Below are 55,604 nucleotides of genomic sequence, written 5' to 3' on the forward strand. Positions count from 1 at the left end.
TGCCGACAGACTTGTCGACGATCAGGCGTTCAGCCATCAAGAACCCATAGGCCACGATGCTCGAGGCGGCATGGTGGTGGAATCCCCGCCAACCTCTGCCCTCTTAGTCGCCGAGACCCAGCCTGCTAGTGCATGACGAGTGGCGTGACCTGCCGGGCAGCGAGCCCTTTCCGCCCCACTTGTCGATGACGGTGGACGCGCGCTACGCCCACGTGGGCACCAACATTGGCGCCCCTTCGATGCAGGCGGTGCACGAGGCGCCGGACGGCACGCAGGTCCGCTGGACGCTGTACGACGCCGTGATCCGGGACAACGGCTTCGAGGCCGGCATTTCCGCGCCCTATGCCTCCGAGCTCGGGGCCGGGCGCTGGAAGGTGAGGGTGGTCGCGCGCTGACCGGGTGCGCCGTCGCTGCCCTCAGAAGGGCTCGACGGGCAGCGCGCGCTTGTGTGCGCTCTTGCGATGCGTGGAAAGAATGACGCGGCGCGCCTCGGCCGACACCGGCTTGCCTTCGAGGAAGTCGTCGATCTGCTCGTAGGTGACGCCGAAGGCGTCCTCGTCGGGCTTGCCCGGCACCAGCGATTCGAGGTCGGCGGTGGGCACCTTGTAGACCAGCGCGTCGGGTGCGCCCAGCAGCTGCGCCACCGCGCGCACGCGACGCTTGTTGAGGCCGGTGAGCGGCGTGATGTCGGCCGCGCCGTCGCCGAACTTGGTGAAGAAGCCCATCAGCGCCTCGGCCGCGTGGTCGGTGCCGATGACGATGCCGTCGTGCGCGCCGGCCACCGCGAACTGCGCGATCATGCGCTGGCGCGCCTTGATGTTGCCCAGCACGAAGTCTTCGTGCGCGGCGTCGCGGAACGTCAGGTCGCCGGCCTTCAGCGCCGCGAGCATGCCGTCGGCGGCGGGGCGGATGTCGACGGTGATGGTGCGGTCGGGCTTCATCACCTTGAGCGAGGCCTGCGCCTCGGCTTCGTCCTTCTGCACGCCGTAGGGCAGGCGCATCGCGATGAAGGTGGCGCCGTAGCCCGTGGCGCGCAGCTTCTCGACCGCGCGCTGCGCGAGGCAGCCGGCGGTCAGCGAATCGACGCCGCCGCTGATGCCCAGCACCAGCGTCTTCAGGCCGGTCTGCTTCAGGTAGCCGGCGAGAAAGTCGACGCGCCGCTCCAGCTCGCGGGCGGCATCGAAGACGGGCGCGACGTGCAGCGCCGCGATGATTTCGCGCTGCATATCGTCAACTGAGGACAGGTCGATGGGGGACAGGTCTGCACTCATGAGGTTGGTCTTCGTGTGAAAGAAATCAGAAGTCCACAAGGCTCAGGCCGATGCTGAGCACTGTGCGCTTGCGGTTGTAGTCCACCAGCGTGTCGCCATAGCCCGAGAACAGCTGCGTGTGGAAGCGCAGGTTGCTCTTGGTCGGGTCGCCGATCGCCTTGAGCCATTCGAGGCGGATCGAGCCGCGGCCGCTGTCGCGCAGGTTGTTGCGCACGGTCACGGCAAGCTGGTTGTCGCGGTTGAGGTTCCAGCGGCCGGTGATCTCGGCGCGGCCGTAGTAGTCGGCGATGTCGGGGTTGTCGTCCTTCGCGGCGCTCTCGGAGATGCGCTTCCAGATGCGGCCGGTGACGGTGAAGCGGTCGTCGAGTTCGGCGCCGCCCATCAGGTACACGCGGTTCCAGCTGCGCGACAGCGGCAGGCTCTGGCCGTTCGACTGGTGCACGATGCCCAGTCCCGAATAGCGCCAGCGCCATCCGCCCGGCAGCTTGAAGTCGGTCGGGTAGACGTACATCAGCTCCGGCTCGTGGTCGGTGGTGCGGAAGGGCCGCGAGATGGCGCCGTTGAACAACTGCCAGGTCGACTGCTGGCTGTAGGCGAACCACAGCGAGTCCTTCTTGACCGGGTCGTTCTGCGTGAGCATGCCCTGCGCGAGCTTGGTGCGCACCGACAGGCCGATGCGCATCTCGTTGGCCTGGTAGGCCACGGGGTCGGCGGTGTGGCCGGCCGAGGGCGAGGTCGGGGTCTCGGGCTTCTTGGTGGCGGCCGAGGCCGACACGTTCAGCGGACGATAGCCGCGGAAGCCGAAGGTGCCGCAGTCGGTGGCGTTCTCGAGTTCCCAGAAGCGCGAGAGCGCCGAGTACTGGCGGTCGCGGCAGCCTTCGGTGGTGGCCACCGAGACAACGCGCGTGGCGGGAACCGTGCCGTCCACCGGCGGCTGCGTGCTCGCGAGCACGGGAGGCGCCGGCGGCACCGCCGCCGCGGGCAGCGTCTGCTGCTGAGCCCAGCGGTCGAAGCAGGCCAGGCGCGCATCGTTGTTGGCGCCAAGCGCGGCGCACTGCTGCCAGGTGAGCTGCGAGTCGGCCAGCGGGCTCGCGGGCTTGTCCACGGCCTGTGCGTGCACCGCGCCGGCCGTGCCGCCCAGGCACGCCGCCACGGCTGCGAGCGTGCCGAGCCTGAAGCGGGATCGCGGGATGGTCTTCATCTTGGTCATGGCTTCTTTCCTTCCTGTGCCACTGTCTTGCTGAGCACGAACGGATGCGTGCTCTCGTCGGCGGCATTGCGCCACGTGCCCCTGAACTCGCGCCCGCACGAGCCGGTCTGCAGCTTGCCCGACCACACGCCGCTGATGGCGCGGCCGTCCTGCGACTCGTCGATGGAAAGCGCGCCTTCGTCGTCCACGTCGCCCGCGAGCTGCGCGACCGTGGCCTTCGCGGGGTTCGCACCGTTGCGCGTGATGGTGCCGCGCACGCCGTCGTAGTCGGGGTGCTTGCCGAGCTGCACGACGGCCACGGCGGGCAGGTTGTCGAAGCGCGCCTCCCAGTTGCCGTAGAGCGATTCCAGAGGCAGGTCGCGCGCGTCGGTGGGGCAGTCGGCGCTGCCGCCGCGCATCGAGGCGCAGCCCGAGAGAACGGCCAGGGCTGCGGCCAGCAGGGCGGTGGTCGCGGCGGTCTTCTTCATTGGCTTCGTCGTCGTCTTCGTCGTCGTCATCTTCATGGTGCCGAGGCTGCTGCGGCGGCCTTCGCGGCGCTGTCCTGCGCCTTGCGCGCGAACTCGGCGCGCAGCGCCTTGAGCTTCTCGCGCGGGTCTTCCTTGGTGGTGGCCTTGTCCAGGCCCATCTCGGCGATGAAGCGGCTCGGTATGCAGGGCACCATCTCGCGGCCCTGCTTGCGCTTCTTGGTCCAGCTCACCGCCAGGCTGCGCTGCGCGCGCGTGATGCCCACGTACATCAGGCGGCGCTCTTCCTGCAGGCGCTGCAGCGTGTCCTCGCTCACCTTCTGCTGGCGGCCGTTGTCGTCGTCGAGCTTGAAGGGCAGCAGGCCCTCGCTCACGCCGATGAGCATGACGTGCGGCCACTCGAGGCCCTTGGATGCGTGAAGCGTGGAGAGCGTGACCACGTCCTGGTCCTGCTCGCGCTCGCTGATGGTCGACAGCAGCGAGATGGTCTGCGCCACCTCGAGCAGGCTCTTGCGCTCGGTCTCGATGCCGCCGCTGTCGGCGCCCGAGGTGTCGTCGAGCGTGCCGCCGGCGCGCTGCGACATCCAGTCGACGAATTCCAGCACGTTGGTCCAGCGCGAGGCCGCGGCGGCTTCGCTGTCCTCGCCGTCGTACAGGTGCTTCTCGTAGTCGATCTCCTTCAGCCAGTCGAGCATGAAGGTGCGCGAGTCTTCCGCGCCCATGGTGCGGCGCGCGCGGTACTCGAGGTCGTTGATGTAGCGGCCGAACTCGTGGATGCCTTCCAGCGTGCGCTTGGGCATCACGCTGGGCAGCGAGGGGCTGAACAGCGCCTCGAACAGGCTCAGCTTGTACTGGCTCGCGAAGGTGCCCAGGCTCGCCAGCGTGGTGTGGCCGATGCCGCGCTTGGGCGTGGTGATGGCGCGCAGGAACGCCGGATCGTCGTCGTTGTTGACCCACAGGCGGAACCAGCCGCACAGGTCCTTGATTTCGGCGCGGTCGAAGAAGCTCTGGCCGCCCGAGACCTTGTACGGGATCTGCGCCTTGCGCAGCGCCTGCTCGAACACGCGCGCCTGGTGGTTGGCGCGGTAGAGGATGGCGAAGTCGCGGAATTCCTTGTACTGCTTGCCCTGCGTGGTGGCCTCGCCCGCGCGGATGCTGACGATGCGCGCCACCGCGCGCTCGGCCTCGTGCACCTCGCTGTCGGCGTCGACGATGCGCACCGGCTCGCCCTCGCCGAGCTCGGAGAACAGCGTCTTCGGAAAGAGCTTGGGGTTGGGCCCGATCACGTTGTTGGCCGCGCGCAGGATGGCGCTGGTGGAGCGGTAGTTCTGCTCCAGCTTGATGACCTTGAGCTTCGGATAGTCGACCGGCAGCTTGCGCAGGTTGTCCAGCGTGGCACCGCGCCAGCCGTAGATGGACTGGTCGTCGTCGCCCACCGCGGTGAAGTGGCCGCGCTCGCCGGCCAGGGCCCTGAGCACGTCGTACTGCGTGGCGTTGGTGTCCTGGTATTCGTCCACCAGGATGTGGCCCATCATCGCCTGCCACTTGGCGCGCACTTCCGGGAATTCGTAGAGCAGCTTCAGCGGCATGCCGATCAGGTCGTCGAAGTCCACGCTCTGGTAGGCCAGCAGCCGCTCCTCGTAGCGGGCCATGATCTTCGCGGTGATGCGTTCGTTGTCGTCGGCGGCCTGGGCCTCGGCCTGCGCGGAGTTCAGGCCCATGTTCTTCCACTTGCTGATGGTCCACTGCCAGATGCGCGCGGTGGCGATGTCGGAAGTGCCGCCGGCATCCTTCAGGATCTTCGTCACGTCGTCGGCGTCGAGGATGCTGAACGCCTTCTTCAGGCCGAGCACGCTGCCGTCCTCGCGCATCATGCGCACGCCCAGCGCGTGGAAGGTGCACACCACGACCTTGCGCGCGTCCTTGCCGATGAGGTGCTTCGCGCGCTCGCGCATCTCGGCGGCCGCCTTGTTGGTGAAGGTGATGGCCGCGATGCGCTGCGGCTCGATGCCCGACTGGATGAGCCGGCCGATCTTGTGCGTGATCACGCGCGTCTTGCCCGAGCCCGCGCCTGCGAGCACCAGGCAGGGACCGCTCATGTAGTTGACCGCTTCGAGCTGTGCGGGATTGAGACCGTGAGACATGGGAGAAAAAGAGAACCTGAAGAGGCCGTGAAGAACGCCGTTGGGAACGGCTGGCGCAAAAGCAAAGCGGCCAATGATACGGGTGCGGCCCCCGCCGGGTTTGTAGGCCGGGCACTCCGATGCGGCCCCTCGGGCGCCAAACGACAATGCACCGGTGCTGCCTGTATTCCTTGTTACTTTCCCTTTCTTCGCGTTGATCGCGGCCGGCTACGGCGCGGCCCGCGCCCGCATCCTGCCGCTGGACGCCATTCCCGGCCTCAACACCTTCGTGCTGTATTTCGCGCTGCCGTGCATGCTGCTGCGCTTCGGCGCGGGCACGCCCATCGGGCAGCTGCTCGACGGCAGCGTTGCACTGATATGGGGCATCTGCGCGCTGGCGGTGGTGGCGGGAGTGGTCGCGTTCACGCGTAATTCGCGCGTGGGCTGGAACGACGCGGCCTTCGGCGCGCTGGTGGCCGCGTTTCCGAACACCGGCTTCATGGGCGTGCCGTTGCTGGTGGCCATCCTCGGCGCGCAGGCGGCGGGGCCGATCATCATCACGATCGCGTTCGATCTCGTCGTCACTTCCTCGCTGTGCATCGCGCTGTCGCGGCTCGACGGGGCCGGCGGCGCCGGGCGGCACGGCGCCATGCTGGCGGCGCGCAAGGCGCTGCGCGGCATCGTGGTCAACCCGATGCCGTGGTCGATCCTGCTGGGCGTGCTGCTGTCGGCCGCGCGCTGGGCGCTGACGGGGCCCGTCGAGCGCACCATCGCCATGCTGGCCGATGCCGCCTCGCCGGTGGCGCTCTTCACTATCGGCGCGGTACTGGCCCGCTCGGCGCTGCTGGCGCGCGAGCACGACGCCAGCGCGGCGGTGGCCGAGGCCATGGGCGCCACCGGCCGCATGCCGGCGGCCAAGGCTCCGTGGGGCGACGTGCTGCCGGTGGTGGCGGTGAAGCTGCTCGCTCACCCGCTGCTGGTGTGGAGCCTGGGGCTCGGCGCCATCGCGCTGGGGCTGCCGCTGTCGCATGCGGCGCTGGTGACGATCGTGCTGGTCGCGGCACTGCCGAGCGCGAGCAACGTCTCGATGCTGGCCGAGCGCTTCGGCGCGGACAACGGGCGCATCGCGCGCATCATCCTGTGGACGACGGTGATCGCCTTCCTGAGCTTTCCGCTGGCGGTGAGCGCGCTGAGGTGAGGGTGAAGGGCTAGGGCGTCAGCACCCCGAGCTTGTACGGGTCGGCATCGGCGAGGCGCTCGCACTTCGAGAAGTCGCGGCCCTGGGTGCCGTCGCAGTAGTAGGTGTTGTAGACGCGGCCGAAGAGCGTGGGGCTTGCGGTGAAGAGCACGCCGTGGTCGGGCTGCCAGTTGTCTCTGGCGCCGTCCCTGGCGTTGTCTTTCGCGGGCGGAACGCTGGCTTCCACCGGCTTGGCCGAGGTTGGCATGAAATCGCTGAGCGTCTTGTGGGCGTCGTCGCCGCGCCAGCGCACCGCCAGTTCGGCGGCCGTGGGGCGCTGCGCCACCGGCAGCAGGACGCCGTTGACCTGCAGCCCGTAGCCGAAGCGGTGCGTCCTGCCGGCCAGGAAGGCATAGGCGCAGGCCGCCATGCACTGGCCCCGCACCTCGGTCTGCACGCCGCTCGCGCGGATGGCGTCGGCGAAGGCGCCGGCCGCTTCGGCGGTGCCGCCGAACGAGTCCTCGAAGACCACGGTGCTGATTGTTCCGCTGCCCAGCTGCTCGGTGAACTCCTTGATCATGGTCCCGTCGAGCATGCCCGACACCACGAGGCGACTGCCCTGCAGTTCCAGCTCGGCCGCCGACGAAGCCGGTGGCACGGCGAAGGAAAGGGCGACCAGGCACGATGCCAGCGAGAGGGACCAACCAGAACGAGACGGCGGTTTCACGGCGACCTACCTTTGCAAGCAGTGAGCGAGGCAGTTTGGAGTGCGCGATCCACGGCGGGTTCGCGTCTTTACAGCTTGAACAGCGCCGGGGGGCGCCGTCAACTCTTTTTTCACAAATTTGCGGTAGTCCTGGGCATGTCGTAAGACATAGCTATCCGCTACTACTTCAGATGAATGCTTGGGTTTGCAATTGCGCTGCTACAGTGTTCACAAGTCAAAGATGTGAATGGGGCGCGCGATGGCAATACTGGTTCGCATCCTTCTGTGGCTGACCTGGCTCTCCGCGGTCGGCTGGTTCTGGCATGCCGGCAAGTTCGGCACCGCCACCGCGATCGCGCTCGGGGCGCTGAGCCTCGTCGTGTTCGCATGGCCCGTGAGCATCGCGCGGCGCAGGCACAACGAGCTGCGCTACGTGGACATGGGCAAGGAGCCCACCGGCTACCACTGAAACCGCGCTCTCGGGGCAGCCGCCCCGACCGCACGGACTCCGCTCAGATGCTGTGCGGGTCCACGTCGACCAGCCAGCGGATCACTCCCTTGCCTTCCGGCGCGCGCCGCAATTCGTGCAGCAGCGGCTGCCAGCCCGAAAGCAGCCGTTGCAGCGCGGCGCGCGAGGGACTCTCGATCAGCATCTGCGCACGCTCCACATTGGCCACGCGCTGGATCGCCAGCGGCACCGCCGGATAGCGCGTGACGATGTCCGCGCCCGGCAGCGCCTCGGCCTGGTCGGCCGCCGTGTTCAGGAAGCCCTGCGCCACCGACTGCTCGCGTGCGTCGGCCCGCAGCAGCGCCTGGAACGCAAAGGGCGGCATGCCGGCGGCGCGGCGCTCGTCGAGTTGCTGCTGCGCGAAGGCGACGTAGTCGTGCTTGCGCAGCGCCATGAAGAGCGGGTGCTGCGCATGATGCGTCTGCACCCACATCTCGGCCTTCGCGCCTTGCGCGGCGAGGTACGCGGCGTCGCGGCCCGCGCGGCCGGCCGACTGCATCAGCAGGCTGAACAGCCGCTCCGGCGCGCGGAAGTCGCTGGAGAACAGCGCGCCATCGGGGTTCACCGCCGCCACCAGCGTGATGCGGCGGAAGTCGTGGCCCTTGGCGATCATCTGCGTGCCGACCAGCACGTCGACCTCGCCCGCGTGCACCGCGGCGAGCTGCGATTCGAGCGAACCCTGCTTCTTGGTGCTGTCGGCGTCGATGCGCGCGATGCGCACCGCGCCGCCGTCGGGCCGCTTCACGGAAGAGAACAGCTCGGCAAGGTGCTCCTCGAGCCGCTCGGTGCCGCGGCCCACGGGCGCGATGTCGGGGTTGCCGCAGGCCGGGCAGGCGCGCGGCACGCGCTCGGTGAAGCCGCAGTGGTGGCAGCGCAGCGTGCGGTCGATTTTGTGGAACACGCGGTACGCGCTGCAGTGCGGGCACTCGCTCTTCCAGCCGCAGTCGCCGCAGGCCAGCACCGGCGCATAGCCGCGCCGGTTCAGGAAGATCATGCTCTGCTCGCCGCGCGCGATGCGCTGGCCGATGGCGTCGAGCAGCGCGCCCGAGATCACCGTCTTCGGCGGCTGCAGGTTCATGTCGACCAGCCGCACCGCGGGCAGCTCGCCCGCGCCGATGCGCGAGGGCATGGCCAGCCGCACGTAGCGCCCGCCCGGGTCTTCGCCCTCGGCGGGGCGGCTCTGGTGCCAGCTCTCGAGAGAGGGCGTGGCCGAGCCCAGGATCACCCGGGCCTTCTCGCGCTGGCCGCGCCACACGGCGAGGTCGCGCGCGGAGTAGCGCGCGCCTTCCTGCTGCTTGTAGCTCGGGTCGTGCTCCTCGTCGACCACGATGAGCTTGAGCGCCGGGATCGACGCGAACACCGCCATGCGCGTGCCCAGCACGATGCGCGCCGCGCCGCTGTGCGCCGCCAGCCAGCTCGCGAGGCGCTGCGGGTTGGTCATGCCGCTGTGCAGCGACACCACCGCTTCTTCGCCGAAGCGGGCCTTGAAGCGGGCCTCGAGCTGCGGCGTGAGGTTGATCTCGGGCACCATCACCAGCGCCTGCGCTTCGGGCTCGCGTGCGAGCAGGTCGGCCACGCAGCGCAGGTACACCTCGGTCTTGCCGCTGCCGGTGCTGCCGACCAGCAGGAAGGTGCCCGTGCCCGTTTCGTTTGAGGCCTCGATGCGCGCCAGCACGGCCGTCTGCTCGGCGCTCAGCGCGACCGGGTTCGCGGATTCGGCCGTCTCGGCCACTGGCCCCGCCGCGCTCTTGCGCTTGAGGCGACGCGCCAGCTGTGCCGTCGACAGGTCGCGCAGCTGCGGCGGCAGGGCGGCCAGCGCGATCTCGCCGATCGAGCGCTGGTAGTAGCGCGCCGCGAAGGCCACGAGGTCGCGCCAGCCTTCGCCCAGCGGCGCCAGCGCGTCGAGCGCCGCGCCCACGGGCTTGAGCGCCATGTCGGGCTCGGCGCCTTCCAGCGAGACCGGTTCGTTCCAGACCACCCCCAGCACCTCGCGCTTGCCCAGCGGCACCCGCACCAGCGTGCCGGGCGGCAGGGGCTCGGCGCCGGCGTAGCTCAGCAGGTCGCCGAGCGCGGCATGCGCGGGCGTCTGCACGGCGATGTCGAGCCGCCAGGGCAGCGCGGGCGGGGCGCCGTCCGTCGGCTGGGGAGCCTCGTCGAGGGGCAGGCGGGCGGTGGAGATGGGCGGTCCTTCTTGGAGAGGTTTGTTAATGAGACTTGGAGCAAGAGCGCTTAAGTCGTTGATTTTTCAGCGCTTTGGAAGCCATCCAGAGTTCCTGTGGATAACTTTGTTGACAAGCATGCTGGACTCGCCGCCAAGCCTTGAAAATCAAGGCTCTGGCTGGATTGCCCGGAAAAAAAGCAAAGTTCAAATCCTATATAAATCAACAACTTAGCGTTGCTATCTCTTTGGGAGCAAAGAAGGCGGCCCGCTTCGAAATCTTGCGCAGTGCAGCACGTGTTTTGTGCATAAGTACGGAACCATATGCCGTTTTTGCGCTTGACAAACGCTGGCGTACCAACTTCCAGGGGGCGCCGCGGCCGCCCGAACCCGTTCTTGCTGATAACAGGTGTGGTGTCAGCCGCGCATCGCACGCGAGTGGGCGTGCACCGCCTGCACCAGCGCCGCGACGTGCTCCGGCGGCGTGAACTGGCTGATGCCGTGGCCCAGGTTGAAGATGTGCGTCGGGCCTTGGGTGGAGCGGTCGGCGTGGGGCTTGCCGAAGGCGTCGAGCACCTTCGCCACCTCGGCCTCGATCCGGTCGGGCGGCGCGAACAGCACGTTGGGATCGATGTTGCCCTGCAGCGCCTTGGCCTTGCCGTCCGTGCCCTCGGCGATCTGCTTTCGCGCGGCGGTCAGGTTCACGGTCCAGTCCACGCCCAGCACCTGGCAGTCGAGCTCGCGCATGGCATCGAGCCAGAGGCCGCCGCCCTTGGTGAACACGATGCGTGGCACCGGCTGTCCGTCGGCGCCGTTGCGCTTCAGGCCGGCCAGCACGCGGGCGGTGTAGGCGAGGCTGAATTCCTGGAACGCGCCGTCGGCCAGCACGCCGCCCCAGCTGTCGAAGATCATCACGGCCTGCGCGCCGGCGTCGATCTGGGCGTTGAGATACGCGGCCACCGAGTCGGCGTTCACGGCCAGCACGCGGTGCATGAGGTCGGGGCGGCCGTAGAGCATGCTCTTCACGAGGCGGTAGTCGCTGGAGCCGGCGCCTTCCACCATGTAGCAGGCCAGCGTCCACGGGCTGCCCGAGAAGCCGATCAGCGGCACGCGGCCGTTCAGCGCCTTGCGGATCGAGGCCACGGCGTCGAACACGTAGCGCAGCTTCTCCATGTCGGGCACTTCGAGCGCGGCCACAGCCGCCTCGTCGCGCACCGGGCGCGCGAAGCGCGGGCCCTCGCCGGCCTCGAAGGACAGGCCCAGGCCCATGGCGTCGGGCACGGTCAGGATGTCGGAGAACAGGATGGCCGCGTCGAGCGGATAGCGCTCCAGCGGCTGCAGCGTGACCTCGGTGGCGTAGCCGGTGTTGGTGGCCAGCCCCATGAAGCTGCCCGCCTTCGCGCGGGTGGCCACGTACTCCGGCAGGTAGCGGCCGGCCTGGCGCATCAGCCAGACGGGCGTGTGGTCGGTGGCCTGGCGCCAGCAGGCCCGCAGGAAAGTGTCGTTTTGCAATGGGGCGAAAGGCATTTCCCGATTGTCGCAGGCGCCCCCGCATTGACCGACAGCGCATTTTGAGTTGCACCAGGCCGCCCCGGTGATCCACGGCGCGCCGCAGCGCCGAGCATCCGCCCGGAACAACAAATCCGGACGAACATGGCGCAACAGGTTTTCGACTTCGTGGTGGTGGGAGCCGGCTCGGCCGGCTGCGTGCTGGCGCACAGGCTGGTGCAGGCGGGCCGCAGCGTGCTGTTGCTGGAGGCCGGCCCGCCCGACGACGACCGCTTCATCCACATGCCCGCCACCTTCGTGCGCGTGATCGGCACCGAGCGTACCTGGGCCTACGAGAGCGAGCCGCAGAGCGCCGCAGCCGGCCGCAGGATGTTCGTGCCGCAGGGCCGCACCCTGGGCGGCGGCAGCTCGGTCAACGCCATGGTCTACATCCGCGGTACTCCCGCCGACTACGACGGCTGGCAGGCGCAGGGCTGCGAAGGCTGGGGCTGGCGCGACGTGCTGCCGTGGTTCCGCAAGGCCGAGTCGAACGCTCGCTTCGCCTGCGACCTGCACGGCACCAACGGACCGCTGAAGGTGAGCGACACGCGCTTTCGCCACCCGCTGAGCCTGGCCTTCCTGCGCGCCGCGCAGCAGAGCGGCCTGGCCTACAACGACGACTTCAACGGCGCCGAACAGGCTGGCGTGGGCTTCTATCAAACGACTACCTTCGAAGGCCGGCGCGCCAGCACCGCCGCCACCTACCTCGCGGCCGTGCGCGGCAACCCGAAGCTCGCCGTGGTCACCGGCGCCCACGTGACGCGCGTGCTGACGCAGGACGGCGCCGCCACCGGCGTGGCCTACCGCACGGGCGCGGGCGGCACCGGCGAGGACATCGTGGCCACGGCCCGCGAGGAAGTGATTCTTTCGGCCGGCGCGCTGGCCTCGCCCAAGCTGCTGATGCTCTCGGGCATCGGCCCCGGCGCGCAGCTGCAGTCGCTCGGCATCCCGGTGGCGCGCGACCTGCCCGGCGTGGGCGAGAACTTCCAGGACCACCTGGAGGTGTCGGTCTACGGCCGCACGCGCGAGCCGATCAGCCTGCTGGGCAACGACCGCGGCCTCACCGCGCTGAAGCACGGCCTGCAGTGGACGCTCTTCAACACCGGCCTGCTCACCTCGAACGTGGTCGAGAGCGGCGGCTTCGTCGACACCATCGGCGAGGGCCGCCCCGACCTGCAGTTCCACGTGCTGCCGGTGCTGGTGGGCGACGTCGACCGCGAGCCGCTGGCCGGCCACGGCATCTCGATCAACCCCTGCTTCCTTCGCCCGAAGTCGCGCGGCAGCGTGCGGCTGCGCAGCGCCGATCCGATGGCGCCGATCCTGTTCGACGGCGGCTACCTGCAGGCACAGGAAGACGTCGCCACGCTGGTGCGCGGCGTGAAGCTCGCTCGCCGCATCCTGCGCGCGCCGGCGCTGCGCGAGCTGGTGTCGGAAGAGCTCGCGCCCTCCGCCGCCGAAGACCTGGCCGACGACGCCATCGAGACCTACGTGCGCCAGCGCGCCAAGACCGTCTACCACCCGAGCGGCACCTGCCGCATGGGCAGCGACGGCATGGCCGTGGTCGATGCGCGCATGCGCGTGCACGGCATGAAGAAGCTGCGCGTGTGCGATGCCTCCGTGATGCCCTCGCTCGTCAGCGGCAACACCAATGCGCCCACGGTGATGCTGGCCGAGCGCTGCGCCGACTTTGCGCTGTCGGGCAACTGACTCTGCGCCTTCGGTCAATCGCAAACGCGCGCCCAAACCTAGAGTCGATCCGGACGAGAACAAGGAGACAGAGCGAATGAGTTCCACAGGAAATTCCATGGCCGGCAAGGTCGCGTTCATCACGGGCGGCGGCACCGGCATCGGCGCGGCGGTCGCTGCGCAGTTCGTCGCGGCGGGCGGCCGCGTGGTGCTGATGGGGCGGCGCCTCGCGCAGCTCGAGGCGGTCGCTTCGAAGCTCGGCGGCCTCGCTGTGGCGGGCGATGCCGCCAACACCGACGACGTGCGGCGTGCGCTGGCCCAGGCACGCGAGAAGTTCGGCCGCGTCGACGTGCTCGTCGCCAACGCGGGCGGCCACGGCGTGGGCGATGCGCTCTCCACCGACGATGCATCGTGGGCGCTCTCGACGCGCCTGAACCTCGATACCGCCTTCGTCTGCGCGCGCGAACTGCTGCCGGAACTGATCGAGCGGCGCGGCAACATCGTCGTGCTGTCTTCGCTCGCCGGCCACTTCGCGGGGCCGGGCGTGGTCGGCTACGTGACGATGAAGCACGCGCTCATCGGCCTCGTGCGTTCGTTGGCGCGCGACTACGGCAGGCAGGGCGTGCGCGTGAACGCCGTGTGCCCCGGCTGGGTGCGAACCGAGATGGCCGACGAGCAGATGCAGGTGCTCGTCGACAAATACCGCCTGGCCGATGCCGACGCGGCCTACGACCTTGTCACGCGCGACGTGCCGATGGGCCGCGCCGCCAGCCCCGAGGACGTGGCGAACGCCGTGATGTTCCTCGCCTCGCCGCTGGCCGCGATGGTCTCCGGCAGTTCGCTGATGGTCGACGGCGGCGCTTCCGCAGTGGACCTTCCCACCATCGCCTTCGCGCACGGCGCCTGAGAAGAAAACCATGAACAACGACACCACCAAGCCCGCCGACTGGAAGACCTACGACCAGTTCGCGCTCGGCATCGCCACCAACCGCCTGCCGCCCACCGACGCGCTCGCGGGCCAGACGCTGGTGCTGGCATTGCCCGACTTTCGCCTCACGCTGAAGCCGCGCACGCAGCACACGATCGATTGGCAGGAGGAGGGCGCACGCGGCGGGCAGGAGCAGGGCGACTGGTACGAGGCCATCGAGGTCGCGCCCGACACCTTCTTTCTCGACATCACCCAGGGCAGCCGTCCTACCGAGGCACTGACCGTGGTACTCAACACGCGCACGCGCCGCGTGCTCGCCATCCGCTGCCGCATCGTCAGCGCCGAGGAAGCTGCTGGCCAGCCGCGCGTGCCGCAGGACTTCTGGCCCGGCACGCTCGAAGGCGGCGCTGCCGCATCGGGCATCGAACCGCACGCCACGCGCGACCTCATCGGCCTGCGCACCTGGCAGACCTACAGCCCCAACCACACCTACGAGCACACCTATCTGAGCTCGGAGCGCTACGCGTGGCAGTGCCTGGTCGGCGTGCAGCGCGGCCACGGCGACGTGGATCTCGCGAGCTACTGGAAGTTCGACGACGGGCAGTACGTCTTCACCTTCCGCGAGTTCCTGATCCCGGTCGCGTCGGTGTTCTTCTTCGACTTCGCGCAAGGCCGCTCGACCGGCAAGTTCCTCGGCGTCACCGGTGCCGGCGAAGTCGCCAACAACCCCGCGGGCGCCTTCATGCGCAAGGCCTCGCAGACCTTCTATCCGCCCGAGTTCGGGCCGGTCTGATCTCTTCCCTTCTTTTTTCGCTGTCACACCCAGGAGCTTCACCTCATGCGCACGCCCCACCAGATCGTCGCCGACCACTACGCCGCCTCCGACCGCCAGGACCTCGAAGCCATGTTCGCCGACATCGCCGACGACGTGCAGTGGACCGAGATGGCCGGCTTTCCGTGCGCCGGCACGCACGTCGGTCCGGCGCAGGTGATCGAGAAGGTCTTCAAGGTGCTGGGCGCCGAGTGGGAGGGCTACCGCTTCGTGCTCGAGCGGCTGGTCGATGGCGGCGACACCGTGGTCGGCATCGGCGACTACCACGGCCGCAACCGCGCCACGGGCAAGACCATGCACGCGCGCGTCACCCACGTGTGGCAGGTGCAGGGCGGCAAGGTGCGGCGCTTCGAGCAGTTCACCGACACGCTGCTCGTGGCGCGGGCCATGCAGTGACGGCACTTCTTTCTTCCTCCTCCTCAACGCATCGCCCCGGAGCCTCTTCATGAATCTGCGAGACCTGTCGATCGAACACCTCGGCCAGGTGGGCCTGCTGGCGCAGCGCCGGCGCGGCAACCACATCGACGGTCGCGAGGAAGCGCCCGTGAGCGGCAGCTACCTGCCCGTGGTCGACCCCGCCACCGAGATGACCGTGGCCGAGGCGCCCGACAGCGACGCGGCCGACGTGAATGCGGCAGTCGCCAGCGCGCGCCGCACCTTCGAGAGCGCCGCGTGGAAGTCGCTGCGACCGGCCGATCGCGAGCGCATGCTCTACACGCTGTCGACGCTGATCGAATCGCATGCCGACGAACTCAGCGCGCTCGAGACGCTGCAAAGCGGCAAGCTGCGCGGCATCGCGCGCATGGTTGACGTGGGCGCCGGCGCGGAGTTCGTGCGCTACATGGCGGGCTGGGCCACCAAGCTGGAAGGCCAGACGCTCGACAACTCCATCGGCATTCCGGGCCCGCAGTGGGTGACGTACACGCGGCGCGAGCCGGTGGGCGTGGTGGGCGCCATCGTGCCGTGGAACTTTCCGCTCGCCATCGCGCTGTGGAAAGTGGCGCCCGCGCTCGCGGCCGGCTGCACCGTGGTGCTCAAGCCGTCGGAGGAAACACCGCTCACCGCGCTGCGGCTGGCCGAGCTGGCCATCGAAGCGGGCTTTCCGCCGGGCGCGCTCAACGTGGTGTGCGGACGCGGCGCCACGGCCGGCGCGGCGCTCGCCGCGCATCCGGACATCCGCAAGATCAGCTTCACCGGATCGACCGGCGTGGGCCGGCTGATCGGCCATGCCGCCGTCGACAACATGGCGCGCTTCACGCTGGAGCTCGGCGGCAAGTCGCCGCTGATCGTGCTGGACGACGCCGACCCTGCCGCGGCGGCGCAGGGCGCGGCCAACGGCATCTTCTTCCACCAGGGGCAGGTGTGCACGGCGGGCTCGCGCGTGTACGTGCAGCGCGGCATCTTCGACAAGGTGGTGTCGCAGCTGGCTCAGGTGGCCGAGGGGCTGCACATCGGCTCGGGCTTCGATCCGCAGGCGCAGTTCGGCCCGCTGGTGTCGCGCCGCCACATGGACCGCGTGATGGCGCACATCGATGGCGCCGTGGCCGAGGGCGCGACGCTCGTGACCGGCGGCGGCCGCGCATTCGACGGCGGCTGCTTCGTGAAGCCCACCGTCTTCGTCGACGCGAAGCCCTCGATGCGCATCGTGCGCGAGGAAGTCTTCGGCCCGGTCGCGACCATCGTCCCCTTCGACGACGTGGAAGACGCGATCCGCATGGCCAACGACAGCGCCTATGGCCTGGCCGCCAGCGTGTGGTCGAACAGCCTCTCGGCCGTGCACCGCATCGTGCCGCGCCTGCAGGCGGGCGTGGTCTGGGTCAACGCGCACAACGTGCTCGACAACGCGCTGCCGCTGGGTGGAGTGAAGCAGTCGGGCTACGGGCGCGACCTGGGGCGCGCGGCGGTCGAGAGCTTCACCGAGCTCAAGAGCGTGTGCATGGCGGTGTAGCCGCCGCAGTTCCGGTCACGAGAAAGAACAGGAGACATTCATCATGAAGAGACACCAAAAGAAGATCGCGCTGTCCGCATTCGTCGGCGCAATGGGCATCGCAGGCGCGGGCGGTGCATGGGCACAGTCGGGCCTCGACTGCGGCCTCAACACCGGCAAGCCCGCCACGGGCGAGCCCATTCCCATCGGTGCGGTGGTCGGCAAGACCGGCCCCGACGACTTCAGCGCCTCGGGCCAGGCGGCGGCCGCGTACTTCAAGTGCGTGAATGCCAACGGCGGCATCAACGGCCGCCCGGTCGACTACATCGTGGTCGACGACCAGTGGAACCCCGAGACCGCCGCGCAGGTCGCCTCCAAGCTGGTGAAGGACCGCAAGGTGGTCGCGCTCGCGGGCAGCACCAGCTTCGTGGAGTGCGGTGCCAACGCCAAGATGTACGCCGACGAGGGCGTGATGGTCATCGCCGGCACGGGCGTGCCGCGCGAGTGCTTCAACGCGCGCAACTACGTGCCGGTGAACGCGGGGCCGCGCGTGTCGGCCACCATCGCCGCGATGTACGCCGCGCAGAAGTACAAGGCGAAGAAGATGGTCTGCATCATTCCGAACATCCCCAGCCTGGGCAACTGGGCCTGCGAAGGGCCGAAGGAGTGGGGCAGGAAGAACGGCGTGGAGGTCGAGACCATCGCCATCGACCCCGGCTCGGCCGATGCAACTTCGACCATGCTGCAGGCGGCCGCCAAGAAGCCCGACACCATCATCATGAACGTGCCCAAGGGCATCCTGGTGCCGATGCTGGCGGCCGCCGAGCAGCAGAACATCGGCAAGAAGATCCGCTTCGTGTCGGCCGCGCCGGCCTACAACGCCGACGTGCCCAAGGCCATCGGGCCTTACTGGAAGGGCAACTTCGACGTCAACCTCGAATTCAACCCGCTCGAATCGGCCGGCCCGGACAACAAGAACTGGCTCGCGGTGATGGACAAGTACGGCGCGAAGAGCGACCCGCGCGACACCTTCTCGCAGGCCGGCTACCTGGCCGCGCGCATCGTGACGCAGGCGCTGCTGAAGATGGACCCGAAGAAGATCGACCGCGCGGGCGTGACCGACGCGCTGCGCAAGGTCAGCGACTTCAAGAGCGACATCCTCTGCAAGCCCTTCTACGTGGGCAGCGGCAACCGCCACAACGCCAACAACAGCGGCCCGGTCGCCAGCCCCGACGGCAACGGCTGGCGCTTCGCGCCCGGCGGCTGCCTGACGGCGGAAGACCCGGAGCTGGTCGACATCCGCGCCGACGAGCAGAAGATGGGCCTGAAGTAGGCACGCCCTGCCATGGAGGAATACCTGCCCTTCGTCATCTCCGGCCTGGGCCTGGGCGCGGTCTATGCGCTCTCTGGCGTGGGGCTGGTGGTGCTCTACCGCTCGTCGGGCGTGCTGAACTTCGCGTTCGGTGCCATCGGCGCGATCGGCGCCTACGTGGCCTGGTCGATGCTCGAGGCCGACTGGCCGCAGGCCCTTGCGTGGTCCGCGGCCATTGTCACGGCGATGCTGCTCTCGCTGGCCTACGGTCGCCTGCTGGCGCCGCGCCTCTCGCACCGCGACCCGACCATCCGCAGCATCGCCACGCTGGGCTTCGCGCTGGTGGTGGTCGGCTTCACCGAGTGGTACTGGGGCGAGCAGCCGCGCCGGCTGGTGCTGCCGACCGACGCGGGCGCACTCGACTTCGTGCTCGGCGAGGTCGACGTGCGCCTCACCCACACGCGCGCGCTGGGGCTCGCGCTGGCCGTGCTGATGATGGGCGGCGTCGGCCTGCTGCTGTCGAAGACGCGCGTGGGCCTGAAGATGCGCGCGCTGGCCAACGACCGAGACCTGAGCGCGCTGCTGGGCATTCGCGTGCTGGGGGTGGACACGGTGGCCTGGGTGCTCAGCGGCGCCTTTGCCGGCGTGTGCGGTCTGCTGCTGGCCAACATCGTGCGGCTGCAGGCCACGCTGTTGACCTTCCTGGTGATTCCCGCATTCGCGGCGGCCATCATCGGCCGGCTGCATTCGCTGCCGGCCACGGTGGCGGGCGGCATCGCCATCGGCGTGCTGGAGGCGCTGGCGATCACGGTGCCTGGCTTCGCGTCGTTCCGCACGGCCACGCCGTTCCTGATTGCGCTGGCGATGATCGTGTTCTATCGCACGGGGACTCGGCAGGCATGAGCAGCGCTTCCTCGACCATTGCAGGAGCTATGCCGGCGCAGGAGGTGCTGCCTGCCTCGCTCGCCGAAGCCTCGCGCCGCGCGCGCATTTCGCTGGCGGTGATGGTGGGCAGCGTGCTGCTCATCGGCCTCGTGGTGCCGTGGCTGGCCAATGCCTACTGGATCAAGACGCTCACTTCATCGCTCGCGCTGTCGATCGCGGCGGCCGGCGTGGCGCTGCTCTACGGGCAGCTCGGGCTGGTGTCGCTGTGCCAGTACGCGCTGCTCGGCGCGGGCGGCTGGATCGCGCTGCGCGCGGGGCACGGGCTGGGCTGGCCATTCGAGCTGTCGGTGCTCGCGGGCGGGCTGCTGTCGTGCGCGGTGGGCATGCTCGCAGGCCTGCCGGCGCTGCGGCTCAAGGGGCTGTACCTGGCGCTCGTCACGATGATGATGGCGGGCGGCTTCCAGGTGGTCATCAACGTCACGGGCTTTCCTGACGGCGGCGCCGGCTGGCTGGGCCGCGTGTTCGGCAGCGAGCGGCTCATGATGCCCCGGCCCGCGCTGGCGCTCACCGATGCAGCCTATTTTCGCTACGTGGCCGTGTGGCTGGCGGTGGTGCTGGTGCTGATCGAGCTGCACCGGCGCACGCGCGCCGGGCGTTCGTGGGCGTTGATCCGTCGCGGCGAGGCGGCGGCCGTGGCGGCCGGCGTGAACATCCTGCGCTACCAGACCTGGGCCTTCGGCCTGGCCGGCTTCTGCGCCGGCGTGGCGGGCGCATTGCTCGCGGGTGGGGTGGGGCAGCTCGACGGGCGCGCCTTCACCGCGGGCGACTCGGTGATGCTGTTCGCGCTCACGGTGGTGGGCGGCGTCTATCACTGGGCCGGCGCGCTGATTGCGGGGCTGCTGCTGCGGGCGGTGCCTGCGTTGCTGACGGACTTCGGTGTCAACGGTTATCTGGCGATGATCTTCTTCGGTGTGGCGCTGCTGCATGCCCTCATCACCGCGCCGAGCGGCATTGCAGGGCAACTGGCGGGGTTGATCGACGCGGTCCGCAAACGGCTCCCGGGTGCGGGCAAGGACGCAGCGCCATGATCCGCATCAGCGATCTCACCGTCGCCTTCGGCGGCGTCAAGGCCATCGATGCGCTCACGGCCGAACTCGACGCGCCGGTGTGCGGCCTCATCGGCCCCAACGGCGCTGGCAAGACCACGCTGGTCAACGTGCTCAGCGGCCTGGTGCTGCCGCGCAGCGGCACGGTCGCGGTGGACGGTGCCGACCTGCTGGGCCTGAAGCCCATCGAGCGCGTGCGCTTCGGTCTGCGCCGCTCCTTCCAGACCGAGCAGGTGGTGGAGGACCTGAGCGTGTGGGACAACGTGCGCGCCTTGCTCGACCATGTGCCGCATGCGCGCGGCGATGCTGTTGCACAGGTCACGCGGGCGCTGGCGTACACCGGCCTGCTCGACGCGGCCACGGTGCTGGGCCATCGGCTCAACCTGTTCCAGCGCCGCATGCTCGAGATCGCCAAGTCGCTGGTCGGCGCGCCCAAGTTGCTGCTGCTCGACGAGCCCGGCGCGGGCCTCACCGAGCAGGAAGCCGGCGCGCTGCGGCGCGTGATCGGCTCGGTGCACGCCTTCTGCGGCGCGCAGGTGCTGCTGATCGACCACGACGTCGACCTGATCGCCGCCACCTGCACGCAGACCCTGGTGCTCGATTTCGGCCGCCGCCTCGCGCTCGGCCCGACGCGCGAGGTGCTCGACGACCCGGCCGTGCGCAAGGCCTATCTCGGAACGGAGTGACAAGCACATCATGCTCAGCGTGAACGATCTGCGCCTGCAGCGCGGCGGCAAGGCCGTGCTGCACGGCATCGACCTGCAGGTGCCGCCCGGAGAAGTGACGGCGCTGCTGGGCGCCAACGGCGCGGGCAAGTCGAGCACGGTGATGGCCATCGGCGGTGCGCTGCCGTTGACCGGCGGCCGGATCGAGGTCGAAGGAAATGCGCTGCACGGCCAGCGGCCCGAGCGCGTGCGCGCGCTCGGCGTGGCGGTGGTGCCTGAGGGGCATCGCGTGCTCGGCGATCTCTCGGTGCTCGACAACCTGCGCGCAGCCGCCACTGCGTTGCCGGCGGCACGCGTGGCCGACGCAGTGGAACAGGTGCTCGCGGTGTTTCCCGAACTGCGCGTGAAGCTCGCGCTGCCCGCGCGTTCGCTCTCGGGCGGGCAGAAGCAGATGGTCTGCATCGCGCAGGCGCTGATCGGCAAGCCGCGCTACCTGGCCATCGACGAGCTCTCGCTGGGGCTCGCGCCCACGGTGGTGAAGCGGCTGGTGGAGGTGGTGCAGCAGGTCGCGCGCGAAGGCGTGGGCGTGCTGCTGATCGAGCAGTTCACGACGGTGGCGCTCGCGGTGTCGAGCCGTGCCTACGTGCTGGAGCGCGGGCGCATGGCCTTCGCGGGTTCGTCGCAGGAGCTGCGCAGCCGGCCGGAGATACTGCACAGCAGCTATCTCGCGGCGGCCTGAAGACTTTCCTTACTTCGGCGTGCCGCCCGGCTTGGGCAGGCTGTGCGGCTTGGCTTCGCGCGCCTCGGCACGGGCCTCGCCAGCCTTCTCCGTCTTGCTGGGCGTCGTTACGGCCGAGCCCTCGCCGCGCGCGGTGCCTCCGTCCTTGATGCGCACCGCGCCGGGTTGCTTGTTGTTCTTCTTCGCTTCGGCGGCGGCCTGCGGCTTGCTGTCGAAGTCGGCCTCGGCTTCGGCGCTATGGGCGTGCGGTTGCTGCGCGAAGGCGGTGGAGAAGAGGGCGAGGGTGCCGAGGGCGAGCAGGGTGCGTTTCACGAAAGGTTCCTTCCTGTTGAGTTGGTGGAACCGACTCTAGGAAGGCTGCCTGCCGGAGAAGCCGACGCCGCGATTACGCTTTCGTCATGTGCGGCACCGCGTACCGTGTCGCGGTCAATGGATCAGGCCATTCCGCACGGCATAGAGGACAAGTTCGGCAGTGCTCGAAACACCCAGCTTTTCCAGCAGATGCGCGCGATGGGTGCTGACGGTCTTCACGCTGATCAGCATCTCCTCGCCGATGTGCGTCAGCGACATCCCCTTGAGCAGCATCAGCATGATCTGGTGTTCGCGCGTCGTCAGCCGCTGGTGGGGTGGGCGCATGTCGATGCCCCGGCCCTGCTGGTGAATCTGCGACGCGAGCCCGCTGCTCACATACTGGCCGCCTCCGGCCACCAGGCGTATCGCCCCCATGAGTTCCGTCGGTTCCGAGTCCTTGGCGACGTAGCCGTTCGCCCCTTCGCGGATGGCCACCAGCGCGTACTGGGTTTCCGGATACATCGACAGCACGAGCACGGGAAGCCGGGGCCACCTGATCCGCAGCGACGCGAGCAGGTCGAGCCCGCTGCGACCCTCGAGGTTGATGTCCAGCAGAACCAGGCTGAAGCGGCACTGCTGGAGCAGCTCGAGCGCCTGCGCGAAGTTGCTGGCCTGGCCGGCCACGCGGATGTCGCTCTCGTCCAGCATCAGCCGCTGCAGGCCCGAGCGGAATATCGCGTGGTCGTCAACGATCAGCAGGTCGATCATCCGGCTGCCTTCGGCTTTCAGAGCAGGGGAGCCCGCAGCTCCAGCCGCGTTCCCCGGCCGGGCGTGGAATCGATGCGCAGGGAGCCTTCGATCTCCCTCGCCCTTTCGCTCATGCCGAGCAGGCCGAGCGCGGGCCTGGGCAGCGATGCCGGGTCGAAGCCCTGGCCGTCGTCCTTCATCGAGAGCACGACTTCGTCTTCGATGGACGCCAGGTGAACCTCGACCGAACCGGCTTGCGAGTGGCGTGCCACGTTGGTCAGCGCTTCGCTGAAGATCCGGTAGACCGCAAGCGCCCGTCTCGGCGAAAGACGCACGGACATTTCCTGCGAGTGGACCTGGTGGGCAATGCCGTGGCGCTGCGAGAACTCCTGCAGGTCGCGCTGCACCGCGACCGACAGGTCCAGATGATCGAGCGCGCTCGGGCGCAGGGCCTCGGACATGCGCTTCACCGCATCGATGGTTTCCTGCGTCAGCCCCAGAATGCCTCTGACCAGCTCGCGCGTCTCATCGCTTTCGGTGCGCTTCAGCACCCGCGAAGCATCCATCTTGATCGACGTGAGCATGCCGCCCAGCACGTCGTGCATGTCGCGGGCGATGTCCTGTCGCTGCTCCTCCAGCTTCCTGGTCGTGTGCGCGGCGAGGTCCCGCAGCTGCTCCTGCGATGCGCGAAGCTCCTGCTCGTTGCGCAGCTGCTGGGTGACGTCCACGCCGACGCCCATGACCGCGGGCCGGCCACGAAACATCATGCGCGAGCCGTGCACCTCGATGTACACCGTGTGCCCGTCGCGATGCAGGCCGCGCGTGACGAACCGGAGGCTCGGCGGAGTGCCGGCCAGCCTCAAGTGATACAGCCTCAGCACCTCGGGAAGGAAGTCGGCGGGAACCGCGCGCGACAGGTGGACGCCGATGATCTCCGCGGGCGTGTATCCGATCAATGCCGCCCAGGTGGAGTTGGCATAGGCGAAGCACTCGTCCTGCAGTATGTAGATCCCGGCGAGCGACTGTTCGACGATCGCGTGGAAGGGGATGTCCGGCAGTGGTGGGTCCTGGGCCATGGGAGTGGCAGGTCGCTACTCGGGAGAGGACGCGAGCCTACCTGGAGGTGATGTTGCCATCCAGCGTATATGCCTTGAAGAAGTCCCAGCTGATCTGCGAAGCATCGGGCCCCCTGGGGTCGCTGAAGGCCATGCCCGGCTTGCCGCCGCTCCAGGCATGGTTCATTCCTTCGATGGTGTACATCTGGACCAGGACCTTGCTGTTGTCGCTGCTCATGTAGGTCTCCTTTTTGTAGGCACGCTTCTCCGGAGTCTCGGCGACCGATTCCGTGGTGCTCGGCTTGTTGCGCTTGTATCCGTCGTCGTACGAAACCTGGCCTGCCGGATTCTGGTAGGGCACGGAGTCATTGTCCCTGGCATCGTCGGCGAGGTCGTTGGTCTGGACGAACTGCTGGGCGGCCTGCCTGCCGTTCTTCGGATTGACCACGATGTCCGTGGTGCCGTGGAAGACGAGCATCGGCACCTGGCGGCGGAGCTTGCCGCCGCACTCCCAGGCGTCCTGGCCCCGCACGTCGGGGTCGAAGATGCTGCCGAACGGCAGTACCGCGATGTCGCTGACGGGGCCGGTGGCGGCCTTGTACATCCCTCCGGAATGGATCGCCGCGGCGGCGAAGACGTCCGGATAGCAGGCGGCCATGATGGCCGTCATGCCTCCTCCAGCGGAGATGCCCGCGACATACACGCGCTGGCGGTCCGCGACGCTCCTGTAGGAAGTCATCACCTCCTGCAGGATCCCGTGGATCGCGCCGGCTTCGCCCGAGTTGCGCGCCTGGTTCTCGGGGTTGTAGAAGTTCCAGCATCCCATCGGGTTGCGCACGACCGGCTCCTTGGGATAGACGACGATGAAGCCCTCCCTGTCCGCGATGTCGTTCATGCGGCTGACCTCCGCCATGTTCTCCGGGTTCGAGGTGCAGCCGTGCAGCAACAGGAGAACGGGCATCTTCGCTCCCGAAAGAACGCTGGCGCCGTAGCCGGAAGGCAGCCACACCTTGTACGTGTAGGTGTTCAGGAGAAAGGGCCACGATGCGACGAAGATTCCGTCTTTCCATTGGCCGGCCGGAGTTCCGGCGAAGCACAGCGACGCGCACAACAAGGGAACGATCCGCAGCGCCTGGATGAGCGCGCGGGCTTTCTTGAAGAACATGGATTGCCTCCTGGGGTCTTGTGGATCGCAGGCTGCATGCAGCGCTGCGCCACGGATTTGACTGACCCGTCGGCATAGCTGCCATCGGAAGATTCTGATTGCGGCAGCGGGTTATCCCGTCCACGGAGGCGTACTTCCGCGGGTTCAGGGCCCCGGGGAGCCCGAAGGCCTGCTCCCGGTCGCGCCCTAGTGCGTCAGCATTGCCGACGCGGCAGGCTTCTCCGCCTCGCGCCGCTGGAACTCGCGCGGCGACACGCCGTACTGCGCCTTGAACGCTCGGCAGAAATGCGCGCTGCTGTTGAAGCCCCAGGCGAAGGCGATCTCCGACACCGATGCGCGCCGGCCCGCCGCGTTGCGCAGCGCCTCGCCGCAGCGCTCCAGGCGCATCTGCCAGATGAAGCGGTCGAGCGTCTGGTCCTCGTCCTCGAACACGCGGTGCAGGTAGCGCTTGGAGCAGCGCAGCTGCTGCGCGATGAGGTCCAGCGACAGGGCCGGGTCGGCGAGGTGCGCGTGAACGAACTGCTTCACGCGCGCCTTGAGCACGCCCGGCACCGGGTGCGCGCCGAACTGCTCGTCGGAGTGCGTGGCCAGCGTGGATGCCAGCAGGCCCAGCACCGTGTCGCTGACAGAGCGGCCGACCGCGTTGGGCAGCGAGGGCAGCTGGTCGGCCAGCGAGGTGAGGAAGGAGCCGAGCACCGCGTAGAGCCCCTGCATCGCGGGCGTGTGCGCCTCGCAGGTGTGCAGGTCGGGAATCTTCATGCCCTTGAACTGCTGGCGCGGGATGGTGATGGCCAGCAGGCGCGAGCGCTCCGGGTTGGTGATGGCGTAGGGCACGCGCGGGTCGTACAGGCTCCAGTCGCCGGGGTGCAGGTGGAACTCGCGGTCGCGCTGCGAGATGTGGCCGTGGCCCTCGAGCTGCAGCACCAGCTTGTAGTGCTCGTCGAGCGCGATCTCGCTGCGCGTGTCGGGGCGCGCCACGCGGTGCGATGGCGCCTCGATCATGAACATGCCCAGCGGGCCGAGCTCGTAGGCGTCCATGCGCGCGTCGAAGGTGCCTGCGTCCAGGCATTGCACGCTCAGCGCGCCGAAGTAGGAGGTGTTGATCCTGCCCCAGCAGGCCTGCCGGTCGGCGGGGTGTTCGAGCAGCGTGCTGAAGTGGAGTGCGTTCATGCCGTGGGTTCCCTGGAAGGCGCCCGGAAGCGCCTCCGCAGGATAGGCATGCGACGGCGCGACATCATCGGTGTTTCCACCCGGGGCGTGCGGGAGGCTGCGCTTCCGGTCAATGCGCAGTGCGCTGTGGATCAACTCAGCGTACGGGCTTGCCGCCGAACGTGTCCGCCATGAGGCCGATGAGCCACTGCAGGGCCGGATCGGCATCGCGCGCGGCCGTCCACAGCAGCGAGACCTCGTAAGCCGGTGTTTCGAAAGGCAAGGGGCTCACCGCCAGCCCGAGCGCGTCGCGCCAGGTGGCGGCAGCGAAGGTGGGCACGGTGGTGATGGCGGGCATCTGCCGCACGATGAAGGGGCTGGTCGCGAAGTTGCGGCTCGAGAAGACGACCTTGCGCGAGTGCCCCCGTTCGCGCAGCAGCTCGTCGACGAGGCCGCTGAGGTCGGCGCTGAACGAGGTGAGCAGGTGCGGGTGGCGCAGGTACTCGGCGAGCGTGATTTTCTTTCCACGTACCTTCACGAGTTCGGGGTTGTAGACACAGACAAAGCTCCAGCCGAAGAGCGCGCGCTGCCGGTGCCAGGTGGCGCAGTCGATGAAGACGCCCACCGCCAGTTCGATCTCTGCCGCGTCGAGCATTGCAGGCGCGTTCGTGCGGTCGGCCTCGCGCGCGATGAGCCGCACGCCCGGGGCCTCTTCGGCAAGCCGCTGCATGAGCCGCGGCATCAGCGCCACTTCGAGCGCATCGCTCAAGCCGATGCGGAACACGCGCTCGGCCTTCGCCGGGTCGAACGCCGGCCGCGCGTGCAGCGCCTGCTGCAGCGACAGCAGCAGCGGCTCGATGACGCGCGCGAGCTCGAGCGCGCGCGGCGTCGGCGTCATGCCGTGCGAGGTGCGCACGAACAGCTCGTCGCCCAGCGCGGCGCGCAGGCGCTTGAGCGCTCCGCTCAGCGCAGGCTGGCCGATGAACAGGCGCTGTGCCGCGCGCGTGACGCTGCGTTCGTGCAGCAGCGCGTGGAACACCAGCAGCAGGTTCAGGTCGATCCGCCTGAAATCACTTTCATTGATGTATTCCATGGTTCCAAACGATTTGAATGATAGTGCCGCGCTCCCTAACCTGAGGGCTCTTTCAGCAGCATTCAAAGGAATCGACATGACCCAGAAGGAACAACAACAGACCGTGGTGGTGGTCGGCGGCTCGTCGGGCGTGGGGCTCGAGACTGTGCGGCGCATGGCGGCGACCGGCGCGCGCGTGATCGCGACGGGACGCGACAACGCCAAGCTGCAGGAGGCGATCGGCGGGCTCGACCCGAATGTGAGCGGCGCGGCCTTCGACGCCTGCAACCGCGGCGCGCTCGACGCCTTCTTCGAGAGCACAGGGCCCGTCGACCACCTTGTGCTCACGCTCAGCGGCGGCGAGGGCGCGGGCGAGTTCGCGCAGCTCGACCTGCAGTCGCTGCGCCGCGGCTTCGAGGCCAAGTTCTGGCCGCAGCTCGAGGCGGCGCAGGCCGGCGCGCGCGTGCTGCGCAAGGGCGGCAGCCTGACCTTCGTGACGGCGATCTCCGCGCGCAACTCGCTGCCCGGCACCGCGGGGCTGGCGGCGATCAACGGCGCGATCGAGGCGATGGTGGGCAGCCTGGCGCGCGAGCTGGCGCCGAGCCGCGTGAACGCGGTGTCGCCGGGCCTCGTCGACACGCCATGGTGGAACCGCGTGCCCGCCGCGATGAAGGACGACCTGTTCCGCCAGCAGGTCGAGACGCTGCCCGTCGGCCGCGTGGGCCGGCCGCAGGACGTGGCGCATGCGATCCAGTTTCTGATCGAGAACGGCTACACCACGGGCACCGTCATCGAGTGCGACGGGGGGCTGCGGCTGGTGTGAACCAGCGGCGCCGGCAGTACCCGAAAGTTCCCGGAGCGGGGCATGCACGGGGCGGACATCGAAATGTTTTGTTGAAAAAACTGCGCCAGATACAGAGCGATACGCAGGGCCGGGCGAATGGTGGTTCGAGGGGCGACATTCGCACCTGTCAGCCCTTCCACCACGAACCAATCGATCATCAGGACAGCCCAATGACATCGTCGCTCCAACTGCCCCGCAGAACCTTCCTCGCAGCCGCCGCCCTCGGTGCCGCGGCCACCCAGCTCGCAGCGCTCACGCCGGCCTTCGCCCAGGCCGCCGGCGCGCCCCGGCGCCTCGAACCGCTCAAGAGCATCGATGCCGGCACGCTCAACATCGGCTACTACGAAGCGGGCCCGGCCAACGGCGCGCCCGTGATCCTGCTGCACGGCTGGCCCTACGACATCCACATGTTCGTCGACGTGGCACCGGCGCTCGCGGCGGCGGGCTTCCGCGTCATCGTGCCGTACCTGCGCGGCTACGGCACCACGCGCTTCCTGTCGGCCGACACGCCGCGCAACGGGCAGCAGTCGGTGGTCGCCGTCGACATCATCGCGCTGATGGATGCGCTGAAGATCCAGGTCGCCACCGTCGCCGGCTGCGACTGGGGCGCGCGCACCGCCTGCATCATGGCCGCGCTGTGGCCGCAGCGCGTGAAGGCGCTGGTTTCGGTCAGCGGCTACCTGATCGGCAGCCAGGAGGCCGGCAAGGTGCCGCTGCCGCCGCAGGCCGAGCTGCAGTGGTGGTACCAGTACTACTTCGCGACCGAGCGCGGCCGCGCGGGCTACGAGAAGAACCGCCACGACTTCGCCAAGCTCATCTGGCAGACCGCGTCGCCCAAGTGGAACTTCGACGCCGCCACCTTCGATCGCAGCGCCGTGGCGCTCGACAACCCCGACCACGTGGCCATCACGGTCCACAACTACCGCTGGCGCCTCGGCCTGGTCGAGGGCGAGGCCAAGTACCAGGCGCTGGAGGACCGGCTCGCCAAGGCTCCGGTGATCGGCGTGCCGACCATCACGCTCGAAGGCGACGCCAACGGCGCGCCGCACCCGGAGCCCAGCGCCTACGCGAAGAAGTTCTCGGGTCGCTACGAGCATCGGCTGGTCAGCGGCGGCATCGGCCACAACCTGCCGCAGGAAGCGCCCGAGGCCTTCACGAAGGCGGTGATCGACGCCGCGCGCGGCTGAGTCGACAAGGCCCTGAGCGCAGGAGCGACGACCATGTGGAACATCCAACAGGCCTACATCGACGGCGCCTTCGTGCCCGTGCAGGGCAGCGAGCGGCTGGAGATGCTCAGCCCGGCCACCGGGCAGCCGATCGGCACCGTGACGCTGGCGAATCGCGACGATGCGAAGCGCGCGATCGAGGCCGCGAGCCGGGCGCAGCCGGCGCTGGCGGGCAGCACCAAGGCGCAGCGCATCGACATGCTCAGGCGCCTCGAAGCCGCCGTGCTGGCGCGCACCGAGCAGATCTGCGAAGCCACGATCGAGGAGTACGGAGGCCCGCTGGCCCGTTCGCGATGGGTCAGCAACTACGCCTCGCAATGCTTCGCCGACACGGCCCGCATGCTGGAGGGCTACGACTTCGAACGGCGCATGGGCGATGCCGTCGTGCGCATGGAGCCGGTCGGCGTCGCGGGCCTCATCGCGCCCTGGAACAGCACCGCCGGCAGCATCTGCAGCAAGCTGGCCTCGGCCATCGCCGCGGGCTGCGCATCGGTGATCAAGCCCAGCGAGTTCAGCCCGTTGCAGGCGCGGGTCGTGACCGAGGCGCTGCACGAGGCCGGCTTGCCGGCAGGCGCCGTCAACGTGCTGCTCGGGCGCGGCGGCGACGTGGGCGACGAGATCGCCACTCATCCGGCGATCGCAAAGATCTCGTTCACCGGCTCCACGGCTACCGGCAAGCTCATCGCACGCGCAGGCCTGGAGACGCTGAAGCGCGTGAGCCTCGCGCTCTCCGGCAAGTCGGCCACCGTGGTGCTGGACGACGCCGACCTGGCCACGGTGCTGCCCATGGCACTGGGCGCGGCCTTCATGAACAACGGCCAGGCCTGCGTGGCCGGTACGCGTCTGCTGATTCCGAACGCGCGCATGGCGCAGGCCATCGAAGGCCTGCGCGTGGCGGCAGCGGCGATGCGCGTGGGCGATCCGCGCGACCCCGCCACCGCGGTCGGGCCGCTCGCGAGCAAGGCGCAGTTCGAGCGCGTGCAGCGTTTCATCTGCCGCGGGCTCGAACAGGGCGCGACGCTCGTGGCCGGAGGCGAGGGGCGCCCGGACGGCTTCGACAAGGGCTGGTTCGTGCGGCCCACCGTGTTCGCGGGAGTGCGCAACGACATGGACATCGCGCGCGAGGAGATCTTCGGACCCGTGCTCTCGGTGATCGGCTACGACGGCGAGGACGAAGCGGTGGAGATCGCGAACGACTCGCCGTACGGCCTGCAGGCCTACGTTTTCTCCTCGCAGCCGCAGCGCGCGCTGGACGTGGCTTCGCGGCTGCGCGTCGGCTCGGTGCTGGTCAACCGCGTCACGCCCGAGCTGAGCGCGCCTTTCGGCGGCGTGAAGCAGTCGGGCATCGGCAGGGAGTTCGGGCTCTTCGGCATGGAAGCCTTCCTGGAGCCGAAGACCGTGGCCCTTGCGCAGCCGGGCTGAAATCGAGCCAGGGCGGCGAGGGTGGGTGGGGCAGGCGCTATCCTGCCTCATGCTTTCTACAGAATCAGCTTCCGCCGCGTCGAGCGCCGGCAGGAGGCAATCGAGGGCCCGGGAGTGGCTCTGCTCCGCTCTCATCCTGCTGTGCATCGCGCTGGGCGCATGCCCGGCGTTCGCACAAACCAGGACAGCCCTGGTGCCCGTGCCGCCGATGAAGACGCGCGTGGTCGATCTCACGGACACGCTGGGCGCGAGCGATGCCGAGGCGCTGCGCCAGGACATCTCGGCACTCGAGAGCAGCACGCAGGCGCAGCTTGCGGTGCTGATCGTGCCGACGACGGGCCGGGAGGCGATCGAGCAGTACGCCACGCGCGTGTTCGCGAACTGGAAACTGGGCCGCAAGGAAGAGGACGACGGCGTGCTGGTGCTCGTCGCGCTGAAGGACCGGAAGATGCGCATCGAAGTCGGCAAGGGCCTCGAAGGCACCGTCACCGACATCCAGGCGGCCGCGATCATCGACCAGCAGATGGCGCCGCGCTTTCGCAGCGGCGACTATGCGGGCGGCGTGCAGGCCGCGGTGCGGGCGCTGTCGCAGCTGATCGACGCGCCGTCGGCGGCGCAACCGTGGCCCGACACGCTCGCGTCGGACGCAGCGTCCACGCCGCTGCCGGTGGACGAAGAAGCCGTGCGCGAGCCGACGGCATCCGGCGGAGGCCTGACGCCGGAGGGGAAGGCCTTCCTCGGCGTCATGCTGTGGAGCATCGGCGTGGGAGCATGGCATGGCCTCGGCGCAGGGCCTCTCGCCGGCACACGGCGCCGCACTTCGCGGCCCACTTCGCGGCCCGCTTCGCGCGGCAAGCGTTCGGGCAAGCGCGGGAGGCGCGTCCAGCGCCCCGAGCCCTGGTCCGAGGCGCTGCAGGAGATCGAACCCGAAGCACCTCGCCGGCCGCGCGACTGGCGGCTCGTGCTCGGCCTTGTCGGCGCGGGTCCGCTGGGCGGAGCCGCCGTGCTGCTGAACCCGTTCATGGCGGGGTTCCTGGCGATTCCGGCGCTCTTCCTGTACGGCCTCGGCTATCTGTGCGGGCGCGTGAAGGAAGTGGCCTATGTGCTCGGCGGCATCGCCGCGGTGATCGCCGCGCTGGTCTGCATTGCCTTCATGGTCGGCGGCGATGTGTTCTGGCCGGGCTTTCTGTGGACGCTGGCTATCGGCGGCGCGGGCCTCCTGGTCGCGGTCATCGTCTTCGGCATCCGCAACACCTGGCGGGACGGCAGCGCGCTCGGCTTCGCGGTCCGGTGGATCGTCGTGCTGGGTGTGGTCGGCGCGGTGGTCGTGATCACGGAGCCCGGCCCGCTGCCCGACGAGACCTGGATTCCCGGCGCTATCGCGACCGTTCTCGCGCTGCTGTTCATGTTCGTCTTCCCGCTCTTCGGCTCGGGCAGCGGCGATGGCGACAGCTCCGACAGCGGCTGGAGCAGCGGCTCGTCGAGCAGTTCTTCGAGCAGCAGCAGCTCGTCGTCGGACAGCTCGTCGTCCGGCGGCGGCGGCTCCAGCAGCGGAGGCGGCGCCTCCGGCAGCTGGTAGCCGGCGCCCGGGTCAGACCGCCGGCACGCGCCCGGCGTCGGCCGGATCCACGTTGCGCCGGTACAGCACCAGCGTGGCGATCAGCCCGCACACGGCGGCCGCCGTCATCCACAGGCCCGGCGCGCCCTTGTCGCCGGTCATCTCGATCAGCCCCGTGGCGATGGCAGGCGTGAAGCCGCCGAAGAGCGCGGTGGCCAGGCTGTATGCGAGCGAGAAGCCGGCGGTGCGCACGTTCACCGGCATCACCTCGGTGAGAGCGACCACCATCGCGCCGTTGTAGCTGGCGTAGAGGAACGACAGCCACAGTTCCACCTCGAGCATGCGCGCGAAGCTGGGCGCGCCCACCAGCCACTTGAGGGCCGGGTAGGCGGTGAGGATGGTCAGCACCGTGAACAAGATCAGCAGCGGCTTGCGGCCCACGCGGTCGGACAGCGCGCCCATGATCGGCAGCCAGATGAAGTTCGAGATGGCCACGCACAGCGTGACGATCAGCGCGTCGGTGGTGCTCAGGTGCAGCACGGACTTGCCGAAGGTGGGCGTGTAGACGGTGATCAGGTAGAACGACACGGTGGTCATCGACACCAGCATCATCCCGGCGATCACCAGGCCCCAGTTGGCGACCATCGAGCGGAAGATCTCGCGTGCGTCGGGGCGATGCTTGCGCGCCATGAATTCCTCGGTCTCCTGCAGCGAGCGACGGATGATGAACAGCACCGGCACGATCAGGCAGCCCACGAAGAAGGGAATGCGCCAGTAGAAGTCGCCGATCTCCTGCGACGTGAAGGTCACGTTGAGCCAGTAGCCGATGGCCGCCGCAACGACGATGGCCACCTGCTGGCTGGCCGACTGCCAGCTCACGTAGAAGCCCTTGTGGCCCGGCGTCGCCATCTCCGACAGGTACACCGACACGCCGCCGAGCTCCACGCCGGCCGAGAAGCCCTGCAGCAGCCGGCCGATGAGCACCAGCAGCGGCGCCGCCAGGCCGATGGTCGCGTAGGCGGGCACGCAGGCGATCAGCAGCGTGCCGAGCGCCATCAGCGCGAGCGTGACGATCAGGCCCTTGCGGCGGCCGACGCGGTCGACGTACGCGCCCAGGAAGATCGCGCCCAGCGGACGCATCAGGAAGCCGGCGCCGAAGGTCATGAAGGTCAGCATCAGCGAGGCGTACTCGTTGCCTGCCGGGAAGAATGCCTTCGAGATCTGCGTGGCGTAGAAGCCGAACAGGAAGAAGTCGAACATCTCCATGAAGTTGCCGCCGGTCACGCGCAGGACGGTGGCGAACTTGGAGGAGGAGGCGGTGGTGGAGGCGCGGGCGGCAGTGCCCGGTTGCGCGGCGCTGGGCGCAGGATTCATCTTGTTGTCCCCTTGGGCTGTACTGGCGATGTGTGCGCCCCAAGGGTAGGCCGGGCTCCCCGACCGCAACCTGACTGTGCCGGTCAGGTTGCTGTCACTGTCACGCGGGGCGCTGCAGCACCAGGAAGCTCCAGCGCACGTCGGCGCGGCCCAGCATGTCCTCGCGTTCGCCGAGAAAGCGCGGCAGCAGTCCGTGTCGGGCCGCGAGTTCGATCGTTTCGGGCGCCGAGACTTCGAACATGCGCCGGCCCTCGGGCACGGGACCATGGCGCAGCGACATCGCGACCTGGCCGCCTTCGGCCACCAGCCCCGCGAGAGCTTCCATGGCGGCAGCGCGCTCGGCGGCGTCCAGGTGCATCCACACGGCGGTCAGGAGGATCAGGTCATGCCGCACGCCGAGTGCCAGCGTGCGAGCCAGCCCGGGCAGGTGGTCGTCGATCCATTCGATGGGCAGCGCGGCGTGGCGGCGCATGCCTTCGGCGCGCAACTCGGGCGTGGGCTCCACCGCCACCACCCGGTGTCCCAGCGCGGCGAGCGCCGCGGCGTCGCGCCCGGAACCGGCACCGATGTCCAGCACGCGGCCCGGCGTGCTTGGAAACAGGTGCAGCACTTCGCGGTGGACGTCCTCGAAGCGAAGGCTCTCGTACTGCTGCGCGAGTGCCCCGGCATTGGCGCCGTAGCCGGCCGTTCCTCGAACTTCGCTCATCCGGCGCGGGGCGTCCTGCGTCAGGTCTTGTACTTGATCGAGCAGCCGTAGGGCCGCGTGGCGGCGGCCGAGATCGGCTTGCCGCCGAAGGCCTCGCCCAGGGCCTGGTTCACGTAGTTGGTCGCGGTCTTGATGTCGTCCACGCGTGCCGAGGCGATGCTGTCGATGCCGCCCGCGTACACCAGCGTGCCCTTGGGGTCGATGATGAAGATGTGCGGCGTGGTGCGCGCGCCGTAGACCTGGCCGATGAGGCCGTCCTCGTCCATCAGCACGGCGGTGGGCGCGGCCTTCTGCGACTTCATCCAGGCGTCGAGCGCGTCGGGCTTGAGGTAGTCGGACGCGGCGCGCTCGGTGGAGTTGATGGCGAGCCACACCACGCCCTTGTCGGTCGCGGCCTTCTGCGTGGCGGGCATGTTGCCGCTGCCGTAGTGCTTGCGCACGAAGGGGCAGCCGGGGTTGGTCCATTCGAGCACCACGAACTTGCCCGCGAAGTCGGACAGCTTGTGCTTGGCGCCGTTGGTGTCGACCGCGACGAAATCGGGCGCCTGCTGGCCCACGGTGGGGGCGGCCGCGGCGTTGTTGCCCATCAGGAAGGTGGCGCCGAGCGCCACGGCTGCCGCGACGACGGCGCGGCGGGAGGCCCGGCTCAGGGCGGCGCGGGCATTGCGCGCGGCGCGGAAGGAACGCGAGTCTGCGGTTGGCGAGAGAGACATGGCCAGCTTGAACTCCAAAACAAAATTCCAAACAACAACTGCAGCTTAGAACGGTTTCTTCAAGTGCATGTGACAACCCATGTCACGCCGGTGGTCAAAGCGCGGCAAGCGCGGCGCGGACCTCGTCCTTGCCCAGTATCTCCGTCAGCACGACCGGCGGCTTGCCCGGCGCCTGCAGCACGTACACCGGCACGCCGCTGCGGCCGAGCGCGGTGAGCGCGGCGGTGATGGCGGGGTCGCGGCGGGTCCAGTCGGCGCGCAGCGTGGCGACCTTCTTGGCGTCGAAGTCGGCCAGCACCTGCGCGTCGGACAGGGTGCTCTTCTTGTTGTACTGGCAGGTCACGCACCAGGCGGCGGTGAAGTCGATGAACACGGGACGGCCCGCGTCAGACAACTGCGCCACGCGTTCGGCGGACCATGGCTGCCAGCGCTGGCCGGCGGCGCCCGGCGCGGCCGATGCCAGCTTGGCGGGCTCCACCGCCTGCAGCACGTTGCGGCCGATGGCGGCGGTGAGCACGGCGGTGAATGCGATCAGCACGCCCGCGATCACGACCCGCGCACGCCCGCGCAGCGTGAGCGCCCAGACGATGGCGGCCAGGCACACCAGCAGCGCCAGCAGCGTGCCCGCGCCGTCGATGCCGCTTTGCTGGCCGAGCACCCACACCAGCCACGCCACGGTGGCGAACATCGGGAAGGCGAGCAGGCGGCGCAGCGTGCCCATCCACGGTCCGGGCTTGGGCAGCAGATAGGCCACGGCGGGCACGAAGCCGGCCACGAGATACGGCAGCGCCAGCCCGAAGCCCAGCGCCGCGAACAGCAGCAGCGCCTGGGCCGCCGGCAGGCCGATGGCGAAGCCGAGCGAGGCGCCCATGAACGGCGCGGAGCAGGGCGATGCGATGACCACGGCGAGCACGCCGGAAAGAAAGTCGTTGGCCAGCGGATGCTTGGCCTGCGCGCTGCACACCGACGACGGCGCGGCGCGGCCGAACTCGAACACGCCCGCGAGGTTCAGCCCGATCAGCGTGAAGAGCGCCGCCAGTGCAGCCACCACGCCCGGCGACTGCAACTGGAAGCCCCAGCCCAGCCCCGCACCCGCCGCGCGCAGCGCGAGCATGCCGCCGCCCAGCGCGAGGAAGGACAGCATCACGCCGCCCGTGTAGGCCAGCCCGGCCTTGCGGTGCGCGCTGGCGTTGCCCGCCTGCCGCGCGAAGCCCAGCACCTTGATCGCGAGGATCGGGAACACGCAGGGCATCAGGTTCAGCAGCAGGCCGCCGAACAGCGCGCCCAGCAGCGCGGCCAGGAAGGTGGTGGAAGAGGGGGCGGGCAGGTCGCCGGACTTCGCGGCCGCGGCATTCGCAGCGTTGGCCGCGAGCGCCGCCTGCAGGGCCGGCGACACCTCGGCGGCACGCGGCGCGGCGGCCGTGGGCCAGGTGCCCGAGACGGGGGCCTCGGCGCGCCATGCCACCGGCTGGCCGGCCTGCCGGTCGGCCTCGGCCAGCGTCACCACCACCGGCATCGCCGTGGGGCTCGCGCTGCGCTGGTCGGCCAGCGGCATCGTGGCGGTCCAGGTGTCGCCCTGCCAGGATTGGGTCCAGTCCTTGCCGGAGACGGCCGCGGTGCGGATCACCTCGGGGGTCTCGGGGAAGAACTCCAGTGTCTTGCCCTGCGCGGCGGCCGGCAGGCCCTCGAGCCGCACCTTCAGGCTGTGGCCCTCGACTTCGATGGCGCCCGGCTTGGCCAGCGGCGCGGGCCGGGCGGCGAAGGCGGTATCGAACTCGGCCTTGTGCAGCGCGGTCGAGCCCTGCAGCGGCAGCGCCAGCGTGAAGGTGCCTTCCTCGGGAATGCATTCCTTGCGGCAGACCAGCCAGGAAGCCTTGAGCTGGATGTCCATCGCCGGGGTGCCGCCCAGCGCCACCGGCGGCTTGTAGAGCGTGGACACCTCCAGCGGTACCGGCAGCAGCACGGTGTTCTCGTAGCCGTAGTTCGCGAGGGTGCCGACCGGGATCTTCTTCGGCGCCGGCCAGGCGATCTCGCCGGTGGACACGCCGGCCGGCAGGGTCCACGTCATCTCGGTGGGCAGGCCCGAATCGCCGGCGTTCTTCCAGTAGGTGTGCCACTCGGGCTGGTGCGCGATCTGCAGGCCGACCCATACCGGGGCACCGGGCGTCACGCCGTCCGGGGCGTGGGCGATGAGTTCGGCGCGCACATGGGGGGTGGTGACCACCGCGCCCGGCTTCGATGCCAGCTCGGGAGTCGATTGCGCCGCGGCCGGCATGCTGGCTGCAGCTGTTGCTATCAGAAGCGTAGCGAATTGGATGCGCGGAAAGATCATGCCGTCAGTCGGAGCAATCGGTGGGGGCGAAGTTCCGGGCGCTTCAGGCCGCCGCGGTTGCCTGCGGGGCCCAGCCCAGCACCACGCGCCGGCTGCTGGCGCTCTTCTTTTCTATCTTGGTGACCACCACCGCGCCGATTTCCGCGGTGTTTGCAACATGCGTGCCGCCGCAGGGCTGGAGGTCGATCTGCGCGTCGTCCGGGCCGGTTCCGCCGATGCGGATGGTGCGCACCGTGCCCGAGCCGCGCGGCGGCTGCACGCTCATGCTCTTCACCAGCGCCGGGTTGGCGTCGAGCTCCTCGTCGGTGATGGCGCCCACGGTCAGCGGGTGGGCCGCCTCGACCAGCCGGGCCAGGCCGGCCGTCAGCGAGTCCTTGTCCAGCGGGTCGGTCATGTGGAAGTCGAGCCGTGCGTACTCGGGGGTGATGGAGCAGCCGTTCACAGGCTGCGGCACCAGGTGGCACAGGAGATGGGTGGCCGTGTGGAAGCGCATCAGCCGGTGGCGGCGCTCCCAGTCGAGGCGAGCGGTGACGGTGTCGCCGGGCTTCAGCGCCGCCAGCAGGTCTTCCTGGCCGGGCGCCGGCACATGGATGAATTCGTCGGTCGGGCGGCCTTCCGCGTCCTTGGCCTTGCGGGTGTCGGCGATGACGATCTCGCGTCCGCCGGCCAGGGCCAGCACGCCGCTGTCTCCGGCCTGCCCGCCGCCCTGCGGATAGAACACGGTGCGGTCGAGCACGATGCCGGCATCGTCGATGCGCGCCACGCGGGCGTCGCAGCTGCGCAGGTAGGCGTCGGCGCGGAACAGGTCGTCGGTCATCCGGCGATGGTAGCGGCGATGCGCGAATGAGGTGCGCCCACGCCAGAAAGCGCCCACGACCGACACTCCCGGGCCCGCCCGCCTTGGGATGATGCGCCGCATGCGGCAGTCGGCCGCGCGAAGGATCACGCATGAATCGACCGCAGCAAGTACCCACCCGCATGGGGCCTTCATGGCCGCGCACCGCGGCCGCGGCATTGGCCGCCGTGCTGTTCGCCGCCGGCTGCGGCGAGGCCGCCAAGCTCGCCCCCGAGCTGACGACCGGCCCCCGGCCGCAGCTGGCCGAGCCGAACAGGACGCTGATTCCCACCGTCAACGTCGCCACCGCCGTCGGCTGGACCGACACCGCCGCGCCCGTGCCCGCCGAGGGCCTGAAGGTGACGGCGCTGGCGCGCGGCCTCGACCACCCGCGCTGGGTCTACACGCTGCCCAACGGCGACATCCTCGTGGCCGAGAGCAACAAGCCGCCCAGGCCCGCCGACAGCAACGACGGCGGCAGCGGCCCCGTCGCCAAGATCCGCAACTGGGTCATGGGCAAGGTCATGGGCCGCGCCGGCGCGGGCGTGCCCAGCGCCGACCGCATCACCCTGCTGCGCGACGCCAACGGCGACGGCCTGGCCGAGGTCAGGCAGGTGTTCATGAGCAACCTGCGCTCGCCCTACGGCATGGCGCTGGTCGGCAACGAGCTCTTCATCGCCAATGCCGACGCGCTGGTGAAGGTGCCCTACACCGAGGGCCAGACCTCGATCGGCGCCAGCCCGACGCTGGTGACGCAGCTGCCCGCCGGCATCAACCACCACTGGACCAAGAACGTGATCGCCAACGCCGACGGCAGCAAGCTCTACGTGACGGTGGGCTCCAACAGCAATATCGGCGAGAACGGGCTGCCGGCCGAGGCGGGCCGGGCCGCCATCTGGGAAGTCGACACGAAGTCGGGCGAGAAGCGCCTCTTCGCCAGCGGCCTGCGCAACCCCAACGGCATGGGCTGGGAGCCCGACACCCAGGTGCTGTGGACCGTGGTGAACGAGCGCGACGAGATCGGCAGCGACCTCGTGCCCGACTACCTCACCTCGGTGAAGGACGGCGCCTTCTACGGCTGGCCCTGGAGCTACTACGGCGGCGTGGTCGACGCGCGCGTCACGCCGCGGAACCCGGAGATGGTCGCCAAGGCCATCGCGCCCGACTACGCGCTGGGCTCGCACGTCGCGCCGCTCGGCCTGGCCTTCTCGCGCCCGGGCGGCATGCCCGAGCAGTTCGCCAGCGGCGTCTTCATCGGCGAGCACGGCTCGTGGAACCGCAAGCCCAAGTCGGGCTACAAGGTGGTATTCGTGCCCTTCATCGGCGGCAAGCCCAGCGGGCCGCCCGTCGACGTGCTGACGGGCTTCCTGACGGCCGACGAGAAGGCGCAGGGCCGGCCGGTGGGCGTGGCGCTGGACAAGAGCGGCGCGCTGATCGTGGCGGACGACGTGGGCAACGCCGTGTGGCGCGTGTCGAAGGCCAAGTAGCGCTCCTTCTTTTCTTCAGCCCTGCGGGCGCGCGATGCGGTAGAGCCGGTGCCGCCGCAGTGCATGCCCCTCGGGCACCAGCGGATGGTCGAAGGCGCCGTCCTCGTCTTCCTTCATGCCGATGCGCTCCATCACCGCGCTGGAGCGGGTGTTGTTCCATGCGGTGAAGGCGACGATCTCCCGAAGCCCCAGCTGCCCGAAGCCCACCTGCAGCGCCGCGCGTGCCGCCTCGCTGGCGTAGCCATGGCCCCACCACTTGCGTGCGAAACGCCATCCGATCTCCACGCAGGGCGAGAAGGGCAGCTCGGCCGCCGGTGAATTGAGCCCGGTGAAGCCCATGAACTCGCCCGAGGCCTTGTGCTCCACCGCCCAGAAGCCCCAGCCGTTCTCGGCGATGCGCGAGCGCGTGCGCGCGACCGCCGCGTCGCTGTCGGCGCGCGTTGGCAGCGGCAGCAGGAACTCCATCACCTGCGGATCGCCCGCGAGCTCGAAGAAGGGCGCCAGGTCTCTGTCGCGCCACTGGCGCAGACGCAGGCGGGGCGTGTCGGATTCGATGATGTCGGCAGTCATGCCATCGATTGTGTCGCACGGCAAATATGTCATGACGTGATATATTTGCGGCCGTTCCGTCGACCGCACCGCCATGGCTCCCACACCCCGCAAGCTCGCCAAGAAGGACTTCGAGGCGCTCTCCCAGTTCCGCTACCAGATGCGCCGCTTCGAGCGCTTTTCCGAACGCGCCGCGCAGGGCGAGGGCCTCACGCCGCAGCAGTACCTGGTGCTGCTGCACATCAAGGGCGTGCCCGGGCGCGACTGGGCCTCGGTGGGCGAGATCGCCGAGCGCCTGCAGCTGCAGCCGCACGGCGCGGTCGCGCTGGTCACGCGCTGCGAGGCGCTCGGGCTCGTGCAGCGCCGGCCCAGCGAAACCGACCGCCGGCAGGTCGAGGTGCACCTGCTCGTCGAGGGCGAGAAGCTGCTGTCGAGGCTGGCCGAACTCCACCGCGCGGAACTGCGCTCGCTCAAGGGCGTGTTCGACGTGCCGCAGATCGATCTCCCAGACGCTTCGTGAACAGCATGAGCACCAGGCTTTCCTCTTCTTCTTCCCACCCGCCGCGCGGCGACTTCGCGCTCAACACGCGGCTCATGCGCATGACCGTCATGGCCGCCTTCATCGGCGCCATCAGCACCGTGGCCGCGCGCGTGCTGCTCGACCTGATCCGCTTCTTCACCAACCTGTTCTTCTTCCAGACCTTCTCTCTGGCCGAGAGATCGCCGGCCACGCACACGCTGGGCGCATGGGTCATCGTGGTGCCGGTGATCGGCGGGCTCATCGTCGGGCTGGTGGCGCGCTACGGCTCCGACAAGATCCGCGGCCACGGCATTCCCGAGGCCATCGAGGCGATCCTGTTCGGCAAGAGCCGCATGTCGCCGAAGGTGGCGCTGCTCAAGCCGCTCTCGTCGGGCATCGTCATCGGCAGCGGCGGGCCCTTCGGCGCCGAGGGGCCGATCATCATGACCGGCGGCGCCATCGGCTCGCTGATCGCGCAGCACTTCCATCTCACTGCCGCAGAGCGCAAGGCGCTGCTGGTGGCGGGCGCCACCGCCGGCATGACGGCCGTGTTCGGCACGCCGGTGGCCGCCGTGCTGCTGGCCGTCGAGCTGCTGCTGTTCGAGCTGCGCCCGCGCAGCCTGCTGCCGGTGGCCGTGGCCTGCGCGGTGGCGGGCTTCGCGCGGCCGCTGCTGATGGACCCGGGCCCGCTCTTCCCGCTGCAGACGGCCGTGCCCGGCCCGCTCGCCATGCTGTCGTGCGTGATCGCGGGCGTGCTGTGCGGCGCGCTGTCGGCGTCGCTCTCGATCTCGCTCTACAAGGTGGAAGACTGGTTCGGCAAGCTACCGCTGCACTGGATGTGGTGGCCCGCCATCGGCGGCCTGGCCGTGGGCATCGGCGGCTGGCTGCAGCCGCGCGCGCTGGGCGTGGGCTACGACGTGATCGGCGACCTGTTGCACAACCACCTCGCGCTCGGCGTGGTGCTCGCGCTGCTGGCGGTGAAGGCCGTCATCTGGGTCATCTCGCTGGGCTCCGGTACCTCGGGCGGCGTGCTTGCGCCGCTGCTGATGATGGGCGCCGGCCTCGGCGTGGTGCTGTCGCACGTGCTGCCCGGCAACGATCCGATGCTCTGGCCGCTGGTCTGCATGGCGGCCACGCTGGGCGGCGTGATGCGCGCGCCGCTCACCGCCACCATCTTCGCCTTCGGGCTCACGCACGACAGCAACGCGCTGCTGCCGCTGCTGGCCACATCGGCCGTGGCCTACGGCTTCACCGTGCTGACGATGCGCCGCTCGATCCTCACCGAGAAGATCGCGCGCCGCGGCTATCACATCTACCGCGAGTACGGCATCGATCCGCTGGAGCGGCATTCGGTGGAAGAAGTGATGACGCGCGAGGTGCGCAGCATCGACGCGGCCATGCCGGTGACGCAGGCGCTGTTCGAGCATTTCGGCGAAGGGCAGGCGCATCGCGCGTTCCCGGTGCTGCGCAACGGCACGGTGATCGGCGTGGCCGATCGCGCGATGCTCGCCGCGCGCGGCACGAGCGACCCGATCGCCACGGTGGGCGATGCCTGCGCCGACGCGCCGCTCTACTTCGCGCTGCCGGGCGAGAACTGCCGCGCCGTCGCCACGCGGCTGGCGCGCCACAGGCTGGAGCGGCTGCCGGTGGTGAAGGACGCGCAGTCGCTCGCTCTCGTCGGCATCGTGGCGCGCAGTGACCTCATCAAGCCATCGCTCGCGCACTTCGACGAAGAGGAAAAGCGCGAGCGCATGCGCGGACTGCCGTGGCAGTCCAGCTAGCGCGGGCGCTCAGAACCCCGCCAGCACCACCTTGCCCTGCGCCTTGCCGCTCTCGATGAGCGCGTGGGCCTTGCGCAGGTTGGCGGCATTGATGGTGCCGAAGCTCGCGTTCGCCGTCGTGCGGATGCGGCCCGCGTCGACCAGCGCGGCCACCTCGGCCAGCAGCGCGCCTTGCTCGGCGATGTCGGGCGTCTCGAAGCGCGAGCGCGCGAACATCATTTCCCAGTGCAGCGAGATGCACTTGGTCTTCAGCGGCATCGCGTCGAGCACCTTCATGTCGTCGATCACCGCGAGCTGGCCCTGGGGCTTGAGGCTCTCGATGATCTGCGCGTAGTGCTGGTCGGTCTGCGTGAGGCTGGCGACCATGTCGACCTCATTGATACCGGCGGCCCTGAGCTCGGCCGCGAGCGGCTTCGAATGGTCGATGACCGTGTGCGCGCCCAGCTCCAGGCACCATGCGCGGGTTTCGGCGCGCGAGGCGGTGGCGACCACGCGCAGCTTGGTCAGCTGGCGCGCGAGCTGGATGAGGATGGAACCCACGCCGCCCGCGCCGCCGGTGACCAGCAGCGTCTGTCCCTCGCCGCCGCCCTTGGGCACGCGCAGGCGGTCGAACAGCAGCTCGTAGGCGGTGATGGTGGTCAGCGGCAGCGCGGCGGCCTGCGAGTCGTCGAGGCTCTTCGGCGCCAGCGCCGCGATGCGCTCGTCCACCGCGTGCAGTTCGGCGTTGCTGCCGGGGCGGATGATCGAGCCCGAGTAGTACACGCGGTCGCCGGTCCTGAAGTTCTTCACGCCGGAGCCGACGGCCTCGACGGTACCGACCGCGTCCCAGCCCAGCACCTTGGCCTGGCCGGCCTCGGGCGCGGCGTTCTTGCGGACCTTGGTGTCCACCGGGTTGACCGACACCGCCTTCACGCGCACCAGCAGGTCGCGCGCGCCGGGCACGGGGGCCGGCAGCTCGATGTCCTGCAACGATTCGGGGTTGTCGATGGGGAGGGGCTGGTAGTAGCCGACGGCTTTCATGGCGAATGCACCTTTCAGTAACGATGACTGAACTGTAGGATCGCAAGGCTGATTTGATAAGTAAGCCGAAATCAGCAACAGTTTCAAATGAAGATTGAAAATATCTCAGACCTGCAGGTGCTCGTGCACACGGCGCGCGCCGGCACGCTGACGGCGGCGGCGCATGCGCTGGGCATCACGCCGGCCGCGGCCAGCGCCACGCTCAAGCGGCTGGAGGCGCAGCTCGGCGCGCGGCTCTTCGAGCGCTCCACCCGCGCGATGCGCCTCACGCCGCAGGGGCAGACGCTGCTCGACTACGCGGTGCGCGCCTTCGAGCTGCTGGACGAGGGGGAGTCGCTGGTCACGGCGGATCGCGGGGAGCTGGTCGGCACCCTGCGCGTGGCCTCGCCGTCGGACCTCACGCGCAGCACGCTGCTGCCTTGGTTCGACGAGTTCCTGGCGCTGCATCCGGGCGTGCAGTTGTCGCTGTCGGTGGGGGATCGGCCGCTGGATGTGATGCGCGACGAGGTCGACGTGGCGCTGCGGTATGGGGCGCTGGCCGATTCGCGGCTGGTGGCGCGGGCCTTTGCGCTGACCAATCCGCTGCTGACTGCTTCACCCGACTATTTGCGGCGGCATCCGGCGCCTCGGGTGCCTCAGGACCTGGTGCATCACAACTGCCTGATCTTCAATCGCTCGGGGCGAAGGCATCGGGTCTGGCGGTTTGCGCAGAACGGGCAGTGGACGGAGGTGCGGGTGAATGGGAACCGCAGCGTGGACGATGCTTCGCTGGCGCGGGAGTGGACTGTGGCGGGGTATGGGATTTCCTTGAAGTCTGCTTTGGATGTGCGCAATGACATTCGGGAAGGGAGGCTCGTGCGGTTGCTGGCGGATTGGGAGACTGAGCCTTATCCGTTGCATGCGTTGTTGCCTAGTGGGAGGTTTGTGCCGGCTCGGGTTCGGGCGTTTGTCGATTTTCTTGCTCTGAAGTTCGAGGCTTTGTTGGCTGTGGCTTGAGGTTTGGTTTCCGGGGCCGGGACTCGCCCCGGCGGGCGACCTACTTTTCTTTGCTTCGCCAAAGAAAAGTAGGCAAAAGAAAGGCGACCCCACTGTCTGCGACCCTTCGCTTCGCTGCGGGCAACCTGCGGTGCTCGCGTTTCGCGGGGTCTCGCAGAACTCGCTTCGCTCAGACAGCTGCGAGCCCTTGTCCGCGAAACGCTGCGCTCCTCGGCGCAGCCAGAGGGGAGGGGAGACGAACGGGCCTTTGCCTCGCTCGGCCTTGTTTTTCTCCCTCTCCCTTTGGGAGAGGGTTGGGGTGAGGGCAGCGGCGTTCGATGGAGCCGTGCCTTGCTTCCTCAGATCATCGGCGTCACCGCACCGTCCATCGCCACGATGGCGCCGGTCACGTAGCTTGCCTTCGGCGACGCGAGGAACAGCACTGTGTTGGCCACTTCCTCCGGGGTGGCGATGCGGCCCAGGGGCAGGCGGGCCTTGGCTCGCTCCAGCGCTTCGTCTGTGCCGATGCCTTGCAGCTTCGCGTCGGCCTTCATGCCTTCCTGCAGGCGCTCTGTGAGCGTGAGGCCGGGGTTCACTGCGTTCACGCGCACGCCCTTGGCGGCGTAGGCGGCGGCCATGCCGGCGCTCACGAGCATGAGGGCGGCGTTGGCGGCGCCGCCGGCCATGTGGACGGGGCTGGCGACCTTGCCGCCCTGGCCGATGACGTTGACGATGGCGCCGCGTCCGCGCTGGCCCATGCGCTTCACCACCGGGTCGATCATGTGGATGTAGGTGAAGTACTTGGCGTCCATCGCGTCGTGCCATGACGACGCCGTCAGCTCGTCGGGCGGGGTGCGGCGCGCGGCGCCGGCGGAGTTGACGAGCACGTCGACGGGGCCGAAGGCTTTCTCGGCGGCGTCGAGGGCGGCGACTGCGCCGGCCGGGTCCTTGAGGTCGGCTGCGTGGATGGAGACGCGACCCTCCGCCTGCGCGAACGCGGCGACCAGCGTGCTTCGGCCCCGCTCGAGGTTGGCGAGGTCGCGCGAGACGAGGCTCACGCGCGCGCCTTCGCGCAGGAAGCCCAGCGCGCAGGCCAGGCCGATGCCCTTGCTGCCGCCGGTGATGAGTACGTGCTGGTCCTGGAGCTGGAGGTCCATGAAAGAGTCCTTGCTGGTGGGATGGGAGTGGCGGCGATTGAAGCACCGCCGCCAAACCCCCTGCACGCGCGCGGCTGTGCGCCGCCGTGGTATCCCGCTCCAGCGCCAGGAGCAGCCGGTTGCCGTCAGCGCCGGTCGGTGCCGCGTGGCTGCTGCTGCGGCTCGGGCTCGAGGGTGGCCGGCGTGGTGTCGATGGCGTCGCGCAGGTGGCCGTTGTTGTCGTGGTGCACCAGCAGCTGGCGCGTGCGCTGCCAGGTGGACAAGCGCGCGGGCGGCACCTCGATGTAGGTGGCCAGCGCGGACAGGGACGACTTTTCCTTCTCGGGGCGGGCCTCGCGACGGTGCTGGCGGCGGCGCCACGGCGCCATCATCAGCATCGACACCAGGATCGCGCAGATCACCAGGCCGTACAGGCTCAGCAGGTGCAGCACCTCGGGCTGCGAGCGCGCGCCCAGCACGTAGGGCCATGCGTACCAGACCGCCCAGAACCAGATCGCGATGGTGATGGCGGGGCGCAGCAGCCGCAGCCACAGGTACATGGCCAGCGCGCGCTGCGGCGAGCGGCCGCTGCCGAAGGCGCGCAGCGGTATGCGCGCGGCGTCGATGATCGGCTCGTCCACCGCGGGCTGCCCCCAGGAGCGACGGCGGCTCGGCGGTGCGGCGTCGTCGTGCGCGTCGGGCGGGTAGCTGGAGGGGAAGACGGACTCATGGGACATCGGAAACTCCTCGGTCGGGGCTTGTCCACACCGCGCGTTTGCCCCGGCGGCGTATCAGGGCTTTGGGAAAGGCGATGACGGTGGTGGCCATCGTGATGGTCCAGAAGGCGATCGGATACCAGATCGTTCCGGCGAAATAGCGCATCAGGTCGCGGTCGTAGCGGCGGTCGATCCACAGGCTCAGCAGCATCTGCAGGATGCAGGTCATGGCCAGCAGCGTTCCCTGCCAGTGCGGCAGCAGCGCCGAGTGCCACGACGAGTCGTACGGCAGGAAGGGCCGCACCAGGCTGATGATGAGCACCAGGGCCATGGCGTAGGCCCAGAAGATGCTCGTCATGTACTCGAAGTACACGGGCCACATGCGCCAGTGGCGCGGCCGCAGGATGTGCGAGGTGCAGCGCAGCATGGTCTGGATGCCGCCGATGGCCCAGCGCAGGCGCTGCTTCCAGAGACCGCGCAAGGTCTCGGGCATCAATATCCAGCACAGCGCGCGCGGCTCGAAGCGCAGTTGCCAGCCGGCGATCTGCAGCTTCCAGCTCATGTCGATGTCCTCGGTGAGCACGTCGGGGCTCCAGAAGCCCACGTCGATCACCGCGCGGCGGCGGAACATGGCGATCACGCCCGACACCGTGAACAGCGTGCCCACCAGCTGCTGCGAGCGCTTGATGAGGCCGATGATCGAGGAGAACTCGCCCACCTGCATGCGCCCGAGCAGCGTGGTGCGGGTGCGGATGCGCGGATTGCCGGTGACCGCGCCGATGCGCTCCGAAGCCAGCATCGGCAGCAGCATCCAGGCGATGGCGTCCTCGTCGATCAGCGCGTCGCCGTCGATGCCCAGGATGTACTCGCCGCGCGCGAGCTGGCAGGCGGTGTTCAGGCCGACGGCCTTGCCCTGGTTGCTCGCGTTGTGGATCACGCGCAGGCGGCCGTACTCCTGCGTCATCTGGTCGAGCAGCTCGCCGGTGCCGTCGGTGCTGCCGTCGTTCACCGCGATGACCTCGCAGTAGGGGTAGCGCGTGCGCATGAGCTGCTCGATCACCTCGCGCAGGTGCGGCGCCTCGTTGAAGCAGGGAACCACCACCGTGACCAGCGGGCGCGAGGGCAGCAGCTCCAACGGATTGACGTCGACGTCGCGCTTGCGTTCGAACACCATCGCATGCGAGAGGCCGCCTGCCATCCACACGTAGGCCATGAAGAACGGGTAGTAGAAGACGAAGCCGAACAGCAGCGAGGGCAGCGTCTGCGCGAGGAACTGGGTGGTGGGGCTCATTGCGAACGTTCCTTCGGCGTGGTCTGCGCTGGTACCTGGGCGTTGGAGGTCGCGCGCAGAGCCCGCGGCAGCAGCGTGCGCACAGAGATCGCGCGGCGCACGGTCTCCAGCGAAGGCTGGTCGTTGAGGAAGTCGTCGGGGTAGTAGCCAAGGTGGCGCACGCCGGAGCGCTGCAGCAGCGTCCACTGCCGCGAGAGCTCGGCGTCGGGCACGGGCTTGCCTGTGCGCCAGTCGCGCGCCTGCAGCTCGAACACCGTGCCGTCGAGGCCGCGCGGCGTGTCGGCGGCGCGCCTGGCCAGGCGCGCGAGCCAGCCGTCGGCGTCGGTCTCGCGTTCCATGCGCGGCATCGCCATCAGTGCGACGTAGTCGTAAGCGGCGAGCGAGGCTTCGTAGTTCTGCGCGAACCACTGCTCGGCCTGGGGCTCGAGCACCGGCCGGGCGTAGAGGTTGCGCGCGGTTTCCAGCGCGGGCCGCCAGGCGCCGGTGCGCGCGGCGAGTTCCTGCGTGAACTCGATCAGGTGGCGTGTCTTGGCAGCGGTCCAGCGCGCCGTCAGCTCCGGGTTCGCGCGGATCGCCGCCAGGTCGGGCGGCAGGCCCCATTTCGCATACGTGGCGAGCGCCGCGGGGCTCGCGTCCTCGTCGTCGGAGAGCATCGCGTCGTCGTGGAACAGCAGGCCCTCGAAGAAGGCGTGGCGGCCCAGGTCCTCGTAGATGTCGCCGACCAGCGTGCGCACCGCGGGGTCGAAGGGGGTGAGGCGGTGGTAGCGGTCGGCGTGCACCGCGCCGTCCTGCGCCATCACCGTGTGCGTGGCGAGCGGGTTCGACGCCGGCAGCCTGAAGGCAGTCACAGGCATCCAGGCGTAGACCTTCACGCCGGCGCGGCTGCGCAGCTGCCAGGCCGCGCGGGCGAACAGGTCGGCGCGCACCGGCAGGTGGCGGTTGGGGAAGTACAGCGCGTCGGCCACGCCGTCGCCGTCGGGGTCGGCATAGGCCTGCAGGAACACCGCGCGCGGGCGGACGGTGGCCACGCGGTCGATCAGCATCGAGAGGTTGCGCTCCTGCTGGGCCGGGTCGGGGTCGTACACGTAGTCGAGGTCCACGTGCATCACGCGGTTGACCGGACGCACCTCGCCGCCCGCGGGGCTGCGCAGCATGCGGTCGAACGAGGGCGCCTCGTTGTCGTAGGCCGCCAGCGCGCGGCGGATGCGCGAGAGCGGCACGGCGGCCGAGTTCGGGCCGTCGTCGAGCGTGAAGGTGATGGGCATGCCCGCGCGCGCCGATGCCGCGAGCGTGGCCGCGTTGTAGGCACCGTAGGGCCACACCATCGCGCGCACCTTCGCTCCGGTGCGCTTCTCGATGAGCTCGCGGCTGCGGCGCAGGTCGGTCTCGATGCGCCGCACGTAGGCCTCGTCGTCCTCGTAGCGGCCGGTCTGCGGGTCGTAGCGGTGCGTGGCCGCGGCCGGCAGCAGGTTGCCCTGCGGATTGGCGACGATGCCGGTGTGCATGGCGTCGCTGTGGCTCGCGAATTCGACGAGGCCCGAGCGCGCCATCTCGGCGGCCTCGCTCCACAGCAGGAAGTTCTCGCGCGGTGCGGGCTTGTCGCCCCAGTGCACCTGCCGGCCTTCGGGCACTTCGAGCCAGCTCGTCACCAGCGCCATCACCGCCGGGTAGTTGTAGCGCCTGAGCAGCGGAAAGACCTTGGTGTAGGCGCTGCGGTAGCCGTCGTCGAAGGTCAGCAGCACCGGCCTGGGCGGCAGCGGCTTGCCGCCCGAGCGCGCGTCGACGATCTGCTGCAGGCTCACCGGGTGGTAGTCGTTGTACTGCAGCCAGGCGAGCACGCCGGCGAAGGTGTGCTCGTCCATGGCGGTCTCGTCGGGCGAGGTCTCGAAGCTCTCGCGCACGTTGGAGCGGATGTCGTGGAACGAGATCACGCGAAAGCCCAGGCCGTCGTCGGCGTCGGCGGCCGGCAGCGGCTGCGCGAGGGCCGGCAGCGAGAAGGCCAGCAGCATCAGCCACGGCAGCGCCGCGCGCAGGAAGGCGAGGGGAGTGTTCTTCTTTGTCGTTCGCATCACTGCAGGGGGGTGGAGAGGTTCAGGAAGACGCCGCGCTGTCGCTCGCGCACGCCGTCGTAGGGATGGCCGGAGACGAACGCGCCGTAGCGCAGCGTGAGCCGCGGCCCGAAGTTCCAGCGGTGCTCGTAGCGCAGGCTCCACATCGGGCCGCTGCCGAAGCCGGCCTGACGGTAGCTGCCGCCGGCGAGCTCGACGACCTGGAAGAACTGCCGGTCGTCGCGTTTCCAGTTGAGCCACTGCGCGCGTACGCCGAGCTGCACGCTGGAGTCGCTCGACGGATTGAAGTAGGGCGCCTCGACGGCGCGGCCGCGGCTCGCGCCGGCGCCGAGGCTGGTCTCCAGCTGGAAGGCCGGCGTGCTGATCCAGCGCTCGCGCCAGCTGGCGTCCAGGCCGTCGCGCCGATTGCCGTCGCTGAAGTCGAGCTGCTGCCACTTCAGGTCGAAGCGGCGCGACTCGTCGACCACGTAGCCCACGCTCGCGCCGAGCTCGTGCGCGCCGATGCCGGCCACGCGCGCCTTCCACGGCAGCTCCTTGCTGTCGCCGTCGTAGGTGGCCGACAGCCGCCACGCGTCGCCCGCGCGGTAGTCGAGCCGGCCGGCCACGCTGTTGCGGTAGGGCCCCGCGTTCGCGTGCTGCACGATGCCTTCGGCCAGCCAGCGTCCCTGCTGCCAGCCCAGGCCGAGGCCGCCGCGCGCCCAGTTCGCGTTGCCGATGTCGGTGCTTCCGCGGCCCAGCGACTGTTCGTAGAACACGCGCCAGCGGTCGTCGATGAGCCCCGAGCTGAGCCGGCTGTCGATGCGCCATTCGCGGCTGGCGATGGCCGCGCCGCCCGAGGAAGCCTCGGCGTCCACGTCGAGCCTCGGGCCGACGAGGGCGCGCCGCTTGCGCTCCATTTCGCGCACCTGCACCGAGTCGGGCAGGTCGGCCGCGAGCGATTCGGCGCGCCGGCGGGCCTCGGCGAACTCGTCCGCGTCGAGCAGTGCCTCGACATGGCCGATGCGCGCGCCGGTGTCGTAGGGGGAGTCGGCCGCCAGCGCCTCGTAGCGCGCCAGCGCGGCCTCGGGGTGTTCGCGCAGTCGCGCGGTGAGGGCTGCGCCCTGGGCATAGCCGGCGTTGAGCGGCGCTTCCCGCGTCAGCACCGAGAAGCTGCGCTGCGCGAGGGCGGGGCGGTCCGAGTAGAGCTGGACCAGGCCGCGCAGGCCGCTGACCTCGGTGTACTCGCCGTTCGGCCGGCCCGCTTCGGGCGCGAGGCGCATCTGCGCGGGCGTGGCGGCTTCCAGCCGGTCCAGCAGCGCTTCGGCGTCGGCGAAGCGGCCCACGTCCAGGTAGGCGTAGACCAGTCCGTAGTGAACCTCGTCGGGCATCGGCATGTCGGCGCCTCCCTTGGCCATGGCGGCTTCGTAGAGCGGAACGGCATCGATCGAGCGACGCTCCTGCGCGAACGCCCGGGCCGCTGCCTGCAGGCCGTAGGCGGGCAGCTCGGTGCCCGCGGCGCGCAGGGTGTCGTGGAGCGCGATGGCGTCGGCCGGCCGGCCGCGCTCGACCAGCGCCAGCAGGCGGTCGGACTGCAGCCGCACCCGCACCGTGCGCCACGCATCGGCGTCGCCGGGCTCTGCCTTCGGGGCGGCTGCGTCGACCCGGGCCAGCGCGGCTTCCTGGTCGGCCAGCACCCGGTCGAGCGCAACCACGCGCTCCGCGCCCAGGCGCTGGTCGCGCGCGCGGATCGCCCAGCGCAGCCGCTGCGCCAGCGCCTCCTGCTGCAGGGTGGAAAGCGCCAGCGGCGAGAAGCTGCTCGGCGTGGCGCGCTCCGCAGCCTCTGCGTTCTCGAAGGCGCTCGATGCGGCGCCGCTGGCCGCGAGCAGGAAATCGGCCTCGCGCCGGAGGTCGAGGCGCCCGGGCCACAGCGCGCCGGCCTCGGTGTAGGCGCCGAGCGCCTGCAGCAGGTCCTTGTCGGTGCGCGCCAGGGCGCCGCGCAGTTCCAGCAGCGCGACGCGATCGTCGACTCGCGTGGGCGCGGGCTGCGACAGCGCGCGGTACAGCGCCTTTGCGCCGGCGATGTCGCCGCTCTCGATGCGCCACCAGGCTTCGTGGACGCGCGGCTCGCGGGCATCGGGCTGCCGTGCACGCCACACGCCGACGACTTCGCCCTGCAGGCCGGAATCGCGGGCGCGCCGCGCGGCCAGCGCGAGAGGAGCCAGGGCGTAGTCGGCCAGCTTCGCAGGCGTCGCCTGGCGGCCTAGCGCGACGGCTTGGGCATACCGGCCGTCGGCGGAGGCGATCGCGACCGCATCGGAGGCCACGCGGCGGCGTGCGTCGTCGTCGAGCGGCGATGCGAGCCAGGCCGTCAGCTGGTTCAACGCCTCGGTCGCGTCGATGCGGCCTTCGCGGCGCGCGACGATCAGCGCGTCGTGCCGGCTCGCGTCATACGAGGACGCCGCGCTCTGCCCGACGGCCGGAGGCGAATTGGTGGGCGCCGGCTGCGCAAGCGCCGCCGGCGCAGCGAGGGCCAGCGTGCATGCCAGTGGCAGTGGGGGAATTCTTTGCGCGTTCCGCGCGATCAGACGAAGCAACGAACAGGCAAGCGCAGGTTTGCGCGCAGCCATGACCGTGCCTCCAGTTTTCTTCTGGATGAACACCTTGCTCCCTTGGAAATCCGAAATGCGATCCCGGGCAACCCATGACGCCGCCGCAAGGACCGGGGTTGCCGAGTGACAGAACGGCAGCCTCAGAACTCAAATTCTCAAATTTGGAATTACTCTAGACATCATTGTTAACAAGGGCAAACAAAAGACTGAGGATTCGGTTGTATGTGTGAACAGATTCGCGTTTTAGGCGCCTGCGCCGATCGCTTTTGTCGGACAGATGCCCAGGAGCCCGGTGTCCGCCCGACCCGGGCCCGGCCTAAGATCGCGTGATGAACGCTCCCCAGGCCCCATCGCCTTCGCCTTCGTCGCTTCCCCGTTTCTGGTCGGGGCTGACCACGCGCGATTTCGCGTCGCTCGATCCGGCGGCCACCGTCGCGGTGCTGCCGCTGGGCGCGACCGAGCAGCACGGCCCGCACCTGCCGCTGGCCGTCGACACGGTGCTGGCCGACGGCATCGTCGCCGCCTCGCTGCCGCTGCTGCCGGCCGCGCTGCCGGTGCTGTTTTTGCCGACCCAGCAGATCGGCCTGAGCCCCGAGCACGCGCGCTTCGCGGGCACGCTCACGCTGTCGGCCGAAACGCTGATCCGCGTGTGGAGCGAGATCGGCGCCGGCGTGGCGCGCGCGGGCGTGAAGAAGCTGGTGCTCTTCAATGCGCACGGCGGCCACGTGGGTGCGATGGACATCGTGGCGCGCGAGCTGCGCGCGGCGCACGGGCTCATCGTCTACAGCGTGAGCTGGTTCAACCTGCCGCTGGGCGATGCGGGCGCGCAGTTCAGCGCGCACGAGCACCGCTTCGGCGTGCACGCGGGCGAGATCGAGACTTCGATGATGCTGGCGCTGGCGCCGCAGCTGGTGCGCATGGACGAGGCGCGGAATTTCCCCTCCACCTCCGAGCAGCGCGCGGCCGGCTACGCGATCCTCGGCAACGGCAGGAGCGCCAAGCTCGGCTGGGCCATCGAGGACTACAACCCCCACGGCGCCGCCGGCAACGCGGCGGCCGCCACGGCCGGGCACGGCCAGGCGGTGATCGATGCTGCGGCGCGGCAGCTGGCGCTGCTGCTGGAAGAAGTGTCGCGGCTGCCGCTGGACACGGCCAACACCGGGCCGCTGCCCTGAGCCCGTTGCGCCGGCCCGCTTTAACGTTGAGCTAACGGTCGTGCGCTAACTTCCCGGCGCCTCAACCAAGCGAAGAACCAACGGGAGCCGGCGTGCGCGTGCTGCTTGTCGAAGACGACGAAATGATCGGGAACAGCCTGGTCCGCGGCCTCGAGAGATCGGGCTGGGCGGTGGACTGGGTGCGCGACGGCCTGCTCGCGCGCAGCGCGCTGGCCGATGGCGACTACACCTGCGTGCTCCTCGACCTGGGCCTGCCCGGGCTCGACGGCGTCGAGGTGCTGCGCCACGCGCGCGGCCTCGGCAACGACACGCCGATCCTGATTCTCACGGCGCGCGACGGCCTCGGGCAGCGGGTGGAAGGGCTCGACCTCGGCGCAGACGACTACCTGCTCAAGCCCTTCGAGCTGCCCGAACTGCTGGCGCGCATGCGCGCGGTGGTGCGCAGGCGCCATGGCGCCTCCAACTCGATCATCGGCAGCGGCAGCGTGCAGCTCGACCTCACCACCCGCGAGGTGCTCTACCGCGGCATGCGCGAGACCCTCACGGCCCGCGAGTTCGCGCTGATGCACGCCATGCTCGAGCGCCCCGGCGCCATCCTGTCGCGCGAGCAGCTCGAGAACCGCATCTACGGCTGGGGCGAGGAGGTGATGAGCAACGCGGTCGACGTGATCATCCACAACATGCGGCGCAAGCTGGGTGCCGACACCATCCGCAACGTGCGCGGCCTGGGCTGGCGCGTGGTGGATTCCCAGTGAGTTCCGCGATGACCGCCGCCACGACCGCCGCGCCGGGCCGCCCCTGGTATTCGCCGGGCTCGCTGCGTGCCAAGCTGCTGCTCTGGCTGGTGCTGGTGCACCTGCTGGCCGCGGTGGGCGTGGCCTGGTTCACCTACGCCAGCTACGACCGGCTCATCGTCACCTCCAAGGACGACCAGATGCAGACGCTGGCCGAGTCCTATGCCGGCAACGCGAACGTGCCCGAGCTCAGGCCGACCGACCAGCGCAGCATCTTCGAGCGCGGCGCCTTCGTCATCCAGGTCTGGAACGGGCGCGGCGAGCTCCTGGCCAGCTCCTGGCCGGAGCTGGCCATGGCGCGCCAGCCCACGGAGGGCATGAGCACCGTGCGCATGGCCTCCGGCGACGAGGACGAGGTGTGGCGCGTGTACTCCACCGGGCCGGCGGCCGACGCCGACCGCTTCCAGGTGCAGGTGATCCAGAACGGCGGCTTCGTGCGCCGGCTGGTGACCAAGCGCGCGCTGTCGCTCACCGCGCCCATCGCGCTGCTGCTGCCGATGTCGCTGGCCGTGCTGTGGCTCGTGGTGTGGACCTCGTCGCGCAAGCTGCGCAGCGTGGCGCTCGACGTGGCCGCGCAGGACGAGCGCAGCCTGTCCGAACTCTCCGTGTCGGGCGTGCCCGCCGAGATCGCCCCGCTGGTGGAGGCCTTCAACAGCCTGCTCGGCCGCCTGCGCCAGGCCTTCGCCGTGCAGCGCCGCTTCGTGCAGGACGCCGCGCACGAGCTGCGCACGCCGATCGCCGCCATCGGCCTGCAGCTGGACAACATGCGCGCCGAGGTGCCGGCCGAGGTCATCGACGAGCACTACGTGCACCTCAAGGGCGGCGTGACGCGCGCCCAGCACCTGATCGAGCAGCTGCTGCGCCTGTCGCGCCAGGAAAGCAGCACCGAGCCCGAGGCGCCGGTGCAGCTCGACGTGGCCTCCGTGCTGCGCGACAGCGTGGCCCAGCTGATGGTGATCGCCGACCGCCGCCGCATCGACGTCGGCTTCGAGGGCGGAGCCGTCGCCACCGTGACCGCGCCGCCGACCGAGCTGCGCAGCATCTTCGACAACCTGATCGACAACGCGCTGCGCCACTCGCCCGAGGGCGGCGTGGTCGACGTGCGCCTGCACGAGGTGGAAGGGCGGCCGGTGGTCGACGTGGTTGACAACGGCCCCGGCATCCCGCCCGCGCTGATCGACCGCGCCTTCGACCGCTTCTTCCGCGTGCCGGGCACCGCCGCCGAGGGCAGCGGCCTGGGCCTCGCCATCGCGCGCATGGCCGCGCAGCGCAACGGCCTGCGCATCGTGCTGGCCAACCGCCACGACTCGCAGGGCCGGCAGGCCGGGCTGCAGGCGCGCGTGCATCTGATGGGCGATCCGTCGGTGGGCGGCGCGGCGGCTTAACGCTCGGGTAACTCTCGCTTAAAGGTCGCATAAAGCGGCCTTCCTACAGTGACTCCAGCCGCGAAAGCGGCCGCGCCGAACGAAAGGCGCCAGCCAACCCAGCTTCAAAGAGGAGTTCACATGCGAAAGACCTTCGGCCTCCTGGCCATCCTTGCCCTGGCCGGTGCGGCCCATGCGGAAAGCTATGACGGCGTGCACCAGGGCCCCGGCCTGCTCGCGCGCGAAGACGTGGCGGCCCAGGCCGTGGCCGCGGCCCACGCCCCCGACCAGAACGTGACGCGCGGCTCGCGCGGCCCCGATCCCTTCACCTCCACCGTTTCGCGCGAAGCCATGCGCCAGGCTGCGGTGGAAGCGGCCCGCGCGCCCGACCAGAACGTGGTCGAC

At 69.6% G+C, this 55,604-nt stretch carries 49 protein-coding genes and 2 pseudogenes (2 of these 51 cut by a window edge); 25 read left to right on the forward strand and 26 right to left on the reverse strand.

All coding sequences use genetic code 11. The annotated features are described in order from the left end of the window. A pseudogene (locus EJP69_RS07960) lies at nt 1–103 on the reverse strand (IS701 family transposase); its annotated part reaches 186 nt to the left of the window's first position; the annotation flags it as partial. A gap of 76 nt (nt 104–179) precedes the next feature. Here EJP69_RS07960 and EJP69_RS07965 point away from each other — a divergent pair. Further along, the gene (locus EJP69_RS07965) at nt 180–395 is read left to right on the forward strand and encodes a hypothetical protein (protein WP_126469321.1); all 216 of its coding nucleotides are present in this window, start codon (nt 180–182) and stop codon (nt 393–395) included. Nucleotides 396–416: 21 nt separating this feature from the next. On the opposite strand, the gene nadE is transcribed toward EJP69_RS07965, so the two are convergent. From nadE to EJP69_RS07985, 4 genes are read right to left on the reverse strand one after another with little or no spacing between them, the layout of a single operon-like run. Beyond that, the gene (gene nadE / locus EJP69_RS07970) at nt 417–1,271 is read right to left on the reverse strand and encodes an ammonia-dependent NAD(+) synthetase (protein ID WP_126469322.1); all 855 of its coding nucleotides are present in this window, start codon (nt 1,269–1,271) and stop codon (nt 417–419) included. A gap of 25 nt (nt 1,272–1,296) precedes the next feature. Beyond that, nucleotides 1,297–2,481 carry a phospholipase A gene (locus EJP69_RS07975; RefSeq protein ID WP_176947370.1) on the reverse strand — a complete coding sequence of 395 codons (1,185 nt, stop codon included), beginning with the start codon at nt 2,479–2,481 and terminating at the stop codon, nt 1,297–1,299. Further along, entirely contained in the window at nt 2,478–2,984 is a 507-nt protein-coding gene (locus EJP69_RS07980; protein ID WP_240652085.1) for a hypothetical protein, read from the reverse strand. Before EJP69_RS07980 ends, EJP69_RS07975 begins: the two co-directional genes overlap by 4 nt. Then, on the reverse strand, nt 2,981–5,089 hold the full coding sequence (locus EJP69_RS07985) for an ATP-dependent helicase (protein ID WP_093207104.1): 2,109 nt from the start codon (nt 5,087–5,089) through the stop codon (nt 2,981–2,983). The genes EJP69_RS07980 and EJP69_RS07985 overlap by 4 nt, the downstream gene beginning before the upstream one ends. A 154-nt stretch (nt 5,090–5,243) precedes the next feature. On the opposite strand from EJP69_RS07985, the gene EJP69_RS07990 reads away from it, so the two are divergent. Further along, entirely contained in the window at nt 5,244–6,266 is a 1,023-nt protein-coding gene (locus EJP69_RS07990; RefSeq protein ID WP_126469323.1) for an AEC family transporter, read from the forward strand. A gap of 10 nt (nt 6,267–6,276) precedes the next feature. On the opposite strand, the gene EJP69_RS07995 is transcribed toward EJP69_RS07990, so the two are convergent. Then, the gene (locus tag EJP69_RS07995; RefSeq protein ID WP_240652086.1) at nt 6,277–6,903 is read right to left on the reverse strand and encodes a hypothetical protein; all 627 of its coding nucleotides are present in this window, start codon (nt 6,901–6,903) and stop codon (nt 6,277–6,279) included. A 307-nt stretch (nt 6,904–7,210) separates the two neighbouring features. Between EJP69_RS07995 and EJP69_RS08000 the strand changes: the two genes are divergently transcribed. Continuing rightward, nucleotides 7,211–7,420, forward strand: coding sequence for a hypothetical protein (locus EJP69_RS08000; protein WP_093207455.1), 210 nt, complete (start codon nt 7,211–7,213; stop codon nt 7,418–7,420). A 43-nt stretch (nt 7,421–7,463) separates the two neighbouring features. Here EJP69_RS08000 and EJP69_RS08005 read toward each other — a convergent pair whose 3' ends face one another. Together EJP69_RS08005 and hemE are read right to left on the reverse strand one after the other, a co-directional pair. After that, a complete protein-coding gene (locus tag EJP69_RS08005; protein ID WP_476718502.1) occupies nt 7,464–9,575 on the reverse strand; it encodes a primosomal protein N' in 2,112 nt (703 codons plus the stop codon). 459 nt (nt 9,576–10,034) lie between these two features. Then, nucleotides 10,035–11,144, reverse strand: a complete 1,110-nt coding sequence (gene hemE / locus EJP69_RS08010) for a uroporphyrinogen decarboxylase (protein ID WP_126469325.1) — start codon at nt 11,142–11,144, stop codon at nt 10,035–10,037. Between the two features lie 126 nt (nt 11,145–11,270). Here hemE and EJP69_RS08015 point away from each other — a divergent pair. The 10 genes and pseudogenes from EJP69_RS08015 to EJP69_RS08060 all read left to right on the forward strand — a co-directional run. Further along, nucleotides 11,271–12,863 (forward strand): annotated as a pseudogene (locus EJP69_RS08015) (GMC family oxidoreductase); the annotation flags it as partial. A gap of 85 nt (nt 12,864–12,948) precedes the next feature. Next, complete coding sequence (locus EJP69_RS08020) at nt 12,949–13,758, forward strand: SDR family NAD(P)-dependent oxidoreductase (protein WP_170217067.1); 810 nt, start codon at nt 12,949–12,951, stop codon at nt 13,756–13,758. A gap of 10 nt (nt 13,759–13,768) precedes the next feature. Beyond that, nucleotides 13,769–14,572: a MoaF C-terminal domain-containing protein gene (locus tag EJP69_RS08025; RefSeq protein WP_126469327.1), complete on the forward strand. Its 804-nt coding sequence runs from the start codon at nt 13,769–13,771 to the stop codon at nt 14,570–14,572. A gap of 45 nt (nt 14,573–14,617) precedes the next feature. Beyond that, on the forward strand, nt 14,618–15,007 hold the full coding sequence (locus tag EJP69_RS08030) for a nuclear transport factor 2 family protein (RefSeq protein WP_126469328.1): 390 nt from the start codon (nt 14,618–14,620) through the stop codon (nt 15,005–15,007). A 49-nt stretch (nt 15,008–15,056) separates the two neighbouring features. After that, entirely contained in the window at nt 15,057–16,559 is a 1,503-nt protein-coding gene (locus EJP69_RS08035) for an aldehyde dehydrogenase family protein (protein WP_126469329.1), read from the forward strand. A gap of 43 nt (nt 16,560–16,602) precedes the next feature. Beyond that, nucleotides 16,603–17,871: an ABC transporter substrate-binding protein gene (locus EJP69_RS08040; protein ID WP_126469330.1), complete on the forward strand. Its 1,269-nt coding sequence runs from the start codon at nt 16,603–16,605 to the stop codon at nt 17,869–17,871. Nucleotides 17,872–17,883: 12 nt separating this feature from the next. Continuing rightward, nucleotides 17,884–18,753: a branched-chain amino acid ABC transporter permease gene (locus tag EJP69_RS08045; RefSeq protein ID WP_126469331.1), complete on the forward strand. Its 870-nt coding sequence runs from the start codon at nt 17,884–17,886 to the stop codon at nt 18,751–18,753. Beyond that, nucleotides 18,750–19,823, forward strand: a complete 1,074-nt coding sequence (locus EJP69_RS08050) for a branched-chain amino acid ABC transporter permease (protein WP_420824206.1) — start codon at nt 18,750–18,752, stop codon at nt 19,821–19,823. Before EJP69_RS08045 ends, EJP69_RS08050 begins: the two co-directional genes overlap by 4 nt. Then, nucleotides 19,820–20,527, forward strand: coding sequence for an ABC transporter ATP-binding protein (locus EJP69_RS08055; protein WP_093299329.1), 708 nt, complete (start codon nt 19,820–19,822; stop codon nt 20,525–20,527). Before EJP69_RS08050 ends, EJP69_RS08055 begins: the two co-directional genes overlap by 4 nt. 7 nt (nt 20,528–20,534) lie before the next feature. Next, entirely contained in the window at nt 20,535–21,245 is a 711-nt protein-coding gene (locus EJP69_RS08060) for an ABC transporter ATP-binding protein (RefSeq protein WP_126469332.1), read from the forward strand. Between the two features lie 9 nt (nt 21,246–21,254). Here the strand turns inward: EJP69_RS08060 and EJP69_RS08065 are convergent, their stop codons facing one another. From EJP69_RS08065 to EJP69_RS08090, 6 genes are all read right to left on the reverse strand, one after another. After that, complete coding sequence (locus EJP69_RS08065; protein ID WP_126469333.1) at nt 21,255–21,557, reverse strand: hypothetical protein; 303 nt, start codon at nt 21,555–21,557, stop codon at nt 21,255–21,257. A 114-nt stretch (nt 21,558–21,671) separates the two neighbouring features. Further along, nucleotides 21,672–22,304: a response regulator gene (locus EJP69_RS08070; protein ID WP_126469334.1), complete on the reverse strand. Its 633-nt coding sequence runs from the start codon at nt 22,302–22,304 to the stop codon at nt 21,672–21,674. A gap of 17 nt (nt 22,305–22,321) precedes the next feature. After that, entirely contained in the window at nt 22,322–23,359 is a 1,038-nt protein-coding gene (locus EJP69_RS08075; protein WP_126469335.1) for a PAS domain-containing sensor histidine kinase, read from the reverse strand. 37 nt (nt 23,360–23,396) lie between these two features. Continuing rightward, nucleotides 23,397–24,503: an extracellular catalytic domain type 1 short-chain-length polyhydroxyalkanoate depolymerase gene (locus EJP69_RS08080; RefSeq protein ID WP_126469336.1), complete on the reverse strand. Its 1,107-nt coding sequence runs from the start codon at nt 24,501–24,503 to the stop codon at nt 23,397–23,399. 186 nt (nt 24,504–24,689) lie between these two features. Continuing rightward, the gene (locus EJP69_RS08085) at nt 24,690–25,673 is read right to left on the reverse strand and encodes an AraC-like ligand-binding domain-containing protein (RefSeq protein WP_126469337.1); all 984 of its coding nucleotides are present in this window, start codon (nt 25,671–25,673) and stop codon (nt 24,690–24,692) included. Between the two features lie 136 nt (nt 25,674–25,809). Continuing rightward, nucleotides 25,810–26,745, reverse strand: coding sequence for a LysR family transcriptional regulator (locus EJP69_RS08090; protein WP_126469338.1), 936 nt, complete (start codon nt 26,743–26,745; stop codon nt 25,810–25,812). Nucleotides 26,746–26,821: 76 nt separating this feature from the next. Here EJP69_RS08090 and EJP69_RS08095 point away from each other — a divergent pair, with 76 nt between their 5' ends. From EJP69_RS08095 to EJP69_RS08110, 4 genes are all read left to right on the forward strand, one after another. After that, complete coding sequence (locus EJP69_RS08095) at nt 26,822–27,547, forward strand: SDR family oxidoreductase (protein ID WP_126469339.1); 726 nt, start codon at nt 26,822–26,824, stop codon at nt 27,545–27,547. Nucleotides 27,548–27,738: 191 nt separating this feature from the next. After that, a complete protein-coding gene (locus EJP69_RS08100; protein ID WP_093299350.1) occupies nt 27,739–28,755 on the forward strand; it encodes an alpha/beta fold hydrolase in 1,017 nt (338 codons plus the stop codon). A gap of 33 nt (nt 28,756–28,788) precedes the next feature. Then, nucleotides 28,789–30,216: an aldehyde dehydrogenase family protein gene (locus EJP69_RS08105; RefSeq protein ID WP_126469340.1), complete on the forward strand. Its 1,428-nt coding sequence runs from the start codon at nt 28,789–28,791 to the stop codon at nt 30,214–30,216. Between the two features lie 193 nt (nt 30,217–30,409). Next, nucleotides 30,410–31,795, forward strand: a complete 1,386-nt coding sequence (locus EJP69_RS08110; RefSeq protein ID WP_170217069.1) for a TPM domain-containing protein — start codon at nt 30,410–30,412, stop codon at nt 31,793–31,795. Nucleotides 31,796–31,807: 12 nt separating this feature from the next. On the opposite strand, the gene tcuC is transcribed toward EJP69_RS08110, so the two are convergent. The 5 genes from tcuC to EJP69_RS08135 all read right to left on the reverse strand — a co-directional run bounded on the left by tcuC (nt 31,808) and on the right by EJP69_RS08135 (nt 37,716). Further along, nucleotides 31,808–33,148, reverse strand: coding sequence for an MFS transporter (gene tcuC / locus EJP69_RS08115; protein ID WP_126469342.1), 1,341 nt, complete (start codon nt 33,146–33,148; stop codon nt 31,808–31,810). A 100-nt stretch (nt 33,149–33,248) separates the two neighbouring features. After that, entirely contained in the window at nt 33,249–33,854 is a 606-nt protein-coding gene (locus EJP69_RS08120; protein WP_093207165.1) for a class I SAM-dependent methyltransferase, read from the reverse strand. Nucleotides 33,855–33,874: 20 nt separating this feature from the next. Beyond that, nucleotides 33,875–34,567: a redoxin domain-containing protein gene (locus EJP69_RS08125; RefSeq protein ID WP_177213755.1), complete on the reverse strand. Its 693-nt coding sequence runs from the start codon at nt 34,565–34,567 to the stop codon at nt 33,875–33,877. Nucleotides 34,568–34,661: 94 nt separating this feature from the next. Beyond that, on the reverse strand, nt 34,662–36,899 hold the full coding sequence (locus tag EJP69_RS08130; RefSeq protein WP_176947374.1) for a protein-disulfide reductase DsbD family protein: 2,238 nt from the start codon (nt 36,897–36,899) through the stop codon (nt 34,662–34,664). A 43-nt stretch (nt 36,900–36,942) separates the two neighbouring features. Continuing rightward, entirely contained in the window at nt 36,943–37,716 is a 774-nt protein-coding gene (locus tag EJP69_RS08135) for an alanyl-tRNA editing protein (RefSeq protein WP_093207464.1), read from the reverse strand. Between the two features lie 131 nt (nt 37,717–37,847). Here EJP69_RS08135 and EJP69_RS08140 point away from each other — a divergent pair, with 131 nt between their 5' ends. After that, a complete protein-coding gene (locus EJP69_RS08140) occupies nt 37,848–39,221 on the forward strand; it encodes a PQQ-dependent sugar dehydrogenase (protein WP_206169301.1) in 1,374 nt (457 codons plus the stop codon). A gap of 15 nt (nt 39,222–39,236) precedes the next feature. On the opposite strand, the gene EJP69_RS08145 is transcribed toward EJP69_RS08140, so the two are convergent. Continuing rightward, complete coding sequence (locus EJP69_RS08145; RefSeq protein ID WP_126469343.1) at nt 39,237–39,791, reverse strand: GNAT family N-acetyltransferase; 555 nt, start codon at nt 39,789–39,791, stop codon at nt 39,237–39,239. 73 nt (nt 39,792–39,864) lie between these two features. Between EJP69_RS08145 and EJP69_RS08150 the strand changes: the two genes are divergently transcribed. Both EJP69_RS08150 and EJP69_RS08155 read left to right on the forward strand, forming a co-directional pair. Further along, nucleotides 39,865–40,290 carry a MarR family winged helix-turn-helix transcriptional regulator gene (locus tag EJP69_RS08150; protein WP_126469344.1) on the forward strand — a complete coding sequence of 142 codons (426 nt, stop codon included), beginning with the start codon at nt 39,865–39,867 and terminating at the stop codon, nt 40,288–40,290. A gap of 5 nt (nt 40,291–40,295) precedes the next feature. Next, on the forward strand, nt 40,296–42,071 hold the full coding sequence (locus EJP69_RS08155; RefSeq protein WP_126469345.1) for a chloride channel protein: 1,776 nt from the start codon (nt 40,296–40,298) through the stop codon (nt 42,069–42,071). A 9-nt stretch (nt 42,072–42,080) separates the two neighbouring features. On the opposite strand, the gene EJP69_RS08160 is transcribed toward EJP69_RS08155, so the two are convergent. After that, nucleotides 42,081–43,091, reverse strand: coding sequence for a zinc-binding alcohol dehydrogenase family protein (locus EJP69_RS08160; RefSeq protein WP_093207176.1), 1,011 nt, complete (start codon nt 43,089–43,091; stop codon nt 42,081–42,083). Between the two features lie 87 nt (nt 43,092–43,178). Here EJP69_RS08160 and EJP69_RS08165 point away from each other — a divergent pair, with 87 nt between their 5' ends. Further along, on the forward strand, nt 43,179–44,087 hold the full coding sequence (locus EJP69_RS08165; RefSeq protein WP_093207178.1) for a LysR family transcriptional regulator: 909 nt from the start codon (nt 43,179–43,181) through the stop codon (nt 44,085–44,087). A gap of 338 nt (nt 44,088–44,425) precedes the next feature. Here the strand turns inward: EJP69_RS08165 and EJP69_RS08175 are convergent, their stop codons facing one another. From EJP69_RS08175 to pgaA, 5 genes are all read right to left on the reverse strand, one after another. Further along, nucleotides 44,426–45,223: an SDR family oxidoreductase gene (locus EJP69_RS08175; RefSeq protein ID WP_093207181.1), complete on the reverse strand. Its 798-nt coding sequence runs from the start codon at nt 45,221–45,223 to the stop codon at nt 44,426–44,428. A gap of 125 nt (nt 45,224–45,348) precedes the next feature. Beyond that, nucleotides 45,349–45,939 carry a poly-beta-1,6-N-acetyl-D-glucosamine biosynthesis protein PgaD gene (gene pgaD / locus EJP69_RS08180; RefSeq protein ID WP_093207183.1) on the reverse strand — a complete coding sequence of 197 codons (591 nt, stop codon included), beginning with the start codon at nt 45,937–45,939 and terminating at the stop codon, nt 45,349–45,351. After that, nucleotides 45,929–47,209: a poly-beta-1,6-N-acetyl-D-glucosamine synthase gene (gene pgaC / locus EJP69_RS08185; RefSeq protein ID WP_093207186.1), complete on the reverse strand. Its 1,281-nt coding sequence runs from the start codon at nt 47,207–47,209 to the stop codon at nt 45,929–45,931. Before pgaC ends, pgaD begins: the two co-directional genes overlap by 11 nt. Continuing rightward, nucleotides 47,206–49,278, reverse strand: a complete 2,073-nt coding sequence (gene pgaB, locus EJP69_RS08190) for a poly-beta-1,6-N-acetyl-D-glucosamine N-deacetylase PgaB (protein ID WP_126469346.1) — start codon at nt 49,276–49,278, stop codon at nt 47,206–47,208. The genes pgaC and pgaB overlap by 4 nt, the downstream gene beginning before the upstream one ends. Then, on the reverse strand, nt 49,278–51,884 hold the full coding sequence (gene pgaA, locus EJP69_RS08195) for a poly-beta-1,6 N-acetyl-D-glucosamine export porin PgaA (RefSeq protein ID WP_126469347.1): 2,607 nt from the start codon (nt 51,882–51,884) through the stop codon (nt 49,278–49,280). The genes pgaB and pgaA overlap by 1 nt, the downstream gene beginning before the upstream one ends. 311 nt (nt 51,885–52,195) lie before the next feature. Between pgaA and EJP69_RS08200 the strand changes: the two genes are divergently transcribed. The 4 genes from EJP69_RS08200 to EJP69_RS08215 all read left to right on the forward strand — a co-directional run. Further along, nucleotides 52,196–53,041 (forward strand): creatininase family protein, encoded by an 846-nt coding sequence (locus EJP69_RS08200; RefSeq protein WP_126469348.1) that lies wholly within the window; start codon nt 52,196–52,198, stop codon nt 53,039–53,041. A 92-nt stretch (nt 53,042–53,133) separates the two neighbouring features. Next, nucleotides 53,134–53,796, forward strand: a complete 663-nt coding sequence (locus EJP69_RS08205) for a response regulator (RefSeq protein WP_126469349.1) — start codon at nt 53,134–53,136, stop codon at nt 53,794–53,796. Between the two features lie 8 nt (nt 53,797–53,804). After that, complete coding sequence (locus EJP69_RS08210; RefSeq protein WP_126469350.1) at nt 53,805–55,220, forward strand: sensor histidine kinase; 1,416 nt, start codon at nt 53,805–53,807, stop codon at nt 55,218–55,220. Between the two features lie 120 nt (nt 55,221–55,340). After that, nucleotides 55,341–55,604, forward strand: partial view of a hypothetical protein gene (locus EJP69_RS08215; RefSeq protein WP_093207201.1) — the 5' portion only. The gene runs 84 nt beyond the window's last position; the window shows 264 of its 348 coding nt (coding positions 1–264); it begins with the start codon at nt 55,341–55,343; its stop codon lies off the right edge, out of view.

Source organism: Variovorax gossypii (assembly GCF_003965815.1).
Classification (GTDB): domain Bacteria; phylum Pseudomonadota; class Gammaproteobacteria; order Burkholderiales; family Burkholderiaceae_C; genus Variovorax; species Variovorax gossypii.

What these genes read in the sequence shown, in the direction of transcription:
- nadE (WP_126469322.1), bottom strand. Translation starts at nt 1,271, where the DNA reads ATGAGTGCAGACCTGTCCCCCATCGACCTGTCCTCAGTTGACGATATG.
- EJP69_RS07975 (WP_176947370.1), bottom strand. Translation starts at nt 2,481, where the DNA reads ATGACCAAGATGAAGACCATCCCGCGATCCCGCTTCAGGCTCGGCACG.
- EJP69_RS07980 (WP_240652085.1), bottom strand. Translation starts at nt 2,984, where the DNA reads ATGAAGATGACGACGACGAAGACGACGACGAAGCCAATGAAGAAGACC.
- EJP69_RS07985 (WP_093207104.1), bottom strand. Translation starts at nt 5,089, where the DNA reads ATGTCTCACGGTCTCAATCCCGCACAGCTCGAAGCGGTCAACTACATG.
- EJP69_RS08000 (WP_093207455.1), top strand. Translation starts at nt 7,211, where the DNA reads ATGGCAATACTGGTTCGCATCCTTCTGTGGCTGACCTGGCTCTCCGCG.
- hemE (WP_126469325.1), bottom strand. Translation starts at nt 11,144, where the DNA reads ATGCCTTTCGCCCCATTGCAAAACGACACTTTCCTGCGGGCCTGCTGG.
- EJP69_RS08020 (WP_170217067.1), top strand. Translation starts at nt 12,949, where the DNA reads ATGAGTTCCACAGGAAATTCCATGGCCGGCAAGGTCGCGTTCATCACG.
- EJP69_RS08025 (WP_126469327.1), top strand. Translation starts at nt 13,769, where the DNA reads ATGAACAACGACACCACCAAGCCCGCCGACTGGAAGACCTACGACCAG.
- EJP69_RS08030 (WP_126469328.1), top strand. Translation starts at nt 14,618, where the DNA reads ATGCGCACGCCCCACCAGATCGTCGCCGACCACTACGCCGCCTCCGAC.
- EJP69_RS08035 (WP_126469329.1), top strand. Translation starts at nt 15,057, where the DNA reads ATGAATCTGCGAGACCTGTCGATCGAACACCTCGGCCAGGTGGGCCTG.
- EJP69_RS08040 (WP_126469330.1), top strand. Translation starts at nt 16,603, where the DNA reads ATGAAGAGACACCAAAAGAAGATCGCGCTGTCCGCATTCGTCGGCGCA.
- EJP69_RS08045 (WP_126469331.1), top strand. Translation starts at nt 17,884, where the DNA reads ATGGAGGAATACCTGCCCTTCGTCATCTCCGGCCTGGGCCTGGGCGCG.
- EJP69_RS08050 (WP_420824206.1), top strand. Translation starts at nt 18,750, where the DNA reads ATGAGCAGCGCTTCCTCGACCATTGCAGGAGCTATGCCGGCGCAGGAG.
- EJP69_RS08055 (WP_093299329.1), top strand. Translation starts at nt 19,820, where the DNA reads ATGATCCGCATCAGCGATCTCACCGTCGCCTTCGGCGGCGTCAAGGCC.
- EJP69_RS08070 (WP_126469334.1), bottom strand. Translation starts at nt 22,304, where the DNA reads ATGATCGACCTGCTGATCGTTGACGACCACGCGATATTCCGCTCGGGC.
- EJP69_RS08075 (WP_126469335.1), bottom strand. Translation starts at nt 23,359, where the DNA reads ATGGCCCAGGACCCACCACTGCCGGACATCCCCTTCCACGCGATCGTC.
- EJP69_RS08080 (WP_126469336.1), bottom strand. Translation starts at nt 24,503, where the DNA reads ATGTTCTTCAAGAAAGCCCGCGCGCTCATCCAGGCGCTGCGGATCGTT.
- EJP69_RS08085 (WP_126469337.1), bottom strand. Translation starts at nt 25,673, where the DNA reads ATGAACGCACTCCACTTCAGCACGCTGCTCGAACACCCCGCCGACCGG.
- EJP69_RS08090 (WP_126469338.1), bottom strand. Translation starts at nt 26,745, where the DNA reads ATGGAATACATCAATGAAAGTGATTTCAGGCGGATCGACCTGAACCTG.
- EJP69_RS08095 (WP_126469339.1), top strand. Translation starts at nt 26,822, where the DNA reads ATGACCCAGAAGGAACAACAACAGACCGTGGTGGTGGTCGGCGGCTCG.
- EJP69_RS08100 (WP_093299350.1), top strand. Translation starts at nt 27,739, where the DNA reads ATGACATCGTCGCTCCAACTGCCCCGCAGAACCTTCCTCGCAGCCGCC.
- EJP69_RS08105 (WP_126469340.1), top strand. Translation starts at nt 28,789, where the DNA reads ATGTGGAACATCCAACAGGCCTACATCGACGGCGCCTTCGTGCCCGTG.
- tcuC (WP_126469342.1), bottom strand. Translation starts at nt 33,148, where the DNA reads ATGAATCCTGCGCCCAGCGCCGCGCAACCGGGCACTGCCGCCCGCGCC.
- EJP69_RS08120 (WP_093207165.1), bottom strand. Translation starts at nt 33,854, where the DNA reads ATGAGCGAAGTTCGAGGAACGGCCGGCTACGGCGCCAATGCCGGGGCA.
- EJP69_RS08125 (WP_177213755.1), bottom strand. Translation starts at nt 34,567, where the DNA reads ATGTCTCTCTCGCCAACCGCAGACTCGCGTTCCTTCCGCGCCGCGCGC.
- EJP69_RS08130 (WP_176947374.1), bottom strand. Translation starts at nt 36,899, where the DNA reads ATGATCTTTCCGCGCATCCAATTCGCTACGCTTCTGATAGCAACAGCT.
- EJP69_RS08135 (WP_093207464.1), bottom strand. Translation starts at nt 37,716, where the DNA reads ATGACCGACGACCTGTTCCGCGCCGACGCCTACCTGCGCAGCTGCGAC.
- EJP69_RS08140 (WP_206169301.1), top strand. Translation starts at nt 37,848, where the DNA reads ATGAATCGACCGCAGCAAGTACCCACCCGCATGGGGCCTTCATGGCCG.
- EJP69_RS08145 (WP_126469343.1), bottom strand. Translation starts at nt 39,791, where the DNA reads ATGACTGCCGACATCATCGAATCCGACACGCCCCGCCTGCGTCTGCGC.
- EJP69_RS08150 (WP_126469344.1), top strand. Translation starts at nt 39,865, where the DNA reads ATGGCTCCCACACCCCGCAAGCTCGCCAAGAAGGACTTCGAGGCGCTC.
- EJP69_RS08155 (WP_126469345.1), top strand. Translation starts at nt 40,296, where the DNA reads ATGAGCACCAGGCTTTCCTCTTCTTCTTCCCACCCGCCGCGCGGCGAC.
- EJP69_RS08160 (WP_093207176.1), bottom strand. Translation starts at nt 43,091, where the DNA reads ATGAAAGCCGTCGGCTACTACCAGCCCCTCCCCATCGACAACCCCGAA.
- EJP69_RS08165 (WP_093207178.1), top strand. Translation starts at nt 43,179, where the DNA reads ATGAAGATTGAAAATATCTCAGACCTGCAGGTGCTCGTGCACACGGCG.
- EJP69_RS08175 (WP_093207181.1), bottom strand. Translation starts at nt 45,223, where the DNA reads ATGGACCTCCAGCTCCAGGACCAGCACGTACTCATCACCGGCGGCAGC.
- pgaD (WP_093207183.1), bottom strand. Translation starts at nt 45,939, where the DNA reads ATGTCCCATGAGTCCGTCTTCCCCTCCAGCTACCCGCCCGACGCGCAC.
- pgaC (WP_093207186.1), bottom strand. Translation starts at nt 47,209, where the DNA reads ATGAGCCCCACCACCCAGTTCCTCGCGCAGACGCTGCCCTCGCTGCTG.
- pgaB (WP_126469346.1), bottom strand. Translation starts at nt 49,278, where the DNA reads ATGCGAACGACAAAGAAGAACACTCCCCTCGCCTTCCTGCGCGCGGCG.
- pgaA (WP_126469347.1), bottom strand. Translation starts at nt 51,884, where the DNA reads ATGGCTGCGCGCAAACCTGCGCTTGCCTGTTCGTTGCTTCGTCTGATC.
- EJP69_RS08200 (WP_126469348.1), top strand. Translation starts at nt 52,196, where the DNA reads ATGAACGCTCCCCAGGCCCCATCGCCTTCGCCTTCGTCGCTTCCCCGT.
- EJP69_RS08210 (WP_126469350.1), top strand. Translation starts at nt 53,805, where the DNA reads ATGACCGCCGCCACGACCGCCGCGCCGGGCCGCCCCTGGTATTCGCCG.